This window comes from Enterobacter sp. BNK-14 (assembly GCF_047456095.1).
GTDB classification, from domain to species: Bacteria; Pseudomonadota; Gammaproteobacteria; order Enterobacterales; family Enterobacteriaceae; genus Enterobacter; species Enterobacter kobei.
Genome location: NZ_CP179897.1, coordinates 2,517,361 through 2,575,031, shown reverse-complemented (window position 1 = coordinate 2,575,031; position 57,671 = coordinate 2,517,361). Strand labels below are relative to the sequence as shown.

Below are 57,671 nucleotides of genomic sequence, written 5' to 3'. Positions count from 1 at the left end.
AGGTCAAACGCGAGATTAATCCGGAACTGGTGGAGCAGGCCACGGCGCAAGACGAAGAGTTCCGTCTGCGTGAAGGCGCAGATGAGCAAAAGACCCCCAGTGAAGACAACGAGTTAACGACGGATTTATCGTCTGACGAGCCGCCGACACGTTTCTATCACGGCGGTTGAATCGTAGGGCAAACGCGCCCAATCTGTTACACTTCACGAACATTTGACTGATTAGCAGGCTCTGAGATGGTTGACGATTCACAAGACACGACGCACTTTGGCTTTCAGACTGTCGCCAAAGCGCAGAAAGCTGACATGGTGGCCCACGTATTTCATTCCGTGGCGGCGAAGTACGATGTGATGAATGACTTGATGTCGTTCGGCATTCATCGCTTGTGGAAACGCTTCACCATTGACTGCAGCGGTGTGCGCCGTGGACAAACCGTGCTGGATTTAGCCGGTGGAACAGGCGATCTGACGGCGAAGTTTTCCCGTCTGGTGGGTGAAACTGGCCGCGTTGTTCTGGCCGATATCAATGACTCCATGCTGAAAATGGGACGCGAAAAGTTGCGTAACATCGGCGTGGTGGGCAATGTGGAATACGTGCAGGCAAACGCCGAAGCGCTGCCATTCCCGGATAATACCTTTGACTGCATCACGATCTCCTTCGGCCTGCGTAACGTCACCGACAAAGAAAAAGCGCTGCGCTCCATGTACCGTGTACTGAAGCCGGGTGGACGTCTGTTGGTGCTCGAGTTCTCTAAACCGATCATTGAGCCGCTGAGCAAAGCCTACGACGCCTATTCCTTCCACGTGCTGCCGCGTATCGGTGAACTGGTGGCGAACGACGCGGAGAGCTACCGCTATCTGGCGGAGTCCATTCGCATGCACCCGGATCAGGACACCCTAAAAGCCATGATGCAGGATGCGGAATTTGAGAACGTTGAATACTTCAACATGACGGCGGGTGTCGTTGCGCTGCATCGCGGTTACAAATTCTGAGTGGAGGTGTCCCGTGCCCTTTAAACCCTTAGTCACCGCAGGCATCGAGAATGTGCTCAATGCCTTCCTGTATCGCGCGCCGGCGCTAAAAGCTGCACGTCAGCGACTTAACGGGAAGGTCCTGCGCATTGTATTAAAAGAGTTCTCAACGCCGCTCGTGCTGGTCTTCAGCGAACGCCAGCTCGATGTTCTGGGTGAGTGGGAAGGCGAGGCGGATTGCTCGGTCATTACCCATATGAGCGTGCTGCCAAAACTGCGCGATCGCCAGCAATTGACGGCGCTTATCCGCAGCGGTGAGCTGGAAGTGGAGGGCGACATCCAGGTCGTACAAAACTTCGTTGCGCTCAGCGATCTGGCGGAGTTTGACCCGGCAGAACTGCTCGCGCCTTTTATTGGTGACATCGCCGCTGAAGGGATCGGGAAAGCTATTCATGGCGGCACGGCGTTCTTGCGCAAAAATCTGCAACGGCAGCAGCGCTATGCCGCAGAAGTCCTGACTGAAGAGTGGCGCATGGCCCCCGGTCCGCTGGAAGTGGCATGGTTTGCGGAAGAAACCGCTGCTGTTGAACGTGCGGTTGATGCATTAACCAAACGGCTGGAAAAACTGGAGGGCAAATGACGCCTGGTGAAATTCGGCGCCTCTATTTTATCGTCCACACCTTTTTGAGTTACGGGCTCGATGAGCTTATCCCCAAAATGCGTATCACGCTGCCGCTTAGAATCTGGCGGCGGATGTTGTTCTGGATGCCTAATCGTCATAAAGGTCAGCCGCTGGGTGAACGTCTGCGTCTGGCGCTGCAGGAGCTTGGCCCGGTATGGATTAAGTTCGGACAGATGCTCTCAACCCGCCGCGATCTCTTCCCGCCTCATATTGCCGATGAACTGGCAATGCTGCAGGACCGTGTTGCCCCGTTTGACGGAGTGAGGGCGAAGAAACAGATCGAAGAGGCAATGGGTAATCTTCCCGTTGAAACCTGGTTTGACGATTTCGAAATAGCCCCGCTGGCGTCGGCGTCTATTGCTCAGGTGCATACCGCGCGTCTGAAAGAGAACGGCAAAGAGGTGGTGATCAAGGTGATCCGCCCGGATATCCTGCCGGTCATTAAAGCTGACATGAAGCTGATTTATCGTCTGGCGCGCTGGGTACCACGTTTGTTACCTGATGGCCGTCGTCTGCGCCCGATGGAAGTGGTGCGGGAATACGAAAAAACGCTGATTGATGAGCTTAACCTGCTGCGCGAGTCGGCAAACGCCATTCAGCTGCGTCGTAACTTTGAAAACAGCCCGATGCTTTATGTGCCTGAGGTCTATTCAGACTACTGCAGTCAGAACATGATGGTCATGGAGCGCATCTACGGTATTCCGGTTTCGGATGTGGCGGCGCTGGAGAAGCAGGGAACGAACATGAAGTTGCTGGCCGAACGTGGCGTTCAGGTCTTCTTTACTCAGGTGTTCCGCGACAGCTTTTTCCATGCGGATATGCACCCGGGCAATATTTTTGTGAGCTACGAGCATCCTGAGGATCCGAAGTATATCGGTATCGACTGCGGGATTGTGGGGTCGCTGAATAAAGAAGATAAGCGTTATCTGGCCGAGAACTTTATCGCGTTCTTCAACCGTGACTACCGTAAGGTGGCCGAGCTGCACGTTGACTCCGGCTGGGTTCCGCCGGACACCAACGTCGAAGAGTTTGAGTTTGCTATTCGTACCGTCTGCGAGCCGATTTTTGAAAAGCCGCTGGCAGAAATCTCCTTCGGGCACGTGCTGTTAAACCTGTTTAATACGGCTCGCCGCTTTAATATGGAAGTTCAGCCGCAATTAGTTTTACTTCAGAAAACATTACTTTACGTTGAGGGTGTAGGTCGCCAACTCTATCCTCAGTTAGACTTGTGGAAGACGGCTAAACCGTTCCTGGAATCCTGGATTAAGGATCAGGTAGGTTTTCCAGCGCTGGTGCGCTCATTGAAAGAGAAAGGCCCGTTCTGGATTGAAAAAATGCCCGAAATTCCTGAACTGGTTTACGACAGTTTGCGTCAGAGCAAGAACCTTCAGCACAGCATGGATAAAATCGCCCGCGAGCTTCAATCCAGTCGCGTGCGCCAGGGGCAATCACGCTATCTCTTTGGGATTGGCGCAACGCTGCTGTTGAGCGGTACGTTGCTGCTAATCAATCGTCCGGACTGGCAGATGATGCCCGCCTGGCTGATGGCTGGCGGGGTTGTTGTCTGGCTAGCCGGATGGAGAAAAACGCGCTGAGTTTGCGTCGCCATCGACGGGTCGCATACGTATAATGCGACTTGACCAATTAATCATCTATTCCTGAGGAATTTGTATGGGTGGTATCAGTATCTGGCAATTAGTCATTATTGCCGTCATCGTCGTGCTGCTGTTTGGCACTAAAAAGCTCGGTTCTATCGGTTCCGATCTGGGCGCGTCTATCAAAGGCTTCAAGAAAGCAATGAGCGATGATGAGAACAAGCAGGATAAAGCCAGCCAGGATGCTGATTTTACTGCAAAATCCATCTCCGATAAGCAAGAAGAAGCCAAAAAAGAAGACGCCAAAAGCCACGATAAAGAGCAGGTGTAAGTCGTGTTCGACATTGGTTTTAGTGAGCTGCTGCTAGTCTTTGTGATTGGCCTGATCGTGCTGGGCCCGCAGCGTCTGCCCGTGGCGGTGAAAACCGTTGTGGGCTGGGTGCGTGCGCTGAGATCGCTGGCATCGACCGTTCAGAATGAACTGGCACAGGAACTTAAGCTCCAGGAGTTTCAGGAAAGCCTGAAAAAGGTCGAGAAGGCGAGCATGGATAACCTGACGCCGGAACTGAAAGCCTCAATGGATGAACTGCGCGAAGCGGCGGAATCCATGAAGCGCTCTTACAGCGTTAACGATCCTGAAAAAGCGAGCGATGAAGCGAACACCATTCATAACCCGGTGGTGAAGGACAGCGAAGCGCAACGTGAGGGCGTGACGCCAGCGAGTGCTGAGCACCAGGCCGCCGCGCCAGAACAGACGCCGCAGGAAACCGAAGTGAAAAAACAGGCGCAGCCGGAAGACCCCACGATAAAAGTGGCGGAAGCGAAACCCGTCGCGCCTGTTTCCGAATCATCCCCCTCGTCGAGTGATAAAGCGTAACCATGGCAGTAGATGATACTCAACCGCTTATTACGCACCTTATTGAGCTGCGTAAGCGCCTGTTAAACTGCATTATTGCGGTTCTGGTGATATTCCTGTGCCTGGTCTATTTCGCCAACGATATCTATCAGGTGGTCTCTGCACCGCTGATTAAGCAGATGCCGCTGGGGGCAACGATGATTGCAACAGATGTTGCCTCACCGTTCTTTACCCCTATTAAGCTCACCTTTTGGGTGTCGTTGATTGCGTCTGCACCCGTCATCCTTTATCAGGTATGGGCGTTTGTGGCGCCAGCGCTGTATAAACATGAACGTAAACTGGTGATCCCGCTGCTGGTCTCCAGCTCGTTGCTGTTCTATATCGGTATGGCGTTTGCCTACTTCGTTGTCTTCCCGCTGGCCTTTGGCTTCCTGACGCACACCGCGCCGGAAGGGGTGCAGGTGTCGACAGATATCGCCAGCTATCTCAGCTTCGTCATGGCGCTGTTTATGGCGTTTGGCGTGGCATTTGAAGTGCCGGTCGCCATTGTGCTGCTTTGCTGGGTTGGGGTAACCACCCCTGAAGACCTGCGTAAAAAGCGTCCGTATATCCTGGTAGGTGCATTTGTGGTCGGCATGCTGCTTACGCCGCCGGATGTTTTCTCGCAGACGTTACTGGCTATACCGATGTATTGCCTCTTTGAGGTTGGCGTATTCTTCTCGCGTTTCTACGTGGGTAAAGGACGCCGATCGGACGATGTAGACGATGCGTCTGAAAAGACCACTGAAGAGTAAAACCAGCCGCCCGTCAGGGCGGTTGTTATATGGGGATTCGCATGTTTGATATCGGACTCAACCTGACCAGCTCGCAGTTTGCAAAAGATCGCGATGACGTTGTTGCGCGTGCTTTTGACGCCGGCGTTAAAGGACTCCTGCTGACCGGAACTAACCTTCATGAGAGCGAGCAGGCGCAGCTTCTGGCGCAACGTTATCAACACTGCTGGTCAACCGCAGGCATCCACCCTCATGACAGCAGCCAGTGGACCGAGGAGAGCGCACAAATCCTTTACAGACTCGCGAAAACCGCTGAGGTGGTGGCCATTGGCGAGTGTGGGCTCGATTTTAACCGCAACTTCTCCACGCCTGACGAACAGGAAAAGGCATTCACTGCCCAGCTTGCTCTGGCGGCAGAGCTTGAAATGCCCGTCTTTATGCATTGCCGCGACGCGCACGAACGTTTTCTCGCGCTTCTGGATCCCTGGCTGGATAAACTCCCCGGCGCAGTGCTGCACTGCTTCACCGGTTCAAGGAAGGAGGCGCAGGAGTGCCTGGCGCGCGGGCTGTTTCTCGGCATTACCGGCTGGGTTTGTGATGAGCGCCGCGGGCTTGAGCTACGCGAGCTGTTACCGTTGATTCCGGCCGACCGTTTGCTTATTGAGACCGATGCGCCTTATCTGCTGCCGAGAGATATGACGCCCAAACCGTCATCGCGGCGAAATGAGCCTGCATACCTGGGGCACATTGTTGAGCGCGTGGCGCGATGGCGTGGAGACGATCCGCACTGGCTTTCTGCGCAGACGGATGACAACGTGCGCCATCTCTTCAGGATCAGTTTTTAAACTTTACGGAAGTCGGTATTTTTGACGCTCTGCAACACCTGCTTGTTCAGCAGGTTGAGCAACAACATGGAGCGTGCTTCACCGTCCGGCTCGGCGAAAATTGCCTGCAGGCCTTCGAATGCACCTTCCGTAATGACGACGTTATCACCCGCGTAAGGGGTTTCCGGGTCGGTGATCCCTTCGGGCTGTTGATACACCGAAAGCTGATGAATGACCGTCGACGGAACGGTGGCCGGGTGGGCGCCAAAACGAACGAAGTGGCTGACGCCGCGCGTTGCGCTGATGGTGGTGGTGTGGATCACCTCAGGGTCGAACTCCACGAACAGGTAGTTCGGGAATAACGGCTCACTGACGGTTGTGCGCTTCCCGCGCTGCATTTTTTCAAGCGTGATCACGGGTGTCAGACAATTTACAGACTGACGTTCAAGATGTTCCTGCGCGCGCTGAAGTTGCCCGCGTTTGCAATACAGTAAATACCAGGCCTGCATAATCACTCTTTCCCTTAGTTCGGGGCGCAAGCATATCAAAACCCTGGAGGGATCGCTAAGTTGATTATAATGGGTGAACCTGGAACAGAACGCATAAGTTCACGCTAATTTAACAAAATTACAGCATCAAGCAGGCTTACGCCGTATAATGAAGCGCTTACAGAGAGGCCATGACTAACTGCATGAAATACCACGATCTCCGCGACTTCCTGACGCTGCTGGAAAAGCAGGGCGAACTCAAACGCATTACACTTCCTGTTGATCCTTATCTGGAAATGACAGAAATTGCTGACCGCACCCTGCGTGCCGGTGGCCCCGCGTTACTCTTTGAAAATCCGAAAGGTTACTCCATGCCGGTGCTGTGCAACCTGTTTGGTACACCGCGTCGTGTCGCATTGGGGATGGGGCAGGAAGACGTTACCGCGTTGCGTGAAGTGGGTAAGCTGCTGGCATTTCTGAAAGAGCCAGAGCCACCGAAAGGCTTCCGCGATCTGTTCGACAAGCTGCCGCAGTTTAAGCAGGTGCTGAACATGCCAACCAAACGCCTGCGCGGTGCGCCGTGCCAGCAAAAAGTGCTGGAAGGCGATGCGGTTGATTTGACCAAAATTCCCATTATGCAGTGCTGGCCTGAAGATGCTGCGCCGCTGATCACCTGGGGTTTGACCGTCACGCGCGGTCCGCATAAAGAACGGCAAAATCTGGGTATTTACCGCCAGCAGTTGATTGGTAAGAATAAGCTCATCATGCGCTGGCTGTCGCATCGCGGCGGCGCGCTGGATTTCCAGGAGTGGTGCGCTGCGCATCCGGGTGAACGTTTCCCGGTCTCTGTCGCCTTAGGTGCTGACCCGGCCACTATTCTGGGAGCCGTTACACCCGTGCCGGATACGCTCTCTGAATATGCGTTTGCCGGCCTGCTGCGCGGGACAAAAACCGAAGTCGTGAAGTGTATTTCGAACGATCTCGAAGTTCCGGCCAGTGCGGAAATTGTGCTGGAAGGTTACCTTGAGCAGGGCGAACTGGCACCGGAAGGCCCTTACGGCGACCACACCGGTTATTACAACGAAGTGGATAATTTCCCGGTGTTTACCGTTACGCACATTACGCAGCGTGAAGATGCGATTTATCACTCTACCTACACCGGTCGTCCACCGGATGAACCCGCAGTACTGGGGGTGGCGCTGAATGAAGTGTTTGTGCCGATCCTGCAAAAGCAGTTCCCGGAAATCGTTGATTTTTACCTGCCCCCTGAAGGGTGCTCGTATCGCCTGGCGGTAGTGACGATGAAGAAGCAGTATCCCGGTCATGCGAAACGCGTGATGATGGGCGTCTGGTCTTTCCTGCGCCAGTTTATGTATACCAAATTTGTTATTGTCTGCGATGATGACGTTAACGCTCGCGACTGGAATGACGTCATTTGGGCGATTACCACGCGAATGGACCCGGCGCGCGATACGGTGTTAGTCGAGAACACGCCGATAGATTACCTGGACTTTGCCTCGCCGGTTTCCGGTCTTGGCTCAAAAATGGGACTGGATGCCACAAATAAATGGCCTGGCGAAACCGACCGTGAATGGGGTCGCCCGATCAAAAAAGATCCTGCCGTGACCGCGCGTATTGACGCGATCTGGGATGAACTGGCCATAATGAATAACGGTAAACCTGAAACAGGCCGTTAAGCCCTATAGACTTCACGACAGAGAGAGCGAATGACAACCTTAAGCTGTAAAGTGACCTCGGTAGATGCCATCACCGACACCGTATATCGCGTCCGTTTAGTGCCAGAAGCGGCATTCTCTTTCCGCGCTGGTCAGTACTTAATGGTAGTGATGGATGAGCGTGATAAGCGTCCTTTCTCTATGGCCTCTACGCCAGCAGAGAAAGAATTTATTGAGCTGCATATTGGTGCGTCTGAGCTTAACCTGTACGCGATGGCCGTTATGGACCGCATCCTGAAAGAACGTGAGATTGTGGTCGACATCCCTCACGGCGAAGCGTGGCTGCGCGATGACGAAGATCGTCCGCTGATCCTGATCGCTGGCGGTACGGGATTCTCTTATGTGCGCTCTATTCTGTTGACCGCTCTGGCACGTAACCCGGACCGTGACATCACCATTTACTGGGGTGGCCGCGAAGAGAAACATCTGTATGACCTGTCTGAGCTGGAAGCGCTGAGCGTAACCCATCCTAACCTGCGCATTGAGCCGGTGGTTGAGCAGCCGGAAGAGGGCTGGCGTGGGCGTAGCGGTACCGTGCTGACGGCGGTATTGCAGGATCACGGCACGCTGGCAGGACACGATATCTATATCGCAGGTCGTTTCGAGATGGCGAAAATCGCCCGGGACCTGTTCTGTAACGAACGTGACGCGCGTGAAGATCGCCTGTTTGGCGATGCGTTTGCCTTCATTTAAATAAAAAACCCGCCCCTGACAGGCGGGAAGAACGGCAACTAAACTCTCTCTCTTCGCCAATGACGCCATAACTGCGTTGGCTGCGTTCGTTCACCCGAATCACTTACTTGAGTAAGCTCATCGGGATTCGCTCGCTTGCCGCCTTGTTCTGACGTCATTGGCTCTGAGATACTTTTCCTGATTTACACTCTCTCAAACACCGTCGCGATACCCTGACCCAACCCGATGCACATTGTTGCCAGTCCGAACTGGGCATCTTTGCGCTCCATCAGATTAATCAGCGTCGTGCTGATACGCGCCCCGGAGCAACCGAGTGGGTGGCCGAGGGCGATCGCGCCGCCGTTGAGGTTAATTTTCTCGTCGATCTGTTCCATCAGCCCCAGATCTTTAATGCACGGCAGGATCTGCGCGGCGAAGGCTTCGTTCATCTCGAACAGATCGATGTCGCTGGCGGCTAGTCCCGCTTTTTTCAGCGCCAGCTTCGAGGCCGGAACCGGGCCGTAACCCATGATTGAAGGATCGCAGCCCACGACAGCCATCGAACGTACCCGAGCGCGTGGGGTTAACCCCAGCTCACGGGCGCGGCTTTCGCTCATCACCAGCATCGCCGCTGCTCCGTCGGACAGCGCCGACGAGGTACCTGCCGTGACCGTACCGGTGACCGGATCAAATGCCGGACGCAACGTAGAAAGTGCTTCCACCGTTGTTTCCGGGCGGATCACTTCGTCGTAGCTGAACTGCTTCAGAACGCCGTCCGCATCGTGACCGCCGGTAGGGATGATCTCGTTTTTAAATGCGCCGGACTGCGTGGCAGCCCAGGCGCGGGCATGGGAACGTGCGGCAAACGCATCCTGCATTTCACGGCTAATGCCGTGCAGGCGGGAGAGCATCTCCGCGGTGAGACCCATCATTCCCGCAGCTTTTGCCACGTTACGGCTCATCCCCGGATGGAAATCGACGCCGTGGCTCATCGGGACGTGCCCCATATGCTCCACACCGCCGACCAGGCAGGCCTGAGCATCGCCGGTCATGATCATACGTGCCGCATCGTGCAGCGCCTGCATGGACGAACCGCACAGACGGTTAACGGTGACGGCCGGAACCGAATGCGGGATCTCCGCCAGCAGTGACGCATTACGCGCGATATTGAAGCCCTGCTCCAGGGTCTGCTGCACGCAGCCCCAGTAGATATCGTCGAGCGCGGCGGGGTCCAACGCCGGATTACGCGCCAGCAGGCTACGCATCAGGTGTGCGGAGAGGTCTTCCGCGCGCACGTTACGGAATGCGCCGCCTTTTGAACGGCCCATCGGGGTGCGAATCGCATCAACAATGACAACCTTTTCCATTGTGACTCCTTAAGCCGTTTTCAGCTCGCCAACCGGACGGGCTGGCTCAACTGCTGGGTAATAGGGTTCGTTATGGCGCGCTTTGTTGCGCAGCCCTTCAGGCACTTCATAGAGCGGGCCGAGGTGCTGATGCTGCTGAGCCATATCGAGATAGCGGGCGCTGCCGATGGTGTCCAGCCAGCGGAACGCGCCGCCGTGGAACGGAGGGAAGCCCAGGCCGTATACCAGCGCCATATCCGCTTCGGCCGGGCTGGCGATAATGCCTTCTTCCAGACAACGCACCACTTCGTTGATCATCGGGATCATCATGCGGGCGATGATCTCATCGTCGGTGAAGTCACGTTTTGACTGGCATACGTCGGCCAGCAGGCCATCCACCGCCGCATCCTCTTCTTTCTTCGGTTTGCCTTTGCTGTCTTCTTTATAGCGCCAGAAGCCCAGGCCGTTTTTCTGACCGAAGCGGTTAGCGTCGAACAGGGCGTCAATCGCGTCGCGATAATCTTTCTGCATGCGCTGCGGGAAGCCTGCCGCCATCACCGCCTGGGCGTGATGGGCGGTATCAATACCGACCACGTCCAGCAGATACGCCGGGCCCATCGGCCAGCCGAACTGTTTTTCCATCACTTTGTCGATTTTGCGGAAGTCTGCCCCATCGCGCAGCAGCTGGCTGAAACCGGCGAAGTAAGGGAACAGTACGCGGTTGACGAAAAAGCCCGGGCAGTCGTTAACAACGATCGGCGTTTTGCCCATCTTGCTTGCCCACGCCACCACTTTGGCGATGGTTTCGTCAGAGGTTTTTTCCCCTCGGATCACTTCGACCAGCGGCATACGGTGTACCGGGTTGAAGAAGTGCATTCCGCAGAAGTTTTCCGGACGCTTCAGTACGCTCGCCAGTTCGCTAATCGGAATAGTCGAGGTATTAGAGGCCAGTACGGTATCCGGACGAACTTTGTCTTCCGTTTCCGCCAGCACCGCTTTTTTGACTTTCGGGTTCTCTACGACCGCCTCAACGACCACGTCCACACGATCAAAACCGCTGTATTCCAGCACAGGCTGAATGGTAGAGATCACGCCCGCGAGCTTCAGCCCGTCAATTTTGCCGCGCTCCAGCTGTTTATTCAGCAACTTGGCCGCTTCGGTCATGCCCAGCGTCAGGGATTTCTCGTTAATGTCTTTCATCACTACCGGCACGCCTTTCCAGGCTGACTGGTAGGCGATGCCGCCACCCATAATGCCCGCCCCGAGTACCGCCGCGTGTTTTGGGGTCTCAACGTTTTTGGTCAGCTGTTTAGCTTTGCCTTTCACGAACTGATCGTTCAGGAAGATGCCAACCAGCGCGCGGGCTTCGTTGGTGTGCGCCAGCGGGACGAAGCTCTGATTTTCCAGTTTCAGGGCTTCGTCACGGCCCAGACGGGCGGCCGCTTCAATGGTTTTCACTGCCGTAATCGGCGCCGGGTAGTGTTTACCCGCCGTCTGCATCACCATGCCTTTGGCGATGGTGAAGCTCATGGTGGCTTCTATCTTGCTGAGTTTTAACGGCTCAAGCTTCGGCTGGCGTTTGGCTTTCCAGTCGAGATCGCCATTAATGGCCTGACGCAGAATAGCCAGAGCGCCTTCAACCAGTTTTTCTGGCTTAACCACGCCGTCCACCAGGCCGATTTTCTGCGCCTGTTCCGCGCCGACATCTTTACCGGCGGCGATGATCTCCAGCGCGCTGTCAGCACCCAGCATGCGCGGCATACGGACGGATCCGCCAAAGCCCGGCATGATCCCCAGTTTGGTTTCCGGCAGGCCGATACGCAGATCCGGCGTGGCCAGACGGTAGTCGGTTGCCAGCACGCATTCGCAGCCACCGCCTAATGCGTAACCATTAACGGCGGAAATAGTCGGAACAGGCAGGTCTTCCAGACGGTTAAAGACGCTGTTTGCAAAGTGCAGCCACTGGCTCAACTGTTCTTCAGGCACCTGGAACAGGGAAAGGAATTCGGTGATATCGGCACCGACAATAAAGGCTGCTTTGTTTGAGCGCAGCATCAGCCCTTTTAATTCAGTTTGCTTTTCAAGTACTTCCAACGCCTGGCCAAGACTGGCCACCGTCGCGGTATCAAGCTTGTTCACTGAGCCGGGGGCATCGAACACCAGTTCGGCAATGCCATCTTCCAGCCAGTTGAGGTACAGGGTGTCGCCTTTGTAGAGCATGTCAGTCTCCTGAATCCAGCAATTGGATCTGGTCATACCAGATGAAACGGAGTGTGGGATTTATGTTAATAAAATGCAAATTACTCATTAAGAAATTGCTGCATTGATCACGGTCGGTGGAAATCACGCAGCCGGAGTGAGGTGTGCTAAGATGCGATGACTTGAGGTCAAAAAAACGAAAGGAAGAATGATGGACTCACTGGCTTCGCTTTATAAAAATCATATCGTTACTCTACAGGAACGTACCCGCGATGTACTGGCCCGCTTCAAACTGGATGCCCTGCTTATCCATTCCGGCGAGCTGATAAACACATTTCTTGATGACCATGCCTATCCGTTCAAGGTTAACCCGCAGTTTAAAGCCTGGGTGCCTGTTACTCAGGTTCCTAACTGCTGGTTGCTGGTGGATGGCGTGAACAAGCCGAAACTGTGGTTCTACCTGCCGGTCGATTACTGGCACAACGTGGAACCGCTGCCGACCTCTTTCTGGACGGAAGAAATTGATGTGATTGCGCTGCCAAAAGCGGACGGCATTGGCAGCCAGCTACCTGCTGCACGCGGCAATATCGCCTATATTGGCCCGGTTCCGGAGCGTGCATTGGGTCTGGATATTCCCGCGGACAAACTCAACCCGAAAGGGGTGCTGGACTTCCTGCATTACTACCGTGCGTACAAAACCGATTACGAACTTTACTGCATGCGTGAAGCGCAAAAAACGGCGGTGAATGGCCATCGTGCCGCGCACGAGGCGTTCCAGTCCGGCATGAGCGAATTCGATATCAACCAGGCGTACCTGACCGCGACCGGCCACCGTGATACCGACGTGCCATACAGCAATATTGTCGCGCTGAATGAGCATGCTTCTGTTCTTCACTACACCAAACTGGACCATCAGGTTCCGTCGGAAATGCGCAGCTTCCTGCTTGATGCCGGCGCTGAGTACAACGGTTATGCGGCTGACCTGACCCGTACCTGGGCGGCTAATGCTGACACCGATTTCGCGCAGCTGATTAAAGACGTGAACGATGAGCAACTGGCGCTTATTGGTACCATGAAAGCCGGTACCAGCTACGTGGATTATCACGTTCAGTTCCATCAGCGCATCGCGAAGCTGCTGCGTAAGCATCAGATTGTGAAAGACATGAGCGAAGAGGCAATGGTCGAGAACGATCTCACCGGGCCATTCATGCCGCACGGTATTGGTCACCCGCTGGGCCTGCAGGTTCACGACGTCGCTGGCTTTATGCAGGATGATACCGGTACGCATCTTGCGGCACCGTCTAAATATCCTTACCTGCGCTGCACCCGTATTCTTGAGCCTCGTATGGTGTTGACGATTGAACCGGGGATCTACTTTATTGAATCCCTGCTGGCGCCATGGCGTGAAGGTCAGTTCAGCAAACACTTCAACTGGGAAAAAATTGACGCACTGAAACCGTTTGGCGGTATTCGTATCGAAGATAACGTGGTGATTCACGAGAACGGTATCGAGAATATGACGCGAGACCTGAAGCTGGCCTGATGGAAAGCTGGCTGATACCGGCTGAACCGGTCACCTTTGTTGAGGAAATCAAGAAAAGCCGCTTTATTACGCTGCTGGCACACACCGACGGCGTTGAAGCGGCAAAGGCATTTGTTGAGTCTGTCCGGGCTGAGCATCCTGACGCACGTCACCACTGTGTGGCGTGGGTGGCAGGGCCCCCGGACGATTCGCAACAGCTTGGCTTTTCCGATGACGGTGAACCCGCGGGAACCGCCGGTAAACCCATGCTCTCGCAGCTGATGGGCAGCGGCGTGGGTGAAATTACCGCCGTGGTGGTGCGTTACTACGGCGGCATCTTGTTAGGCACGGGCGGGCTGGTGAAAGCCTATGGCGGTGGCGTTCAGCAGGCACTGAATATATTGACGACCACCCGCAAAACGCCGCTCACCGAATATACTCTATTGTGTGATTACGCCCAATTATCCGGCATCGAAGCGTTGCTGAAACAGTTTAATGGCGTTATCGCGCACAGTGACTTTCAGGCGATGGTGCAATTACGCGTGGCGCTTCCTCAGGCAGAGCTGGCTGCTTTTTCAGCAAAACTGGCAGATTTTAGTCGCGGTTCGTTGCAATTACTGCCGATTGAAGAATAATCCCCACCTCACTTTTTTGAATACCAAAGGAAGCGGCAGAGATGCATTTTCGTGCCATAACCCGAATCGTTGGACTGCTGGTCATACTTTTTTCCGGGACGATGATTCTCCCAGGACTGGTGGCGCTTATCTACCGGGACGGCGCGGGGCGGGCATTTACCCAGACCTTTTTTGTCGCACTGGCGATTGGCTCGCTGCTGTGGTGGCCGAATCGTCGTCAGAAAGGTGAGCTGAAATCCCGCGAAGGCTTTCTGATCGTGGTGCTGTTCTGGACGGTGCTGGGGAGCGTGGGTTCGCTGCCCTTTATCTTCTCCGAGCAACCTAACCTGAGCATCACGGATGCCTTTTTTGAATCGTTCTCGGGGTTAACGACCACCGGGGCGACGACGCTGGTGGGTCTGGATTCATTACCCCACGCCATCCTCTTTTATCGCCAGATGCTGCAGTGGTTCGGCGGTATGGGGATCATCGTCCTGGCGGTAGCTATTCTGCCCATTCTGGGCGTCGGTGGGATGCAGTTGTACAGGGCTGAAATGCCCGGGCCGCTGAAAGATAACAAGATGCGCCCGCGTATTGCCGAGACGGCGAAAACCCTGTGGCTGATTTATGTCCTGCTGACGGTGGCCTGTGCGCTGGCGCTCTGGTTTGCCGGGATGCCTGCTTTTGATGCCATCGGACACAGCTTTGCGACAATCGCTATCGGCGGGTTCTCCACCCACGATGCCAGCGTAGGCTACTTCGATAGCCCAACGATCAACACCATCATTGCGATTTTCCTGCTGATTTCTGGTTGTAACTATGGCCTGCACTTCTCTTTACTGAGCGGGCGAAGCCTGAAGGTGTACTGGCGCGACCCTGAGTTCCGCATGTTCATTGGTGTCCAGCTTACGCTGGTCGTCATCTGTACCCTGGTACTGTGGTTCCATGATGTTTATAACTCCGCGCTGACGACCCTAAACCAGGCGTTCTTCCAGGTGGTATCAATGGCGACGACCGCCGGATTTACCACGGACAGTATTGCGCGCTGGCCGCTGTTCCTGCCGGTACTCCTGCTGTGCTCTGCGTTTATTGGCGGCTGCGCCGGGTCGACGGGCGGTGGCCTGAAGGTGATTCGTATTCTGCTGCTGTTCAAGCAGGGCAACCGTGAGCTGAAACGACTGGTCCACCCGAACGCGGTCTACAGCATTAAACTGGGGAACCGCGCGCTGCCGGAACGTATTCTCGAAGCCGTATGGGGCTTTTTCTCGGCGTATGCGCTGGTCTTTATCGTCAGTATGCTGGCGATCATCGCGACGGGGGTGGATGATTTCTCCGCCTTTGCGTCCGTCGTCGCAACATTGAATAACCTCGGGCCAGGCCTGGGGGTCGTGGCGGATAACTTTGCCAGTATGAACCCGGTCGCGAAATGGATCCTCATTGCCAATATGCTGTTTGGTCGTCTTGAGGTCTTTACTCTGCTGGTGCTCTTCACCCCAACATTCTGGCGCGAATAAGGAGCCGTTGATGAAAACACTGATTCTTTTCTCTACGCGAGACGGACAAACACGTGAGATTGCCGCGTATCTGGCGTCGGAATTAAAAGAACTGGGTATTTACTCGGATGTGGTGAACCTGAATCGCGCGGAGCAGATCACATGGCAGGAGTACGATCGCGTGGTGATTGGCGCCTCTATTCGTTACGGGCATTTCCATCCAGCGCTGGATCGCTTTGTGAAAAAGCACACGGCGGTGCTCAACAAATTGCCCGGCGCGTTTTACTCGGTCAATCTGGTTGCGCGTAAAGCCGAGAAGCGTACGCCGCAGACCAACAGCTATACGCGCAAGTTTTTACTCAGCTCACCGTGGCAGCCAGACCTGTGCGCGGTTTTTGCTGGTGCGCTGCGTTACCCTCGATACCGTTGGTATGACCGTTTCATGATCCGCCTGATTATGAAAATGACCGGTGGTGAAACCGATACCCGTAAAGAAGTGGTTTATACCGACTGGTCGCAGGTGGCCAGTTTTGCGCGGGAAATCGCACATTTAACGGACGATTCGCGACTTAAATAAGCGTTAAGTTTGAAAAGTGAGCGAACGAAAAGTTTTTTGTATTTTGTGCTTGTCACTGTGAAATAACTCCCTATAATGCGCCTCCACTGACACGGAACAACGGCACACACGCCGCCGGGTCAGCAGAGAAAAGCAAAATAAACGCTTGACTCTGAAGCGGGAGAGCGTAATATGCACACCCCGCGCCGCAGCGAAAACGAAGCGGCACTGCTCTTTAACAATTTATCAGACAATCTGTGTGGGCACTCAAAGTGACATGGATTCTTAATGTCTTCGGACAATAAATGAATACCAAGTCTCTGAGTGAACATACGTAATTCATTACGAAGTTTAATTCATGAGCATCAAACTTAAATTGAAGAGTTTGATCATGGCTCAGATTGAACGCTGGCGGCAGGCCTAACACATGCAAGTCGAACGGTAGCACAGAGAGCTTGCTCTCGGGTGACGAGTGGCGGACGGGTGAGTAATGTCTGGGAAACTGCCTGATGGAGGGGGATAACTACTGGAAACGGTAGCTAATACCGCATAACGTCGCAAGACCAAAGAGGGGGACCTTCGGGCCTCTTGCCATCAGATGTGCCCAGATGGGATTAGCTAGTAGGTGGGGTAACGGCTCACCTAGGCGACGATCCCTAGCTGGTCTGAGAGGATGACCAGCCACACTGGAACTGAGACACGGTCCAGACTCCTACGGGAGGCAGCAGTGGGGAATATTGCACAATGGGCGCAAGCCTGATGCAGCCATGCCGCGTGTATGAAGAAGGCCTTCGGGTTGTAAAGTACTTTCAGCGGGGAGGAAGGTGTTGTGGTTAATAACCACAGCAATTGACGTTACCCGCAGAAGAAGCACCGGCTAACTCCGTGCCAGCAGCCGCGGTAATACGGAGGGTGCAAGCGTTAATCGGAATTACTGGGCGTAAAGCGCACGCAGGCGGTCTGTCAAGTCGGATGTGAAATCCCCGGGCTCAACCTGGGAACTGCATTCGAAACTGGCAGGCTAGAGTCTTGTAGAGGGGGGTAGAATTCCAGGTGTAGCGGTGAAATGCGTAGAGATCTGGAGGAATACCGGTGGCGAAGGCGGCCCCCTGGACAAAGACTGACGCTCAGGTGCGAAAGCGTGGGGAGCAAACAGGATTAGATACCCTGGTAGTCCACGCCGTAAACGATGTCGACTTGGAGGTTGTGCCCTTGAGGCGTGGCTTCCGGAGCTAACGCGTTAAGTCGACCGCCTGGGGAGTACGGCCGCAAGGTTAAAACTCAAATGAATTGACGGGGGCCCGCACAAGCGGTGGAGCATGTGGTTTAATTCGATGCAACGCGAAGAACCTTACCTACTCTTGACATCCAGAGAACTTTCCAGAGATGGATTGGTGCCTTCGGGAACTCTGAGACAGGTGCTGCATGGCTGTCGTCAGCTCGTGTTGTGAAATGTTGGGTTAAGTCCCGCAACGAGCGCAACCCTTATCCTTTGTTGCCAGCGGTTAGGCCGGGAACTCAAAGGAGACTGCCAGTGATAAACTGGAGGAAGGTGGGGATGACGTCAAGTCATCATGGCCCTTACGAGTAGGGCTACACACGTGCTACAATGGCGCATACAAAGAGAAGCGACCTCGCGAGAGCAAGCGGACCTCATAAAGTGCGTCGTAGTCCGGATTGGAGTCTGCAACTCGACTCCATGAAGTCGGAATCGCTAGTAATCGTAGATCAGAATGCTACGGTGAATACGTTCCCGGGCCTTGTACACACCGCCCGTCACACCATGGGAGTGGGTTGCAAAAGAAGTAGGTAGCTTAACCTTCGGGAGGGCGCTTACCACTTTGTGATTCATGACTGGGGTGAAGTCGTAACAAGGTAACCGTAGGGGAACCTGCGGTTGGATCACCTCCTTACCTTAAAGAACCTGCCTTTGTAGTGCTCACACAGATTGTCTGATGAAAAAACAGCAGTAAAAATCTCTGCAGGCTTGTAGCTCAGGTGGTTAGAGCGCACCCCTGATAAGGGTGAGGTCGGTGGTTCAAGTCCACTCAGGCCTACCAAACTCCTTTTAAAGGATGAGCGGTACAGAGATTACAAACGATGGGGCTATAGCTCAGCTGGGAGAGCGCCTGCTTTGCACGCAGGAGGTCTGCGGTTCGATCCCGCATAGCTCCACCATCTTTTACTGCGAACACAAGAAAACTTCAGAGTGAACCTGAAAAGGTGCACTGCGAAGTTTTGCTCTTTAAAAATCTGGATCAAGCTGAAAATTGAAACGACACACATGTTATGTGTGTTCGAGTCTCTCAAATTTTCGCAAACCGATGATGAATCGAAAGAAACATCTTCGGGTTGTGAGGTTAAGCGACTAAGCGTACACGGTGGATGCCCTGGCAGTCAGAGGCGATGAAGGACGTGCTAATCTGCGAAAAGCGCCGGCGAGGTGATATGAACCTTTGACCCGGCGATGTCCGAATGGGGAAACCCAGTGTGATTCGTCACACTATCGTTAACTGAATACATAGGTTAACGAGGCGAACCGGGGGAACTGAAACATCTAAGTACCCCGAGGAAAAGAAATCAACCGAGATTCCCCCAGTAGCGGCGAGCGAACGGGGAGCAGCCCGGAGTCTGAATCAGCTTGTGTGTTAGTGGAACGGTCTGGAAAGTCCGACGGTACAGGGTGATAGTCCCGTACACGAAAATGCACAGGTTGTGAACTCGAAGAGTAGGGCGGGACACGTGGTATCCTGTCTGAATATGGGGGGACCATCCTCCAAGGCTAAATACTCCTGACTGACCGATAGTGAACCAGTACCGTGAGGGAAAGGCGAAAAGAACCCCGGCGAGGGGAGTGAAAAAGAACCTGAAACCGTGTACGTACAAGCAGTGGGAGCCTACTTGTTAGGTGACTGCGTACCTTTTGTATAATGGGTCAGCGACTTATATTCTGTAGCAAGGTTAACCGTATAGGGGAGCCGAAGGGAAACCGAGTCTTAACTGGGCGTTAAGTTGCAGGGTATAGACCCGAAACCCGGTGATCTAGCCATGGGCAGGTTGAAGGTTGGGTAACACTAACTGGAGGACCGAACCGACTAATGTTGAAAAATTAGCGGATGACCTGTGGCTGGGGGTGAAAGGCCAATCAAACCGGGAGATAGCTGGTTCTCCCCGAAAGCTATTTAGGTAGCGCCTCGTGAACTCATCTTCGGGGGTAGAGCACTGTTTCGGCTAGGGGGCCATCCCGGCTTACCAACCCGATGCAAACTACGAATACCGAAGAATGTTATCACGGGAGACACACGGCGGGTGCTAACGTCCGTCGTGAAGAGGGAAACAACCCAGACCGCCAGCTAAGGTCCCAAAGTCATGGTTAAGTGGGAAACGATGTGGGAAGGCACAGACAGCCAGGATGTTGGCTTAGAAGCAGCCATCATTTAAAGAAAGCGTAATAGCTCACTGGTCGAGTCGGCCTGCGCGGAAGATGTAACGGGGCTAAACCATGCACCGAAGCTGCGGCAGCGACGCTTATGCGTTGTTGGGTAGGGGAGCGTTCTGTAAGCCGTTGAAGGTGGCCTGTGAGGGTTGCTGGAGGTATCAGAAGTGCGAATGCTGACATAAGTAACGATAAAGCGGGTGAAAAGCCCGCTCGCCGGAAGACCAAGGGTTCCTGTCCAACGTTAATCGGGGCAGGGTGAGTCGACCCCTAAGGCGAGGCCGAAAGGCGTAGTCGATGGGAAACAGGTTAATATTCCTGTACTTGGTGTTACTGCGAAGGGGGGACGGAGAAGGCTATGTTAGCCGGGCGACGGTTGTCCCGGTTTAAGCATGTAGGCGGAGGTTCCAGGTAAATCCGGTACCTTATTAACGCTGAGGTGTGATGACGAGGCACTACGGTGCTGAAGTAACAAATGCCCTGCTTCCAGGAAAAGCCTCTAAGCATCAGGTAACACGAAATCGTACCCCAAACCGACACAGGTGGTCAGGTAGAGAATACCAAGGCGCTTGAGAGAACTCGGGTGAAGGAACTAGGCAAAATGGTGCCGTAACTTCGGGAGAAGGCACGCTGATATGTAGGTGAAGCCCCTGCGGGTGGAGCTGAAATCAGTCGAAGATACCAGCTGGCTGCAACTGTTTATTAAAAACACAGCACTGTGCAAACACGAAAGTGGACGTATACGGTGTGACGCCTGCCCGGTGCCGGAAGGTTAATTGATGGGGTTAGCGGTAACGCGAAGCTCTTGATCGAAGCCCCGGTAAACGGCGGCCGTAACTATAACGGTCCTAAGGTAGCGAAATTCCTTGTCGGGTAAGTTCCGACCTGCACGAATGGCGTAATGATGGCCAGGCTGTCTCCACCCGAGACTCAGTGAAATTGAACTCGCTGTGAAGATGCAGTGTACCCGCGGCAAGACGGAAAGACCCCGTGAACCTTTACTATAGCTTGACACTGAACACTGGTCCTTGATGTGTAGGATAGGTGGGAGGCTTTGAAGCGTGGACGCCAGTCTGCGTGGAGCCGACCTTGAAATACCACCCTTTAATGGCTGGTGTTCTAACGTAGACCCGTAATCCGGGTTGCGGACAGTGTCTGGTGGGTAGTTTGACTGGGGCGGTCTCCTCCCAAAGAGTAACGGAGGAGCACGAAGGTTAGCTAATCCTGGTCGGACATCAGGAGGTTAGTGCAATGGCATAAGCTAGCTTGACTGCGAGAGTGACGGCTCGAGCAGGTGCGAAAGCAGGTCATAGTGATCCGGTGGTTCTGAATGGAAGGGCCATCGCTCAACGGATAAAAGGTACTCCGGGGATAACAGGCTGATACCGCCCAAGAGTTCATATCGACGGCGGTGTTTGGCACCTCGATGTCGGCTCATCACATCCTGGGGCTGAAGTAGGTCCCAAGGGTATGGCTGTTCGCCATTTAAAGTGGTACGCGAGCTGGGTTTAGAACGTCGTGAGACAGTTCGGTCCCTATCTGCCGTGGGCGCTGGAGAATTGAGGGGGGCTGCTCCTAGTACGAGAGGACCGGAGTGGACGCATCACTGGTGTTCGGGTTGTCATGCCAATGGCACTGCCCGGTAGCTAAATGCGGAAGAGATAAGTGCTGAAAGCATCTAAGCACGAAACTTGCCCCGAGATGAGTTCTCCCTGAGACTTTAAGTCTCCTGAAGGAACGTTGAAGACGACGACGTTGATAGGTCGGGTGTGTAAGCGCAGCGATGCGTTGAGCTAACCGATACTAATGAACCGTGAGGCTTAACCTTACAACGCCGAAGCTGTTTTGGCGGTGAGAGACGATTTTCAGCTGATACAGATTACAGAATTTGCCTGGCGGCTTTAGCGCGGTGGTCCCACCTGACCCCATGCCGAACTCAGAAGTGAAACGCCGTAGCGCCGATGGTAGTGTGGGGTCTCCCCATGTGAGAGTAGGGAACTGCCAGGCATCAAATAAGTGAAAAGGCCATCCGTAAGGATGGCCTTTTTGCGTTTCTGCGCTATACAAACTAATCCCCCAACGCCCTGCTTATACGGTAAACTACCTGCGTTTTTGCATCAGGATAGCGTCTATGAACCACTCCCTTAAGCCCTGGAATACCTTTGGTATTCAACGCAATGCTAATCACATTGTCCGTGCCGATACTGCACAGCAGTTGCTGAATGCATGGCAAAGCGCAACCGAAAAAAACGAACCCGTACTGATTCTGGGCGAAGGAAGTAATGTCCTGTTTCTCGACGATTTTGCGGGAACAGTGATCGTTAACCGCATCATGGGAATTGATGTGGAAGAGCGCGCCGATAGCTGGCACTTGCACGTGGGGGCCGGAGAAAACTGGCATCACCTGGTGCAATTTACCCTTGAAAAAGGGATGCCAGGCCTGGAAAACCTTGCGCTTATTCCGGGCTGCGCGGGATCATCACCGATTCAAAACATCGGTGCCTATGGCATCGAGCTGAAACATGTCTGTGAATACGTCGATTGCATCGAACTGGCGACTGGAACGGCTAAGCGTTTAACCGCAGAACAGTGCCGTTTTGGCTACCGTGACAGTATCTTCAAACATGAATATCAGGATCGCTACGTGATTGTCGCCGTGGGCCTGCGCCTGTCGAAGAACTGGCAGCCCGTACTGACCTACGGTGATTTAACGCGTCTCGATCCGGCTACCGCCACACCCCGCGATGTGTTTGACTCGGTTTGTCATATGCGCATGACCAAGCTTCCCGACCCGAAAGTAAATGGAAATGCCGGAAGTTTCTTCAAAAACCCGGTGATCGACAGCGAAAAGGCAAAGGTCTTCCTTGAAGGATGGCCCGCAGCACCACATTACCCTCAGGCAGATGGCAGCGTGAAGCTGGCTGCGGGATGGCTTATCGATCAATGCCAGCTTAAAGGCACTTCAGTCGGAGGCGCTGCCGTTCATCAGCAGCAGGCTCTGGTACTGATCAATCAACATGATGCGAGCAGTGATGACGTGGTCAAACTGGCTCATTATGTTCGTGAACGTGTGGGTGAAAAGTTTAACGTCTGGCTGGAGCCAGAAGTCCGCTTCATTGGCCGCACAGGTGAAGTGAATGCCGTGGAGACCATCGCGTGAAAGACAATACCATCCCGTTAACCCTAATTAGCATCCTTGCGGATGGGGAGTTTCATTCTGGCGAGCAGCTGGGTGAGCAGCTGGGCATGAGCCGTGCAGGCATTAATAAGCATATCCAGACCCTCCGCGACTGGGGTGTCGATGTCTTTACCGTTCCTGGAAAAGGGTACAGCCTGCCGGAACCCATTCAATTGCTGAATGAAGACGTGATTCGTAGCCAGATTGGGCACGGCAATGTTGCGGTGCTGCCGGTGATTGACTCAACGAACCAGTATCTTCTGGAGCGTCTGCCTGAACTGAAATCCGGCGATGCCTGCGTTGCAGAGTATCAGCAGGCCGGGCGTGGTCGCCGAGGGCGAAAATGGTTCTCGCCCTTTGGTGCCAACCTCTACCTATCCATGTACTGGCGACTCGATCAAGGCCCTGCCGCAGCGATTGGCCTGAGTCTGGTCATCGGGATTGTCATGGCAGAGGTGCTGCACGATCTGGGCGCCGATCGGGTGCGTGTTAAATGGCCTAACGATCTTTACCTGAACGATCGTAAACTTGCCGGTATTCTGGTCGAACTGACGGGAAAAACGGGCGATGCGGCGCAAATCGTGATTGGCGCGGGCCTCAATATGGTGATGCGTAACGTACAAAACGATGTGGTCAACCAGGCCTGGACGAATCTCCAGGAGGCGGGGATCGTCATCGATCGTAACATCCTTGCCGTGCGTATGATTAAAGAGTTGCGCAGTTCACTGACGCTTTTTGAACAGGAAGGGCTCGCAACGTTCCTGTCTCGTTGGGAAAAACTGGACAACTTTATCAATCGCCCGGTGAAATTACTGATTGGTGATAAAGAGATCTACGGCATTTCCCGCGGGATTGACGCTCAGGGCGCGTTGCTCCTGGAACAGGATGGCGTGATCAAGCCCTGGATGGGCGGTGAGATTTCACTGCGAAGTGCCGAATAACCGAATGGGGTGAATGATGCGAAAACCCGTCTGCGCGACCCTGGCTGTGATGATGAGCTTGCTGTCTCTCCTCTCTCGCAGGCGGGTCAGGCCTGGGAGAGTTACAAGGCGCGCTTTTTCAAACCGGAAGGCCGCATTGTTGATACCGGCAACGGCGACGTTTCGCATACGGAAGGTCAAGGTTTCGCCATGTTAATGGCGGTGGCTAACGACGATAAGGCCACGTTCGATAAGCTCTGGCAATGGACCAACAGGACGCTAAAGAACAACGAAAATGGTCTGTTTTACTGGCGTTATAACCCCGCGGAGTCCAATCCGGTCGCTGATAAAAACAACGCCACAGATGGCGATGTCCTGATTGCATGGGCGTTGTTAAAAGCCGATGCGCGCTGGCATGACAAACGCTACAGCGCCGCATCGGATGCGATTACGAAAGCATTGATTGACCACAACGTAATCCGCTATGCGGGTTACCGCGTGATGCTGCCCGGCGTACAGGGATTTAAGCTTGAGGGTGAAGTGGTCCTTAATCCTTCCTATTTTGTGTTTCCGGCCTGGCAGGCCTTTGCCGGACGCAGTCATTTGCCGGTCTGGCGTGAATTGATAAAGGACGGGAAACGTCTGCTGGGAAAAATGGGATCGGGTAAAGCGAATCTACCGACAGACTGGGTTTCGCTGGCATCCGCGGGCAAGCTGACGCCGGCCAAAGGCTGGCCACCGCGAATGAGCTACGATGCGATTCGTATTCCGCTGTACATAGCCTGGTCTGATAAACAAAGCCCGCTGCTGACGCCCTGGAAAGCCTGGTTTGGCCAGTTCCCACGGGAACATACACCCGCCTGGGTTAACGTCACGACCAACGAATACGCGCCCTATATGATGGAAGGCGGTCTGCTGGCGGTCAGGGATTTAACGATGGGTCAGCCATCCGGCGAACCGGAAATCACCTCTAACGACGACTACTATTCGGCAAGTCTGAAAATGCTGGTATGGATTTCAGCGCAATAATAACGCACTGACAATCCCCTCTCCCTACAGGGGAGAGGGGTAAATCCTTTATTGCGGATACGGTACCCAATCTCCGCCGTTCAGACGAACGTACGGTTTGTTCTGGTACTGAATCACAACAGCATTCGCGTTTTCGGAGACCTCTGCCGTTTGCGGCAGGTTGCTGGTGAGCTGATTCCAGTTCACGCTATCTTCCACAAACAGCTTCCCGTCCACGGCACGGGCAACCAGTTCTGAAATTGCCAGATAGCTGGTTGGCTGTGTAATCTCAATCGGCGCGCCCTGGTGCGGAGCCTTCATACCAAAGAATTTAATGCCCGCAGGCACGTTGGTAATGGACGGGCTTGGAATATCACGCAGACCTGACACCTGCATTCTGTCGCCTTTCAGCGCGCCGCCGTGTTCAGGCACGACAACCACCATCACTTTACGGCCTGATTTTTCCAGCTCAGTGAAGAACGCATCCAGCTCGTCGAAGAATTTCTGCGCACGCACTTTATAATCTGCCGTTTTGCTCACGCCCGGGAAGTGGTTACCGTCGTGAAGCGGCAGGGTGTTAAAGAACGTCGCACTGCGCGGGTTGCTGTCTTTTTCGATGGTTTGCAGCCAGCGCTGCAGTACGGCTGTATCGTCGTAAACAGGTGAACCGTCGAAGCCGAGCAGAGTAACGGGAAGCCCGGTTTGATCCATCAGCGGCGCCTGCATGCCACCCTGTTCACGCACCTCTTTCAGGAAGTTACCGAACTGGCCGTTATGTCCCAGCATCAGATGCTGCGTAAAGCCCAGCTTCGCGAGGTTATCGAACAGATAACACTGATTCCCTGCCGGCTGGTACAGGTTTTTATGCGATGTCTGACCGCAGCTTGCACGCAGAAGGCGAATCGCTGCCGGGCCGCTGTATGAGGTGGCAGAGTTGAAATCTTTAAACTGGATATCGAAATGAGACCACAGTGGGTGAGACATTAATCCGGCTGCATCCACATCGGCCCAGGAGAGGGAACAGATGTTAATCACCAGCAGCTCAAACGGTTGAGCATCTGCCGGCAGTGCATCCGGGAATTTCGTCTGTCGCTTATCTTCTGCGGTATAGAAGCTGGAAAGCCACGCATTGAGGTTGGTGGAGGTCGGCGGTGCGGTCTGGGTTGGAATATCACCTACCACAGGCGTATCGCCTGCCGTGGTAACAGTAGCCGCTGCGCTTCCACCCGTGGTGGTCACCGTGGTGGTTGGTTGACCGGCAGGCCACAGGGAGAAGTCCGGTCCTGCCAGCGTCAGTACGTTAAGCCAGATCATAATGGCGACAACAAACACCGTGACGCGGATCCACTGCGACAGGAACAGCCAGGCCACCAGCAGGACAAAGATAGCGCCAATCATCTGCCAGTTAATAAAGCGCTCAACCAGATCAAGCATGTAGTCTGCACTGAAGCCCGCAACTTGTGATCCCTGGCTCATTATGCTGTCCGGACCCGGTAGCCAGGTATCGTGCCAGAACAGCGCAAAGCCGACGGGGATGGCTACCCAGTGACGTAAACGATGCAGCCTGATATTCGGCAACGGCATCAGCAGGAAGGCCATAAAGACCAGGTTAAGCAGGGGATGGAAATTCAGATAGCCTGCCCAGAGCAAACCAAACTTCACCAGAAAGTAAAAGTTCCAGCCGGAAAGGCCGCGCCAGTATTGCCAGAGCGGCGAGGGTGACGAAGCGGTATAGGTAGAATTAGTCATGTTTTCGGTCTGCCTTGACGTGTGATGCCCGTGTCAGTGTTCCGGCTGGTTTTACATAGCGAGGTTTTATAAACATCACTCTGGCCGTATCACGGATACGACGTATGGAATGGCGCGCATAGTAGCCAAGCGGGAAAAAGATCAGCGCACAGAATACGACCAGTTGAATAATATCGCTGATATTCATGATGGTACGTTCTCCCCATTCTCGGTTAATAAGCGATGGGGTTCCGGAACCCGACGCCAGACATGACCGTCATGTCTGGCATTGAGAATCGGTTTTGCATCGCTGGTGATCACCAGCGGTTTAACCCATTGTTCAGGCTGAAGTGCGCGCATCTGCACCAGCTCCGCGCTGATAGCATTATCTTCGAACCAGATCATACGGTTTGAGAAAATATCCCCGGTAGGCAGGGGAAAGATGTGGTTAAGCGCGGTATCAAGATCGTTCACCCGGCAGAAGGACAAAAATAGCACCAGGCGATTGTCGCCAATGGTCATGATGTCCCCTGTACGATTCGGACGACATAAGGTGAGAGCCTGTTCAACGCGGATACCCGGAACAGGACGCAGGGCAACCATCACCCCTTTCCCGTCCGCAGGAAGTAGCGTGTTGCTCATCATATTGCCGACGGCGTCGCAGAAGTTATCCCATTTCTGGTATCCGCGCAGCTTCATCGGCTGCGTCATGGAGAGCAAGGTGGAAATGTCTTCCGGCACATGGCGGCTGAACTGCTGTCCCTGAACGCTTTCGATTAGCGTCAGGCAGCGTGACAGCGGCGCATTCCATGGAACAACCATATTTGCTCCGCAGCCAAGCAGCAGACGCTCATCGGTGGCGCGCAGGCTGGTATTGTTTTCCCGCACCACAATTTTTAATGCGCTGCCGCGCTGGCGACGTAAGGTATGAATTTGTCTCGCCAGCGTCTCAATCTGGTTATTTTGCATCAACGAGAAAACAAGGGTTGCCGCCTGGGTTGTACGAGCTTCATGAAAAAGCGCTTCGTTAGACTCAAACAGCGACCAGTTTTCCGACAGCGCGGGCGCGCCCTCTAAAACCGCAATATGGCTCAGGATGCGTTTTTCATCACTGCGCGGCTGCACAACCGTTTCTTCCTGCTGTGCCAGGTGCCATTTCCCCTCACTCTGTTTCAGGGTCAGCTGTTGCCTGGCGCTCACGCCTTTTTCATTACACCAGAAAGCAATATCGTAGAGATAGCTGCCCACCTGGTCACGCAGACTGGCCAGACCGAACAGGGAGCGATATTCACCCATTAAAAGTGAAAATAACTTGTCATTATTACTGCCGGGATTGACGACCAATAGCGTGCAATTTTGAAATTTTGCCCATTTATTGATTTTTTCCAGCCACGGCAGCAGTTTTTCAGCAGGGATATTTTGCAGGACGTTATTTGCGCATTTAAGAATCACTAAATAGTGATCCGGATCAATGGAGCACTGAACGTCGCGGGACAAAAAGTATAGACTATCCACTTCTGCTGACATGGAAAATAAGCGCACGGTTTGCGGTCCGCCGTCACTTTCCAGCGTGATAATTTTCTTCGGCTCTTCGCCCATGCTAATGACAGCCACGCGGGAATCCTTATCCTGGGCGGCAATTGTCTGGTTTACCAGACTGATGGCATCTTCATTACGGTCGGTATTAATCCACCAGACTCCACCGACTGGCATGTGGCTCAATTCGTCCCATAATGACTGGATGCCAATAGAAAATATGGAGTCCACGGTGTCCCTCTTTTCGTCTAATTTATCTGTATCTCAGTTTACTAGCGAAAGCGTAGAAATAAACCTAACATTGAAATTAAAGAACATCAGATTTAGCATGTAAATGAAATTTGTCAGGGCAGGACGCCCCGCAACTTCTGAGCGTGCGATTTTCCTCAAAGGGATGGCAGAAAAATGGATAATAACGAACCCGGAACCCCAGTCGACTCGACCCTGGGCTATACATTCCAAAACGATTTTCTGGCGCTGACGCAGGCCTTTTCTTTACCTGAAATAGATTACACCGATATTTCCCAGCGGGAACAGTTGGCCGCGGCTATTAAACGCTGGCCATTATTAGCTGAATTCGCCCATCAACAATAAGGGAGCCATTGATGGCCATACTCGGATTACAGGGTGTCCGTGGCGGTGTGGGTACCACATCCGTTACCGCGGCGCTGGCGTGGTCATTACAGCTTTTAGGTGAATCGGTGTTGGTGATTGACGCCTGCGCCGATAATTTGCTGCGTATGTCGTTCAACGTCGACTTCACTCGTGAAGCGGGTTGGGCACGCGCGTTGCTTGATGATAAAGACTGGCGGGATGCAGGGCTGCGCTATACCTCTCAGCTTGATTTACTGCCTTTTGGTCAGCTCACCACCACCGAACGTGAGAATGAAGCCGCTTATCAGCGGTTGTTTTCGCAGTTCACGCTTGCATTGCAAAGTCTGAAAGAAAAAGGCCACTACCAGTGGATCCTGGTGGATCTGCCGCACGGCGCCGGGACGTTAACCCGGCAGCTTATCGCGCAGTGCGATCATGTTCTCTCCATCGTCAACGTGGATGCAAATTGCCATATTCGTCTGCATCAACAGGGGCTGCCGCAAAATGCGCACCTCCTGATTAACGACTTACGCATCGGGAGCCAGATCCAGGACGATCTCTACCAGGTCTGGCTACAGAGTCAGCGTCGCCTGCTACCCATTGTGATTCACCGGGATGAAGGAATGGCAGAATCCCTGGCCTCCAAGCAGCCGCTCGGCGAGTACCGCAGCGATTCCCTGGCGGCAGAGGAGATCCTCACGCTGGCTAACTGGTGTCTGCTGAACTTCGCCAACGCGGCGGAGCCGGCAGGGAGTTCGGTATGAGTCGACTCGCCAGTTGGTTCCTTATCCCGCCGGTTAATGCGCGTCTGAGCGAACGCTACCGACATTTTCGTCGGCATGGTGCGTCGGCATTCAGTGCCGCGCTTGGCTGTTTCTGGATGATTATGGCCTGGATGTTCATTCCGCTTGAACATCCGCGCTGGCAGCGCATACGTGCGCACCATAATGAATTATATCCACACATTAACCCTGACCGGCCGCGGCCTTTGGATCCGGCGCGTTATCTCATTCAGGCCGTCTGGCTGGTCGTCACCTCGTCGCAGCGAGAACGCCAGACGCCGCACTGGCGCAGTTTCTCCCGCGTTCAACAGCTGCGCGAGCGCTATCACCAGTGGCTGGATAAATTGCCTGACAGCGTGACCGACAAAACCAGCCATCTGGATAACCAAAAAGAGCTCGGGCACCTCCACCCGGGCCTGCGGCGTTTTATCCTCGGCGTGATTGTCGTGTTCTCACTGATTCTGGCGCTGGTCTGTATTACGCAACCCTTCAATCCCCTGGCGCAGTTCACCTTCCTGATCCTGCTGTGGGGCGTGGCGTTGCTGGTGCGTCGTATTCCGGGCCGCTTCTCGGCACTGATGCTGATTGTGCTGTCGCTGACCGTTTCCTGCCGCTATATCTGGTGGCGTTATACCTCAACGCTGAACTGGGACGACCCGGTGAGTCTGGTCTGCGGTCTGATTCTGCTGTTTGCCGAAACCTATGCCTGGATTGTGCTGGTGTTGGGGTATTTCCAGGTCATCTGGCCGCTCAATCGCCAGCCCGTACCGCTGCCGAAGGACACCACGACGTGGCCGACTGTCGATCTCTTCGTCCCAACCTACAACGAAGACCTGAGCGTGGTGAAAAACACCATTTATGCTGCGCTCGGCATCGACTGGCCGAAAGATAAACTCAAGGTCTGGATCCTGGATGACGGCAACCGCCCAGCGTTCCGCCAGTTCGCGGAAGAGGTCGGCGTCGAATACATCGCCCGTCCGACGCACGAACATGCTAAAGCCGGTAACATCAATAACGCGCTGAAGTATGCCACCGGGGAGTTTGTCTCGATCTTTGACTGCGACCACGTACCTACGCGATCGTTCCTGCAGATGACCATGGGCTGGTTCCTGAAAGAGAAAGAGCTGGCGATGATGCAGACGCCGCACCACTTCTTCTCGCCGGACCCGTTTGAACGCAACCTTGGCCGTTTCCGTAAGACCCCGAACGAAGGCACGCTGTTCTATGGTCTGGTGCAGGATGGTAACGACATGTGGGACGCCACGTTCTTCTGCGGCTCCTGTGCGGTTATCCGCCGTAAACCGCTGGATGAAATTGGCGGTATTGCCGTCGAAACGGTGACTGAAGATGCGCACACCTCGTTGCGTCTGCACCGTCGGGGTTATACCTCGGCCTATATGCGTATTCCTCAGGCCGCCGGTCTGGCGACGGAATCGCTCTCGGCGCACATTGGTCAGCGTATTCGCTGGGCGCGCGGCATGGTGCAGATTTTCCGTCTCGATAATCCACTGATAGGGAAAGGGCTCAAGCTGGCGCAGCGTCTCTGCTACGTCAACGCGATGTTCCACTTCTTATCCGGCATCCCGCGGCTGATCTTCCTGACCGCACCGCTGGCGTTCCTGCTCCTTCACGCCTATATCATCTACGCCCCGGCGCTGATGATTGCGCTGTTTGTTCTGCCGCACATGATCCACGCGAGCCTGACGAACTCGAAGATTCAGGGTAAATATCGCCATTCCTTCTGGAGTGAAATCTACGAAACGGTGCTGGCCTGGTACATTGCGCCGCCAACGATGGTGGCGCTGATCAACCCGCATAAAGGGAAATTCAACGTCACCGCGAAGGGGGGGCTGGTGGAAGAGGAGTACGTCGACTGGGTGATCTCCCGTCCGTATATCTTCCTGGTGTTGCTGAACATCGTTGGCGTCATCGCCGGTATCTGGCGTTACTTCTACGGCCCTGAAAATGAAATCCTGACCGTCTTTGTGAGTATGGCCTGGGTCTTCTACAACCTGATTATTCTTGGCGGCGCGGTGGCGGTGTCGGTGGAGAGTAAACAGGTTCGTCGCGCGCATCGCGTTGAAATCTGCATGCCCGCGGCGATTGCCCGTGAAGATGGTCACCTCTTCTCCTGTACCGTGCACGACTTCTCTGACGGTGGTCTGGGGATCAAAATCAACGGCCAGGCGAAAGTGCTGGAAGGGCAAAAAGTTAACCTGCTGCTTAAGCGTGGCCAGCAGGAGTATGTCTTCCCGACGCAGGTAGCGCGTGTGGCGGGCAATGAAGTCGGTCTGCAACTGATGCCGTTGACCAAAAAGCAACACATTGATTTTGTGCAGTGTACGTTTGCCCGTGCGGATACATGGGCTCTCTGGCAGGACAGCTTCCCGGAAGATAAACCTCTGGAAAGCCTGCTGGATATTCTGAAGCTGGGGTTCCGTGGCTATCGTCACCTTGCAGAATTTGCCCCGTCGTCGGTGAAATTAATTTTCCGGTCACTTACTTCGCTGGTTTCCTGGGTCGTGTCGTTCATTCCTCGTCGTCCTGAGCGGGATGAGGCGAAGCAGGCGGACCCGGTTATGGCTCAACAATGATGATAACGCGATGAAAACAAAACTTTCCTGGTTATGTGCAGTGGCAATGGGGATGAGTGCGCTCCCCGCAACAATGGCTAACGCAGAGCCTGATAACGCAGCGGCAACGCCTGCGCCAACAGTGCCTGTGGTCGCGCAGGCAACCGATCCGGTTATTACTGCCGCGCCCGGTCAAACAGAAAATGTCATTCCGAACCAGCCAACGGAGGGGAACACTCTACCCGCCGAGAACCCGGTTATCGGACAGGTGATGCCGGGTGTTCGGGGGGCGAATGCGCCCGTTGTCGCGGAAAATGCCCCGTCACGCGACGTCAAGCTGACCTTCGCGCAAATCGCGCCGCCGCCGGGCAGCATGGTATTGCGCGGCATCAATCCTAATGGCGGCATTGAATTTGGCATGCGCAGCGATGAAGTCGTCTCGAATGCCGTGCTGAACCTTGAATATACCCCGTCGCCGTCCCTGCTGCCGACCCAGTCTCAGTTGAAGGTTTACCTGAACGATGAGCTGATGGACGTACTGCCGGTTACCAAAGAACAACTGGGTAAGAAAACGCAGGCGCAGGTGCCGATTAACCCGCTGTTCATTACCGACTTTAACCGCATTCGTCTGGAGTTTGTGGGTCACTACCGCGATGTCTGTGAAAACCCGGCCAGCAACACGCTGTGGATGGACATCGGGCGTAACTCCTCGCTGCAGATGACCTATCAGTCCCTGGCGCTGAAGAACGATCTCTCCGCCTTCCCGGTGCCGTTCTTCGATCCTCGTGATAACCGTCCGCTCACGCTGCCGATGGTGTTTGCGTCGTCCCCGGACGTAACCGAGCAGCTGGCGGCCACCATTGTGGCTTCCTGGTTTGGTTCGCGTTCCGGCTGGCGCGGTCAGAACTTCCCTGTGATGTATGACAAAATGCCGGACAGAAACGCGATTGTATTTGCCACCAACGCGAAACGTCCTGCCTTCCTGCGCGATCATCCTGAAGTCAAAGCGCCAACCATTGAGATGGTCAGCCACCCGGATAACCCGTACGTGAAGCTGCTGGTGGTCTTTGGTCGTGACGATAAAGATCTGGTCCAGGCGGCAAAAGCGATTGCCCAGGGCAACGTTCTTTTCCGCGGCAACAGCGTCGTGGTGGACGAGGTCAAGCCGCTGCTGGCGCGTAAACCTTATGATGCGCCAAACTGGGTGCGTACCGACCGTGTCGTGACGTTTGGTGAGCTGAAAACCTATGAAGAGCAGCTGCAGGCGTCCGGGCTTGAACCCTCGCCTATTAGCCTGTCATTGAACCTGCCGCCGGATCTGTACCTGCTGCGTACCAACGGCATTGATATCAATCTTAACTACCGCTATACCGCCCCAGCGACGAAAGACAGCTCGCGCATGGATATCAGCCTGAACAACCAGTTCCTGCAATCGTTCAGCCTGCAAAGTACCCAGGACACTAACCGACTGATGCTTCGCCTGCCGGTGCTGCAGGGGCTGCTGGACGGTAAAACGGATGTCTCCATTCCGGCACTGAAGCTTGGGGCAATCAACCAGTTGCGTTTTGACTTCCAGTACATGAACCCGATGCCTGGCGGTTCGGTGGATAACTGCATCACCTTCCAGCAGGTTCAGAACCACGTTGTCATCGGCGATGAGTCGACCATCGACTTCTCGAAGTACTATCACTTCCTGGCGATGCCGGATCTGCGCGCCTTTGCTAATGCAGGCTTCCCGTTCAGCCGCATGGCCGATCTCTCTGAGTCCATCGTTGTGATGCCAAAAGCGCCAAACGAAGGTCAGGTGACAACCCTGCTTGATACCATAGCAACCGTTGGGGCCCAGACGGGATTGCCGGCAATTAACGTCACGTTGACGGACGATGGCAGCCAGATCCAGAACAAAGACGCTGACATCATGGTCATCGGTACGATTCCGGATAAGCTGAAGGATGATAAGCGTATCGACCTGCTGGTGAAAGCCACGGAGTCCTGGGTTAACACCCCGCTGCGCCAGACCGATTTCCCGAGCATCATGCCGGATGCGAACGATCGCCAGGCCAGCGCGCAGACGGCCGTCACCTCTCAGGGGGCGATGGCTGCGGTAGTGGGCTTCCAGTCACCTTATAACGATCAGCGTAGCGTGGTGGCGCTTCTGGCGGACAGCCCGCGTGGCTATGAACTGCTGAATACGGCGATGAACGACAGTGGTAAACGTGCCGCGATGTTTGGCTCTGTGTCGGTGATCCGTGAGTCTGGCGTCAACAGCCTGCGCGTGGGTGATGTGTACTACGTCGGCCATCTGCCGTGGTTCGAACGCCTGTGGTATGCGCTGTCTAACCATCCGGTTCTGCTCGCCATCCTGGCCGCGGTCAGCGTGGTCTTGCTGGCATGGGTGCTGTGGCGTCTGCTGCGTATCATCAGCCGTCGTCGCCTCAACCCGGATGAGTAAGATGTGATGAAAGCCTTTCGCTGGTGTGCAGTAGCAGCGTTGATGCTGGCGGCGCTTCCTCTTCGCGCCGCCTGTACCTGGCCTGCCTGGGAGCAGTTCAAAAAGGATTACATCAGCGAGGGCGGGCGCGTCATTGATCCCAGTGACACGCGCAAAATTACGACGTCGGAAGGGCAAAGCTATGCGTTGTTCTTTGCTCTGGCCGCCAACGACCGCCGCGCGTTTGAGCAAATACTGACATGGACGCGCGATAACCTTGCCGGCGGCAATCTCAACGACCATCTGCCTGCCTGGCTCTGGGGGCAGAAAGACAAAGAAAACTGGGCGGTGATTGACACCAACTCCGCCTCAGATGCCGATGTCTGGATCGCCTGGTCACTGCTTGAAGCGGGCCGGTTATGGAAACATCCGGACTACACCCGCACGGGTAAGGCGCTGTTGAAACGCATTGCCGGTGAGGAAGTGGTGAAAGTACCAGGGCTCGGCGCCATGCTGCTTCCGGGTAAAGTCGGTTTTGCTGATGAAAACGCCTGGCGCTTTAACCCCAGCTATCTTCCTCCGCAGTTAGCAAGCTATTTCACCCGCTTTGGTGCCCCGTGGACCACGCTTCGTGAAACGAATCTGCGACTGCTGCTGGAAAGCGCGCCAAAGGGGTTCTCGCCGGACTGGGTGCAGTATCAGAAAAACAGAGGCTGGCAGTTAAAGCAGGATAAAGCGCTGGTAGGGGGCTATGACGCCATTCGTGTCTATCTTTGGGTGGGCATGATGAGTGATAAAGACCCTCAGAAAGCCCGGTTGCTGACGCGCTTCCAGCCGATGGCGGCAAAAACAATGAAACAGGGCGTGCCGCCGGAAAAAGTGGACGTGGCGACGGGTAAACGCACCGGCAATGGTCCGGTCGGGTTCTCTGCCGCCATGCTGCCGTTTTTACAACAGCGCGATGCTCAGGCGGTTCAGCGCCAGCGCGTTGCAGACCATTTTCCCGATAACAACGCCTATTACAGCTATGTACTGACTCTCTTTGGTCAGGGATGGGATCAGCATCGTTTTCGCTTCACCGCTAAAGGTGACTTAATACCGGATTGGGGCCAGGAATGCGCAAGTTCACAGTAAATTTACTCACTTTATCGCTTGGGCTGGCACTGATGCCGCTGGCGCAGGCCGTTAACTCTCCGCAGCAGAAACAGCTGCTGGAGCAGGTTCGGCTGGGCGAGTCGACACAGCGTGAGGATTTGGTTCGTCAGTCGCTCTATCGTCTTGAACTGATTGATCCGAACAACCCTGATGTTATCGCCGCCCGTTTTCGTTACCTGCTGCGCCAGGGCGATACCGCCGGTGCGCAAAAAGAGCTGGATCGCCTGAAAGGGATCGCTCCGGGCTCCAGCGCGTATCAGTCCTCACGCAATACGATGCTGCTTTCCACCCCGGATGGCCGACAGCAGTTACAGCAGGCGCGCTTGCTCGCCACGACAGGGCACACTCAGGAGGCGATTGCCGCCTATGACAAGCTCTTTGACGGCAACCCGCCGGGTGGCGACGTGGCGACGGAATACTGGAATGTGGTGGCGAAAGATCCTGCCCGCCGCAATGCGGCCATTAACCAGCTGAAAAAAATTAACAGCAGCAGCCCCGGTAATACGCAGCTGCAGACGACGCTTTCCCAGCTCCTGTTCCAGAGCGGGCGCCGCGATGAGGGCTTTGCGGTCCTGCGGGAGATGGCTAAATCGACCGGCGGCCGCAGCCAGGCGTCTGACATGTGGTATGAGCAGATCAAAGACCAGCCTGCCAGCAGCGCCAGCGTCAGCGCGTTGCAAAAATACCTGAGCGTTTTCAGCGACGGCGATAGCGTCGCGGCGGCGCGTGCCCAGCTTGAAGCGCAGCAAAAACAGCTCGCAGACCCGGCCTTCCGGGCGAAAGCGGAAGGTCTGGCGGCAGTGGACGCCGGGCAGGGGAGTAAGGCGGTTACGGAGCTGCAAAAAGCCGTCAGCGCCAACCATGCTGACAGTGAAGCGGTGGGTGCCCTGGGACAGGCTTATTCCCAGAAAGGCGATCGTGCCCGCGCGGTGGCGCAGTTCGAAAAGGCCATAGCCCTCGACCCGCAGAGCGATAACCGGGGTAAATGGGACAGTTTGCTGAAGGTCAACCGCTACTGGCTGCTGATCCAGCAGGGCGATGCGGCGCTCAAGGCGAATAACCCGTCACAGGCGGAACGTTACTATCAGCAGGCACGTAACATCGACAATACCGACAGTTACGCGGTGCTGGGCCTGGGTGATGCCGCGGCGGCACGTAAAGATAACGATGCGGCGGAGCGTTATTATCGTCAGGCGTTGCGTATGGACAGCGGTAACAGCAATGCGGTTCGCGGTCTGGCCAATATTTACCGCGCACAGTCACCGGAGAAAGCCTCGCAGTTTATCCAGTCGCTTTCTGCCAGCCAGCGCCGGAGCATTGATGATATTGAACGTAGCCTGACTAACGAGCAACTGTCTGCCCAGGCCGAACAGCTGGAGAATCAGGGGAAATACGCCCAGGCAGCAGAAATACAGCGCCGCCGTCTGGCGCTCTCGCCAGGCGACGTCTGGATAACGTATCGTCTCTCGCGCGATCTCTACAGCGCGGGCCAGCGCAGCCAGGCGGACACCCTGATGCGCCAGCTTGCCAGCCAGAAACCGTCTGACCCGGATCAGGTGTATGCCAACGGGCTCTATCTCTCCGGGAACAATCAGGACCGGGCCGCGCTGGCGCATCTGGATACGCTGCCGCGTAGCCAGTGGAATGGCAACATTCAGGAACTGGCCGACCGTCTGCAAAGTAACCAGGTGCTGGAAACCGCCAACCGCCTGCGCGACAGCGGTAAAGAGCAGGAGGCGGAAAACCTTCTGCGTCAGCAGCCGACCTCTACCCGTATCGACTTAACGCTGGCCGACTGGGCGCAGCAGCGTGGCGATCTGGAATCGGCGAAAACGACGTACAACGCCGTCCTGCAGCGTGAGCCGCAGAACGAGGACGCGATCCTCGGTCTGACCGAGATTTATAGCGCGCAAGGTAACAAGGACGCTGCGCGTGCCGAGCTGGCGAAACTGCCTGCCGCGCAGAATGGCGAACCGTTATCCCTCAATATGCAGCGTCGGATCGCGATGGCGCAGGCGGGGCTGGGCGATTCCGCCGCCGCAGAGCAAACCTTCAACAACATCATTCCGCAGGCCAAATCGCAGCCTGCCTCAATGGAAAATGCGCTGGTGTTACGTGATGCCGCGCGCTTCCAGGCGCAGAACGGTCAGCCTCAGCAAGCGCTGGAGACGTATAAAGACGCGATGGTGTCATCAGGCATCACGACGACCCGTCCGGTGGACAACGACAGTTTCACCCGTCTGACGCGTAACGATGAAAAAGATGACTGGCTGAAGCGCGGCGTACGGAGTGACGCCGGTGATTTGTACCGTCAGCAGGATGTTAACGTCACGCTGCAGCACGATTACTGGGGCTCCAGCGGCACGGGGGGCTATTCCGATCTGAAAGCCCATACCACCATGCTCCAGGTCGATGCCCCGCTCTCTGATGGCCGCATGTTCTTCAGAAGCGATTTGGTCAATATGGACGCCGGTTCATTTGATAACAATAACGGTACGTACGACCCTAAATGGGGGACCTGCTACGAAACACCGTGTAGCGGCAGCACCCATCAGAGTGACAGTGGCGCCAGCGTCGCCGTCGGCTGGCAGAATAAAACCTGGTCGATGGATATTGGTACCACCCCGATGGGCTTTGACGTCGTCGACGTGGTGGGCGGCCTGAGCTACAGCAGCGATCTGGGTCCCATCGGTTATACCGTCAACGCCCATCGTCGGCCAATCTCCAGTTCACTGCTGGCCTTCGCCGGGCAGAAAGATACCAATACCGGCACCACCTGGGGCGGCGTACGTGCGACCGGGGGGGGCGTAAGCATCAGCTATGACAAAGGTGAGGCGAACGGCGTCTGGTCAAGCCTGAACGCAGAAACGCTGACGGGTAAAAATGTGGAAGATAACTGGCGCGTCCGCTGGATGACGGGTTACTACTACAAGCTCATTAATAAAAACAACGAGCGTCTGACGGTCGGCGTCTCCAATATGCTCTGGCATTACGACAAAGACCTGAGCGGATATACCCTGGGTCAGGGCGGCTATTACAGCCCGCAGGAGTATGTCTCCTTCGCACTGCCGGTGACCTGGCGTAAACGCACAGAAAACTGGTCCTGGGAGCTGGGCGGCTCTGTCTCCTGGTCACACTCCAAAACCAAAGATGAACTGCGCTACCCGATTCAGAGTCTGATCCCGACCGATGAACCCGGCCGCTATACTGACCGGGGGGCGATGGAAACCGGCAGCAGCAGCTCCGGCACGGGTTATACCGCACGGGCGATTATCGAACGCCGGGTCACGTCCAACTGGTTTGTGGGCATGGGCGTGGATATTCAGGAAGCGAAAGACTATACCCCAAGCCATGCGCTGATTTATGTGCGTTACTCTGCCGCAGGCTGGCAGGGCGATATGGACTTACCGCCGCAGCCGCTCATTCCTTACGCGGACTGGTAATCGGATTTTCCTTAATCCATTTGTAAGTCTCTCTTAATAGCACAGCAATCGGGTATACTCAGGCGCGCCAGGTTTACACCCTGGCGCGCCCTGCGCTTCGAGTTTTGTGGAGAGTCATTTTGCGTGTCAGCCGTTCCTTAACGATCAAACAGATGGCGATGGTGTCTGCCGTCACGATGCTGTTTGTCCTGCTTTTCTGCGTCATTTTGCTGTTTCATTCCGTGCAGCAGAATCGCTATAACACGGCTTCGCAGTTAGAAAGTATCGCCCGCTCGGTGCGCGGCCCACTCTCCGCCTCGATCCTGAAAGGGGATATTCCCGAAGCGGAAACCATTTTAAAACGCATTCAGCCTGCTGGCATCGTGAGCCGCGCGGATGTCGTCTTGCCCAACCAGTTCCAGGCGCTGCGGATGAGCTTTATCCCGGAACGCCCCGTCCCGATGATGGTCATGCGCCTGTTTGAACTGCCGGTGCAAATTTCTCTGCCTCTCTATTCGCTGGAACGTCCTGCCAATCCGCAGCCGCTGGCCTACCTGGTCCTGCAGGCAGACTCGTATCGCATGTATAAGTTCGTCATGAGTTGGGTGGTTACGTTAGTGACCACTTGCTTACTTATGACCCTGATTCTCAGCGTAGCGTTAACCTGGTGTATTAACCGGTTGATTGTGCATCCGTTGCGCCGTATCGCCCGCGAGCTGAATGCGCTTGCGCCGCAGGATCAGCTGGGGCACCAGCTTGAACTGCCGCGCCTTCATCATGACGATGAGATCGGGATGCTGGTACGCAGCTATAACCTCAACCAGCAGCGCATCCAGCGTCAGCAGGATGAGTTAAATAACAGCGCCACGCGATTCCCGGTGTCAGAACTTCCTAATAAGGCGTTTCTGATGGCGATGCTGGAGCAGACGGTTGCGCGCCAGCAAACCACGGCGCTGATGGTGATCGCCTGTGAAACCCTGCAGGATACGGCGGGCGTGCTCAAGGAGAGCCAGCGTGAAATGCTGCTGCTGACGCTGGTGGAAAAGGTGAAATCTGTCCTGGCCCCGCGCATGGTGCTGACGCAGGTCAGCGGTTACGACCTGGTGGTGATAGCCAACGGCGTGAAAGAGCCGTGGCATGCCATCACATTAGGTCAGCAAGTGCTCACTGTCATTAACGAGCGGCTGCCTGTTCAGGGGATCCAGCTGCGTCCAAGCGCCAGTATCGGTATCGCCATGTACTACGGTGATTTAACGGCGGAGCAGCTGTATCGCCGCGCGTTCTCGGCGGCGTTTACCGCCCGGCGCAAAGGCAAAAATCAGATCCAGTTCTTCGACCCGGAACAGATGGAAAAGGCGCAGCAGCGCCTGACGGAAGAGAGCGACATCCTGACCGCGCTGGATAACCGTCAGTTTGCTCTCTGGCTACAGCCGCAGGTGAATTTACAGACGGGTGAAGTAAAAAGCGCCGAGGCGCTGCTTCGTGTACAGCAGCCGGACGGCTCATGGGAGCTGCCGGAGGGGCTGATTGAACGCATTGAATCCTGTGGCCTGATGGTCACCGTCGGTTATTGGGTGCTGGAGGAGTCCTGCCGCCAGCTTGCCGCCTGGCAGGAGCGCGGCGTGACGCTGCCGCTGTCGGTCAATTTGTCTGCATTGCAGCTCATGCATCCGACGATGGTTTCCGAAATGCTGGAGCTGATCAATCGCTACCGGATCAAGCCTGATACGCTGACGCTGGAAGTGACGGAGAGCCGACGCATTGACGATCCTAACGAAGCCGTTGCCATTCTGAAGCCGCTGCGCAATGCCGGCATTCGCATCGCGCTGGACGATTTTGGTATGGGCTACGCCGGGCTGCGTCAGCTTCAGCATATGAAAACCCTGCCGGTGGATGTGCTGAAAATCGACAAAGCGTTTGTCGAAGGGCTGCCAGAGGACAGCAGCATGGTGCAGGCCATTATTCAGATGGCGCGCAGTCTCAATCTGCATCTGATTGCCGAGGGGATTGAAACCGACGCGCAGCGCATCTGGCTGGCAGAGGCGGGCGTAGAGAGCGGTCAGGGCTTCCTTTTTGCCGCTGCTGTTCCTGCGGATGTCTTTGAACAACGCTACCTTCCCGGAGCTGACAATCACGCAAAAGTGTAATTTTGTTGCTGGCTTGTGCGAGCCAGCTCAAAGTTCTTAACATTTGTGTTTCAAATTTGAACTGAGTTTATTTCTGTCCTGTTATACGGGTGTTATTTTAGAGCCGCAGGTTAACCATAACCTTACAAAACCTGTGGTTTTTCTTCCCAAGGACACCTTATGAAAACCTCACTCTTCAAAAGTCTCTATTTCCAGGTCCTGACAGCCATCGCCATCGGTATTTTGCTGGGGCATTACTACCCTGAGCTGGGCGCGCAAATGAAACCGCTTGGCGACGCGTTCGTGAAGCTCATCAAAATGGTCATCGCCCCGGTAATCTTCTGTACGGTTGTCACGGGCATCGCTGGCATGGAAAGCATGAAAGCGGTAGGCCGTACCGGTGCTGTGGCGCTGCTCTATTTCGAAGTGGTCAGTACCCTTGCGCTGATTATTGGTCTGATTATCGTTAACGTGGTCCAGCCTGGTGCGGGCATGAACGTTGACCCCTCAACGCTCGATGCCAAAGCGGTCGCGGTCTATGCCGAGCAGGCGAAGGATCAGGGCGTGGTGGCCTTCCTGCTGGACGTGATACCCGGCAGCGTCATTGGCGCGTTTGCCAGCGGAAACATTCTGCAGGTACTGCTGTTTGCCGTCATGTTTGGCTTTGCCCTGCACCGTCTGGGCAGCAAAGGCCAGCTTATCTTTAACGTGATTGAGAGCTTCTCACAGGTCATCTTTGGCATCATCAATATGATCATGCGCCTGGCGCCAATCGGTGCCTTCGGTGCGATGGCCTTCACCATCGGTAAGTATGGCGTCGGTACGTTGGTGCAGCTGGGCCAGCTGATTATCTGCTTCTATATCACCTGTATTCTTTTCGTGGTGGTGGTGCTAGGCTCCATTGCCCGTGCGACAGGTTTCAACATCTTCAAATTTATCCGTTACATTCGTGAAGAGCTGCTGATTGTGCTGGGGACCTCTTCTTCAGAATCGGCGTTGCCGCGTATGCTCGACAAGATGGAAAAACTCGGGTGCCGTAAGTCGGTGGTCGGGCTGGTGATCCCGACGGGCTACTCCTTCAACCTTGATGGTACGTCGATATACCTGACGATGGCGGCGGTGTTCATCGCTCAGGCGACCAACAGCCATATGGATATTTTCCATCAGATCACCCTGCTGGTGGTGCTCCTGCTCTCCTCGAAAGGCGCGGCAGGCGTAACGGGCAGTGGCTTTATCGTGCTGGCGGCCACCATTTCTGCGGTGGGGCATCTGCCGGTGGCGGGCCTGGCGCTGATTCTCGGTATTGACCGCTTTATGTCCGAGGCGCGCGCATTAACCAACCTGGTAGGTAACGGTGTGGCGACGGTCGTTGTCGCGAAATGGGTGAAAGAGCTGGATCACAAAAAACTCGACGATACGCTGAATAATCGCGTGTCTGATAGCAAAACTCCTGGTTTAACCTCCTAATCTTGTTACAAATGCCCGCATTCCCTTGTCGGGATGCGGGCTCCTGCGCATAATAACCCTTCATACCTGTCATAATTCGACAAGATTTTTTTTGGGTATATTTCACTTCGGACCGTGACGTTTTGCCGAACGCGCGGTCTAATCGACGTGTTTTCATCGTCATCTTTTAGAGTGCAGCGCGTCGCGAGTCACTCTTTTTAACCAGGAATGTTGATCAGGGGTTCACATGCAGGGCACAAAAATTCGACTCTTAACCGGCGGTTTGCTGATGATGGCAGCAGCCAGTTATGTGCAGGCAGATGCGCTCCAGCCAGACCCGGCCTGGCAACAAGGCACGTTAGCGAACGGTTTCCAGTGGCAGGTTTTATCCACCCCGCAACGTCCGAGCGATCGTGTTGAAATCCGTCTGTCCGTTAATACCGGCTCCCTTACGGAAAGTACTCAGCAAACCGGTTTTAGCCATTTTATTCCCCGTCTGGCGCTCACTCAGAGCGGCAGCCTGCAAGCGGTTCAGGTGCGTTCGCTGTGGCAACAGGCCATCGATCCAAAACGCCCGCTGCCTCCGGCTGTGGTCTCCTATGACTACACCATGTTTAACCTGAGCCTGCCAAATAACCGTAACGATCTGCTCAAAGAAGCGCTGACCTATCTCGCTGATGCCTCAGGCAACCTGGCGATTACGCCGGATACCGTTAACTATGCGCTGAGCAACAGCGACATGGTGGCGACCTGGCCTGCGGATACCAAAGAGGGCTGGTGGCGCTACCGTCTGAAAGGTTCAACGTTGCTGGGTCACGATCCGGCGGAGCCGCTGAAGCAGCCGGTCGATGCCGAACAGGTGAAATCGTTCTACCAGAAATGGTACACCCCGGACGCCATGACGCTGATTGTGGTTGGCAATGTCGATAGCCGCGCGGTGGTTGAACAGATCAACAAAGCGTTTGGCGATTTGAAAGGCAAGCGTGAAACGCCTGCCCCGGTTCCGACACTCTCTCCGCTGCGCGCCGAGCCTGTCAGCATTATGACGGACACCGTGCGTCAGGACCGACTCTCCGTGATGTGGGATAACGCCTGGCAGCCTATCCGCGAATCCGCCGCGCTGCTGCGCTACTGGCGTGCCGACCTGGCGCGTGAAGCGTTGTTCTGGCACGTCCAGCAGACGCTCAGTAAGAATAACGTGAAGAATATTGGTCTTGGCTTTGACTGTCGCGTGCTTTTCCAGCGTGCGCAATGTGCCATTAACGTTGAATCGCCGGGCGATAAGCTGAATGCGAATCTGGGTGTGGTCGCCAAAGAGCTGGCAAAAGTGCGTAAAGAGGGCCTCTCTGAAGAGGAGTTCAATGCGCTGGTGGCCCAGAAAAAACTGGAGCTGCAGAAGCTGTTTGCGACCTACGCGCGTGCCGATACGGATATTCTGATCAGCCAGCGCATCCGCTCCCTGCAGAATCAGGTTGTCGACATTGCGCCTGAACAGTACCAGAAGCTTCGTCAGGATTTCCTGAACGGTTTGACCGTGGATATGTTAAATCAGGATTTACGTCAGCAGTTGTCGCAGGATATGGCATTGATCCTTATGCAGCCGAAAGGCGAGCCGGAATATGACATGAAGGAACTTCAGAAGACCTGGGATTCTATTATGGTTACCGCGCCGCAGCCGGCGACCGCAGCGGATGATTTACACCCGGACGCGACGGATATTCCGCAAGGACAGTAATGCGTAGACATGCCCTCTCCCTGTGGGAGAGGGCCAGGGTGAGGGCATCAGCCCTCACTTTGGTTAAACAGGCATCGCCTCACGCGGAATAATCGCCCCGCGATACTGAATCACGGTGCTGGCCGTCAGGTGTCCGCGCTGTGCCGCGGCTTCCGGCGTTCCCCCGGTCAGACGTACCGCCAGGTAACCCGCGCTGAAGGAGTCCCCTGCCGCTGTCGTATCAATCACGTTCTCTTTGGCCAGCTTCACCGCCGGGACTTCAACCACCGCTTCACCCGCCATCGCGACCAGACATGATTCCGCCCCGCGCTTAATGACGACTTCGCTTACGCCCGCCGCCTGCGTGCGTGCAATCACGTCATCTACGGGCTTCTCACCCCACAGGGCGTCTTCATCGTCGAGCGTCAGGAACGCAATGTCCGTGCACTGCAGCATCTGCTGATAAACCTGCTGCGTCTCTTCACGGCTGGCCCACAGGCGTGGACGGTAATTGTTATCAAAAATCACCTTACCGCCGTTGGCGCGGCATTTATGCAGCAGCGACAGCAGCTTTTCGCGGCTGACTGGACTGAGGATCGCCAGGCTGATCCCACTCAGATAGAGATAGTCAAAGCTTGCCAGTGCTTCACAAATGGCCGGGGCTGCATCGCTCTCCAGCCAGAACTTCGCCGCGGCTTCGTTACGCCAGTAATAAAACGTGCGTTCGCCGGTGCTGTCGGTTTCGATGTAGTAAAGCCCGGGAAGGCGGTTTTCCATACGCTGGATCAGCGCGGTGCCCACATGTTCATTCTGCCAGGCTTCCAGCATCTGCTGGCTGAAGCTGTCCGTGCCGAGGGCGGTAACATAGTCCACGGAGAGTGCTTCTGGCGCAACCTGACGGGCGATATAGACGGAAGTGTTTAACGTGTCGCCACCAAATCCGCGGCTGACTTCCGCGCCTTTTTGGGACAGCTCAATCATGCATTCGCCAATCACGGCAATTTTTTTGGACATAGTCGTGAACCTGAACAGAAGAATTTATCAGCAGTGTGCGCTGAGTGAATTAGATGGTCAACTATATTAAAACGACGTTCCATTATTTAATTTGAGCCAGCACGTGTTCCGGCAAATTTCTGTCATCTTAATTTCATTTTCCCGGTGAATTGAACATAAAGTTCTCAATTGTCGCGCCGATAACCCAGTGACGAGTCCAGAAAGGCCATCCAACAACAGGACATCTGAAATGAAGTCAGAGCAGGTTATCCAGCGGCTGAGCACTACGCCTGAGGCAAGTATTGAGAACTTGCAGGAGCATCGCTACTGGCTGCAATGTGAGCGTGCGTATACCTATCAGCCGATCTACCGAACGGACGGTCGACTGATGGCCATTGAAATTTTGACCGTCGTTACGCACCCGTCAAACCCTTTACAGCGTATCGCGCCAGATCGCTATTTTGCCGAAGTTGCCGTTCGCCAGCGCCTTGACGTGCTGGAAGAGCAGCTTCGTATGCTGGCGACCAAACAGGCCTTTTTCGAGCGGCACAATATCCTTGCCTCGGTTAACGTGGATGGCCCGACACTGCTGGCGCTGCGTCAGAATGCAAAGTTGCAGGAACTGATCGCCACTCTGCCGTGGATGCGTTTTGAACTGGTGGAGCACGTCCGGCTGCCGCAGGACTCCTCGTTTGCCTCGATGTGTGAATTTGGCCCGCTGTGGCTGGATGACTTTGGTACGGGCATGGCGAACTTCTCTGCGCTGAGCGAAGTGCGTTATGACTACATCAAAGTGGCCCGCGATCTGTTTATTATGCTGCGTCAGACCCCGGAAGGGCGAAACCTGTTTACGCTGTTATTGCAGCTGATGAACCGCTATTGCAAAGGGGTGATTGTCGAAGGTGTGGAAACGCTGGAAGAGTGGCGCGATGTGCAAAACTCACCCGCCGCTGCCGCACAAGGTTATTTCCTCTCTCGTCCGGTTCCTATGGATACCCTCGATACCGTCATAACTCACCTCTGATCCGCCCGTTTCCCCTTGTCTGGACTATAGTTTTACAGGACAGGCCATCAGGAAAGGGGACAAAAATGACAAAGACAACCAGGGTTATCTCCTGGACTACAGGGATTTTCTTGTTGTTGATCGTGGTTATCGTCGTCATTATTGCGACGTTTGACTGGAATCGCCTTAAGCCGACCATCAACCAGAAAGTCTCAGCTGAGCTGAACCGTCCCTTCGCCATCCGCGGCGATTTGGGCGTGGTATGGGAACGTCAGAAACAGGAGACCGGCTGGCGAAGCTGGATCCCCTGGCCGCACGTCCACGCCGACGACATTATTCTCGGCAACCCGCCGGATATTCCGGACGTCACCATGGTCCATCTGCCACGCGTTGAAGCCACGCTGGCGCCGTTAGCGCTCCTGACCAAAACCGTCTATCTGCCGTGGATTAAACTCCAGCAGCCCGATGCGCGTCTGATCCGCCTTTCTGAAAAGAACAACAACTGGACGTTTAACCTTGCCAGCGACGGCGAAAAAGATCCCAATGCCCGGCCCTCTTCATGGTCATTCCGTCTGGACAATATTCTTTTCGATCGCGGGCGGATCGCCATCGACGATAAGGTCAGCAAGGCGGATGTGGAGATCCTGGTCGATCCGTTGGGTAAACCGCTACCGTTTAGCGAAGTGACGGGCAACCAGGCGAAAGGCGATAACGCCAAAGCGGGAGATTATGTGTTCGGCCTGACGGCCAAAGGGCGCTACAACGGCCAGCCGCTGAGCGGGAAAGGAAAAATGGGCGGCATGCTGGCACTCAGGAGCGAAGGTACGCCGTTCCCGGTGCAGGCGGATTTCCGTTCAGGGAATACGCGCGTGGCATTCGTGGGCACGGTCAACGACCCGATGAACATGGGGGGCGTGGATCTGCGGCTGAAATTTGCCGGTGATTCGCTGGGTGAACTGTATGAGCTGACCGGTGTGTTGCTGCCCGATACGCCGCCGTTCGAAACGGACGGGCATCTGGTTGCCAAAATCGACACTGAAAAATCGTCTGTCTTTGACTACCGGGATTTTAACGGCCGCATCGGTGACAGCGATATCCACGGCTCGCTAACCTACACCACCGGAAAACCGCGCCCGAAACTGGAAGGGGATGTGGAGTCCCGCCAGCTACGTCTGGCCGATCTGGGCCCGTTGATTGGCGTAGATTCGGGCAAAGGCACGAAGTCGAAAGAGGTCAAAAAGGACGTTCAGCCTGCGGGGAAAGTGCTGCCTTACGATCGCTTCGAAACTGACAAATGGGACGTGATGGATGCCGATGTACGCTTCAAAGGGCGTAAAATTGAGCACGGCAGCACGTTACCGCTGAGCGATCTCTCGACGCATGTCATTCTTAAAAACGCCGATCTGCGCCTGCAGCCGCTGAAGTTTGGTATGGCGGGCGGAACGATTTCCTCGAACATTCACCTCGAGGGCGATAAAAAGCCGATGCAGGGGCGCGCCGAAATTCAGGCCCGCAGGCTGAAGCTGAAAGCGTTGATGCCAAACGTGGAGTTGATGCAGAAAACCCTCGGTGAAATGAACGGTGACGCGGACATTCGCGGGGTAGGGAATTCCGTGGCGGCGCTGCTGGGCAGCGGCAATGGTAACCTGAAACTGCTGATGAACGACGGCCTGGTCAGCCGCAACCTGATGGAGATCCTGGGGCTGAACGTGGGCAACTTTATCATCGGGCAAATTTTCGGGGATGACGAGGTGCGGGTGAACTGCGCCGCGGCCAATCTGGATCTGGTTAACGGCGTGGCGCGTCCGCAGATTTTTGCCTTCGACACGGAAAACGCGGTGATTAACGTGACCGGTACCGCCAGCATGGCCTCAGAGCAGCTGGATTTGACGATCGACCCGGAAAGTAAAGGGATCCGTATTATTACCCTGCGCTCGCCGCTTTATGTCCGCGGCACCTTTAAAAATCCGCAGGCAGGCGTGAAGCCCGGGCCGCTGATCGCGCGTGGTGCGGTGGCCGCAGCCCTCGCGACGCTGGTCACCCCAGCCGCCGCGCTGCTGGCATTGATCTCGCCGTCAGAAGGTGAGGCGAACCAGTGTCGGACAATTTTGTCGCAGATGAAGAAGTAAGGTGCGGGATGTTTTTTGCCGGGTGGCGCTGCGCTTACCCGGCCAACATGTTGAATCGTAGGCCGGGTAAGGCGTAGCCGCCACCCGGCATTAGCTTACAGTGCCTGATGCTTAGTCTCATGCGTCAGCAGCAGCGCAATCAGCGTCAGCGTCGCCATGGCCGCCAGGTAAACGCCCACGTAGAACAGACCATAATTTGCCTGCAGCCAGGTGGCGATGTATGGCGCAACGGACGCCCCCAGAATGGAAGAGACGTTGTAGGAGAACGACGCACCGGTATAACGCACTTCCGTCGGGAACAGCTCTGGCAGCAGCGCGCCCATTGGGCCGAAGGTCAGCCCCATCAGGCTAAGGCCAATCAGCAGGTAGGCCATCACCAGTGCCGGGCTACCCGAACCCAGCAGCGGCGGGAAGACGAACAGGGCAAACAGAATGATCAGCGTGGTGATCGTAATCATGCTCGCACGACGACCGAATTTATCCGCCAGCAGGCCGGCAATCGGCACCATCACACCAAACCCGATGACCGCCATCATCAACATCCACAGTACTTCGTTACGCGGCAGACCCAGCCCAACCGGCGCGGCGGCGGTACTGTAGGTCATGGAGTAAACCGTCATGATGTAGAACAGCGTATAGGTTGCCAGCATGATGAACGTGCCCAGCACGGTGACGCGGACGTGTTTGGTCAGCAGCGTGCCCAGCGGGACTTTCACCTGTTTTTTCGCCGCGGCCACTTTAGCGAACACCGGCGTCTCATGCAGGGACACGCGGACATACAGGCCAATCAGCACCAGCACGGCAGAGAAGACAAACGGAATACGCCAGCCCCAGTTCATGAACTGTTCATCCGTCAGCAGCCAGGAAAGCAGCAGGAAGGTCCCGTTGGCAAAGAAGAAGCCAATCGGCGCGCCAAGCTGCGGGAATGAACCGTACAGCGCGCGTTTACGCGGCGGGGCATTTTCGGTCGCCAGCAGCGCCGCGCCACCCCATTCACCGCCCAACCCCAGACCCTGACCAAAACGTGCCAGCGCCAGCAGGACCGGCGCCAGAATGCCAATGGTTTCGTAGGTCGGCAGCAGGCCGATCGCCACGGTGGAGATCCCCATCGTCAGCAGAGAGGCCACCAGGGTGACCTTACGACCAATACGGTCGCCAAAGTGTCCAAACAGCGCAGAGCCAATCGGACGTGCAACAAACGCGATAGCAAAGGTTGCCAGAGACTGCAGCGTCGCCGCCGTCGGGTCTCCCTGAGGGAAGAAAATATGCGGGAAGACGATGACCGCAGCGGTGGCGTAAATGTAAAAGTCGAAGAACTCAATGGCGGTGCCAATCAGCGATGCGACGACAACTTTATTGCGCGAGTTGACCGGGACGTTTTCCGCGCCAGAGTCGAGTGTTGTGGCTGTTGCTTGCATAATATTTTCTTATTTTTTATCGAACGAAAGGCCATATTACGCACAGCAAAAGCGACATTTCAATCTGTAACAAAGTCGCGTTCTGGTGATAAAAGCAACAAAAAGCGGATAATTTTCAGGCCAGCGAAAATACTTCCATGAAATGCTTCACAGTTTTTAAATATTGGTGGATAAAACTGGTTTTTGGTTAAATAAAAGTTACGGACTGGATTTATATGCTGAAATGATGAGTCGGGCTGAAATTTCAGCCCGAGAGAGGGGTTAGCGGTGTGTTTTTCCCGGCATGCGTGTGTCGCCTTTGTACTCGGCGGTGGCAATCCACGCGGCGCAGAACAGTGTCAGGCGGGCGAAGAAGTAGAAGAAGGCCATCAACCCCAGCACGGAGCCGAACGCCGCGCCCGACGGGGATTTCACCAGCGACGGCAGGGTGTAGGTCATCACGATTTTAATCACTTCAAAGCCTATCGCCGCAATCAGCGTTCCGCGGAGCAGGGCCTTCTTGCGCGGACGATGACGGGGCAAACGCCAGAAAATCCAGAAGAACAGCAGGTAGTTGGCGAAAATGGAAATCGCCAGCCCAATGCCGCGCCAGGCCGGTTTCAGCCATTCGATGTAATCCAGATAGAGTGCAGAGATAATCATCTGCTGTGCGGAGCCCGCCACGGAGGTAATCGAAAGCGTAACGATGAGCGCAATGAGCAGGCCAATCAGCGAAACAAAGTCGCGGAGATACTTAACCCATATTTTCTCCTGATCCTGCGGCTTACGCTCCCACACCTCACGCGACTGGGCGCGAATGGCCTCGCGGAGGTTGCCCATCCAGTTTACCCCGGAGTAAAGGGCGATAAGCAAACCAACGATCCCAACGGTCGTACGTTGCTGAACAGCGGTATTAATCGTGCTTTTTAGCGTAGTGGCGAGGGTCGGGTCACTGACGTTATTCAGGATTTTATTGAAAATATCCTGCAGCAGCGTCGGGTGCGACGCGAGCACAAAACCGGCCGCTGCAAACGACACCATCAGAATGGGGATCATCGACAGGAAGGAGAAATAGGTGATGGCAGCACCAAACTGGTTCCCCATGCGGTCATTAAAGCGCTCGGTCGCACGTATCAAATGCGCAACCATGGGAAACTGCTGAATTCTTTCTGCCAGGCTGGTGACGGTGCCCAGCGTCTTGCTGGCCGCCCCTGGGGTTTTAGCCTTTTCTGGCCCGGTTTCCATCTTCTTGATGGGATCATAATCTAAATGTTGGGTGGGTCGTTGCGGGTTATTTTCCGGCGTCACGCGTCTTTTCCTTTTCGTTAGGCTGGATGTTACTGAATTATAGCTTGCGACTAATCCACGTAAGCTTTTGTGAGTTCGGTCAGCCACTCCATGAACAGATGTACCCGACGGGAGAGGTTGCGGCGATGGGGATAAATCAGGGACACGGGCATCGGTTCCGCGCGATATTGCGGGAGGATCTCAATCAGTTTTTTCGTCCGCAGTAAATCACGTACCCCAACACGTGGAACCTGAATGATGCCCAGCCCGGCAAGGCAGGCCGCCTGATAGGTTTCCGTGCTGTTGACGGTTAATACGCCGCCCGTCTTTATCCACTGCGTTGCACTGCCGTTATAAAATTCAAAGCCCTGCGGACGGGTACCCAGCATGGCGGCGTAGTGAATCACCGCGTGTGAGCCCAAATCATCCAGCGTTTCAGGGTAGCCAAAACGCGCCAGATAATCCGGACTGGCACAGTTAATTACCGTCAGTTTCCCCAGCGGCCGGGCAATTAACCCTGAATCTTTCAGGGAGCCCACGCGGACCACGCAATCAAACCCTTCGCGAATCACATCCACCAGACGATCGCTGCTGCTGAGTTCCAGTTCAATACCCGGGTACTGCTGCAAAAAAGTCGGCAGTCTGGGGATGACTAAATTTCGAGCAACGCCGACGGGCATATCCACGCGCAGCCTTCCGCTTATGGTGGAGGGATCGTGCTGAAACAGTCCGTCCAGTTCATCAAGGTTTGCCAGCAGATCTTTTGCCCGTTCGTAATAGACCATGCCGTCCTGCGTCAGGCTGACGCGACGCGTGGTCCGGTGCAACAGCTGGGTGCCAAGGCGGTTTTCAAGGGCCTGAATTTGCCGCGAAACGCTGCCTTTCGGCAGCGTTAAGGTTTCTGCAGCACGGGAAAAACTTTCCAGTTCCGCGACGCGAACAAACAGCTGCATTGCGTGAATTTTATCCATAGATGAAGCTCATTGTTGTTGCTGTTGAAACAGTGAAGCGTTTTAAACCATCTTTATTGATCTTCTATCACCTAATAAGCTCTTTCTCAATCTCCATGACAGCCAAAACGAGGTTTATGATGACTGAACGTATCGCATTAGTGACGGGTGGTAGCCGTGGTTTGGGTAAAAACGCGGCGTTGAAGCTGGCGGCAGACGGAACGGGAATTGTTCTGACGTACCACAGCAATCAGCAGGACGCGCTGGAGGTTGTTCGCGAAATTCAGGAAAAAGGCGTGAATGCTGCAGCATTACAGCTCAACGTCGGTGATATTGCCAGCTTCGATAAGTTTGCTCAGCAGCTTCAGGAAATCCTTAAGACCGTCTGGCAACGCGACACCTTTGATTATTTATTGAACAATGCCGGGACGGGTTTATATGCACCCTATACCGACACAACGGAAGCCCAGTTTGATGAGGCGATGAATATTCATTTCAAAGGGCCTTTCTTCCTGACACAGCGCCTGCTGCCTCTGCTGAATGACGGAGGCCGGATCCTCAACGTCTCCAGCGGGCTGGCCCGATTTACCCAGCCAGGCTCCGGTACCTATGCAGCGATGAAAGGGGCGATGGAGGTGTTGACCCGCTATCAGGCGAAGGAGCTGGGTGCGCGTGGTATCTCCGTCAATATTATCGCGCCGGGCGCGATAGAAACCGACTTTGGCGGTGGACGCGTTCGCGACAACGCGCAGCTTAATCAGATGCTGGCATCACAGACGGCGCTGGGGCGGGTGGGGTTGCCGGACGATATCGGCGATGCCATCGCGGCACTGCTCAGCGATAAGCTGGGCTGGATGAATGCGCAACGTATTGAGGTGTCAGGCGGTATGTTCCTGTGAGGCCTGCTGTTAAGGGGAGGGAACCCCTTAAGGAAATCCTTAAAACTGATGTGTCAAAGTACGGGCAAATATAAAAACCACTCGCGGATTTGTAACCTCTCCATTCATTGAGTTTTTTCTTAAATACTGCCTCTGTAGAATCCCCCTTCGCTATTCTCAGAGGGAGAAAAACGATGCGAGTAATCATGTTTGACAGGCAGTCGATATTTATTCATGGAGCGATACACGGTCTGCAGGAGTTAATTCCTGAAATAAATATAACGGGCGCTTGTCAGGCGGACGATTTATGGGGGCAAATATCTGCTTCACCGTCTGCTATCGTGATGATTGACGGCAATTTGATCCAGGAAGAGGAGAGTGCTTTCCTGGAAGAGCTTATGGATTCCTTCCCGGCGATACGGGTGATTATGGTTCTGGCAAGAAAAGAGGCCAGATGGGTTGAGCAACTCATGCAGCGAAACGTGATGGCCATTATCCCCCGTAACGCTAACCCCGAACGGTTTGCCGCCGTGCTGGATTCCGTGTCGAGAGGGATGGTCTGCTTTCCCGGGGAGTGGGTTAGCCAGCAATCATCAGCACAGCCGTTACTCTGTTTAAGCGAGCGTCAGCGCGAGGTACTCAAACTGCTGGCAGCGGGAGAGTCAAATAAAGAGATTGGCCGCAATCTCAACATCAGCGCGGCCACGGTAAAAGCGCATCTGGAAGCACTTTTTCGGCGGCTGGAGGTGAAAAACCGGACCCAGGCGGCCATGTACTATACCCGGGCGATAGCCTGATACAGCGCGTTCAGACGTGAAGGCGTCTCGGCGAAACTGAATATCAATACTACCAATGCATCATGCTGCTGTTGGGTTAATGGGCGTGTTATATTTTCCCGCAGCAGCCTCTCACATAACTGAATATCTTCCTGAAGCAAACATTCTGCCTGAAGCGGAGTAATGCCTCCGTGAAAATTGTCCTCCTCATGGATCGCATGTCCATAGCCGATCACCCATAAACCATTTTCATCACGATATTTCTCCAGTGAAAGCCCCTGATGCTTCTTTATTAAATCAATGGCGGCATAAGAGATATTCAGCGCATGACCTTTCATATTCATTTCCTCGTAATGGCGATACTGTAGAGGAATTGAACAATGAAGAATATCCGCCAAATGGCTGTTGATCAGGCGTTATGGTTCAGATATTCATGCCGCAATAAACCCAATAACCAGTCATTTTGCCAGCGTCCGGAAAGGTAATAGCTCTCGCGAAGCTCCCCCTCCAGACGAAAGTGGGCTTTTTCCAGCAGTCGTCTGGAGGCGATATTTCCCGCCGTGACGGTGGCGGTGAGCCGACGTAGTCCGCCCTCACGAAAGGCGTAATCGCAAAGCGCCTGCAGGGATTCGAAACCGTAACCTTTCCCCTGCGCCTCGGGTGCAAAAAGAAAGCCCACTTCAGCGCAATCGTCCTCACGATGAATATACCCGGTCACGCCCAGCGGTGCCTGAGAGGTGGCATCACGGACGACGAGACACAGCCAGTGCGTGCTGCCCGGCGTCCAGAGGGGCAGACGAGAATCAAACGCCTCACGAATCGCGGCAACGGGACGGTCTTCCGCCACAAAGCGCATCACGTCAGGATGTTGCTGCAACGCCAGAAAAAAGGGCCAGTCATGCTCCTGCAGAGGCGAGCAGTTCAGGCGTGAAGTCATTAAAACCGGCATTAAGATTCTCCTGAAACATTTTTAATGATTTTAGGGTTGTCACTTTATTTCAACAGAAAGTCAGGTATGGTTAAGCATGTATAAATAAAAGAAAAATGGCCATAAGTGCCCATTCCTGATGTCTTCGTTGTCGCTTAAGGAAAACAATGACTCTCAGCACATCACATCATATTCGCGAACAGTTTGAACACTGTCTGGCGGTCATTCGCCAGGCGTCGGTTGAAATTTTGCTTCTCCTGAATGTACATGTTTCTGAGGGAAAAGATCCACGCTGGCTCCTGGAACAACTGGATAGCGCACGTTTAGCGCTCGGGGGATGGGCAGCCGTTGCGAAGACCCTCAATCTGAATGATGCCGAGATGTCGGAATTTACGCTGCAGCTGCGCCTGCTGCAGCAGCGCGTTCCACAGTATGAAAGCGGGCAGGATGTCAGCGAAAACCAGCTGATTGCGGCGATGCGCTTTGTGACCACGCTGGAACATCTTCGTTTGCAGCAACCGTTGCTGACTTACAGCACGGAGCTGGCAACGGGTAGCGAACTGCAGCAACAGCAGGCGCACAAGCAGGTTCGCGCCATTGAGCTGATGATTAAAGGACTTATTCAGCAGGCCTGGCCCGATCAGGTGCGGCTCAATAATCATCTTAAGACCTTATTTAATGCCGACCGGGTAAGACGCTGGCTGAAGCTCGGGGAGATCAACGATATCCTGAGTGGGATGATGTTCAGTGAACTGGCGCAGATGCTGGTGGATAAAAAAGAGTTCAGCCGGTATTACGCCTCGCTGTTTAACGATCCTGCCATGCTGACGCTCCTGGTAGAACCGCGTAAAACGCTGCAAACCTTCCTTGATGATATTCGGCAAATTCGCAACAACATCACGGTTCAGAAAACGTTAAGTTCGGCGCAAATTCAGCTGCTGGATAACTACTACATGCAGATTTCCCGACCGGTTCAACGTGCATTCGAAGAGGGGAGAACGCGCGTCAACCCAGCCGGATTGATGGCGGTGGACGCCAGTGAACTGCACACTTTCTGGGAAAAGGCGCAGAAAATGGATCGGGTTACCGGTGGCGATCTGTTTGAGGTTCGTGACACGATTGAAAAGCCGACCCAGCGCGCGCCGCGCACGCCCGAACAGCGTGAGCAGCTTATCTCCGGTGCGTTATGGGGCGCGGTTGGCGTGATGGTAATCGCCATCCTGGTGGGCGGCTTCTGGCTGGTGACCAGCAGCAAACCGCAGTCATCGGCCGAACACACTGCGCAAGCGGCTCCGCCGAAAGATATGCGCGAAACCCCTTCTGCGCGCGAGACGCTGACCCGCATGGGGGTGACCTGGGACGACAATAATTTCCGTTCAGCGATTAACCGCAACGATACCCGTGTCGCGCAGCTCTTTTTGCAGGGCGGGATGGACTGGAAACTGTCATGGACCGAAGAGGCGATGTCGGCAGGCCATGACGACGTGCTGGAACTCATGCTGCGCTACCGACGGAACATGACGGAAGAGAAGCCATGCCGTCGCTTTATCAACACGCTCAGCCACGCGATGTCGAACGGTGAATCCCTGACCTCAGTGCGTAAAGCGTATCTCAAAGCGTTCTGCACCGTGCCCGCCGTGGTGAAGCGCCAGCAGCACGATCTGGATATGGCTACGCGGCGTGCGCAGTCGCAACCGGATGCCACCACGAAAAAATGGCAGTCCATTCAGACTGCCATTTATGAGGTTATCCGCTGATCCCTTTACCCTCTCCCTGTTGTGGGAGAGGGCACCAGACCGCACCCCACTCAAGGCTCCCCATACAACCCTATCAGCCGTCGCACTACGCCGTTGGTCCAGCCGAAGCCGTCCTGAAGGGGATACTCACCCCCGCCCCCCTCGCGTGGCGTACTGCTGGCGATATGATACTTCTCAATCAGCTTGTGGTGGGTCTTATAAAAATGATTCACCGTCTGCAGCCAGCTCCAGGCGATCTCATCGCCCAGTGAGTCATTGCCATACTGCTTGAACCCCTGAATGGCCATCCACTGCAGCGGGGCCCAGCCGTTGGGTTTATCCCACTGCTCGCCGGTTTCATACTCGGTTGCCAGAATCCCGCCCGGCGTCAGCAGTCGCGTTTTCACCGCATCCGACAGTCGATCGGCCTGTTCATGCGTGGCCATACCGACGTACAGCGGCACAATGCTCGCGGCAGAGAACAGCGCCATCACTTCGCGGCGCCAGTCATAGTCGCGATAGCAGCCGCTTTCTTCATCCCAGAGGTAGCGGTTAATCGCGGCGCGGCGATCGCTGGCCTTCTGATGGAACAGTTCAGCGGTCTCTTTATCCCCTTTCGACGCTGAGATATTGGCGATAGTACTCTCCAGCTTGAACAGGAAGGCATTCAAATCGATAGGGATAAACTGCGTGGTGCGAATGCTGGCCAGTCGGCCAGGCTCACGCAGCCAGCGGGAGGAGTAATCCCAGCCTGAGGCCGCACCCGCGCGCAAGTCCCGATACACTTCGTTTGGCGGACGTCCGGAGTGACGGGCCGTTTCTACGTCCTCAATCCACGATTCGTCCCGGGGCGTATCGCGGTCGTCCCAGTAGCGGTTGAGCAATGATCCATCCGGCATACGGACCGCGCTGCGATAGGCCTGATTAAGCAGCAGCGACTCTGCACCGTCCATCCAGAAGGCGTGCTCCATCTTGAGGTGCTCAAGGTAACGCTTCGCGCCGCGTACCCCGTCCTCTTCAAACAACTCGACCATCAGGGCAAAGACCGGCGGCTGAGAGCGGCTGAGGTAATAGGTACGGTTACCGTTTGGGATATGCCCGTAGCGTTCGATCAGCCACGCGAAGTTATCCGCCATACACTTCAGCAGGTCGTTACGTCCGCTCTCCGCCAGCCCCAGCATGGAGAAATAGGAGTCCCAGTAATAGGTCTCACTGAAT

At 55.0% G+C, this 57,671-nt stretch carries 43 protein-coding genes, 2 tRNA genes, 3 rRNA genes and 1 pseudogene (2 of these 49 only partly in view); 36 read left to right on the top strand and 13 right to left on the bottom strand.

Features of this window, described 5'->3' with window-relative positions:
• The 8 genes from rmuC to tatD all read left to right on the top strand — a co-directional run.
• Positions 1-170: the final stretch of a DNA recombination protein RmuC gene (gene rmuC / locus ACMGGM_RS12325; protein ID WP_063943787.1), read on the top strand. 1,288 nt of this gene lie to the left of the window's left edge; the window shows 170 of its 1,458 coding nt (coding positions 1,289-1,458); its start codon lies off the left edge, out of view; the stop codon is at positions 168-170.
• A gap of 66 nt (positions 171-236) precedes the next feature.
• Complete coding sequence (ubiE, locus tag ACMGGM_RS12320; protein WP_014885623.1) at positions 237-992, top strand: bifunctional demethylmenaquinone methyltransferase/2-methoxy-6-polyprenyl-1,4-benzoquinol methylase UbiE; 756 nt, start codon at positions 237-239, stop codon at positions 990-992.
• Between the two features lie 13 nt (positions 993-1,005).
• Positions 1,006-1,611 (top strand): ubiquinone biosynthesis protein UbiJ, encoded by a 606-nt coding sequence (gene ubiJ, locus ACMGGM_RS12315; protein ID WP_014885622.1) that lies wholly within the window; start codon positions 1,006-1,008, stop codon positions 1,609-1,611.
• Positions 1,608-3,248: a ubiquinone biosynthesis regulatory protein kinase UbiB gene (ubiB, locus tag ACMGGM_RS12310; RefSeq protein ID WP_014885621.1), complete on the top strand. Its 1,641-nt coding sequence runs from the start codon at positions 1,608-1,610 to the stop codon at positions 3,246-3,248. The genes ubiJ and ubiB overlap by 4 nt, the downstream gene beginning before the upstream one ends.
• Before the next feature lie 76 nt (positions 3,249-3,324).
• Positions 3,325-3,579, top strand: coding sequence for a Sec-independent protein translocase subunit TatA (gene tatA, locus ACMGGM_RS12305; RefSeq protein WP_014885620.1), 255 nt, complete (start codon positions 3,325-3,327; stop codon positions 3,577-3,579).
• 3 nt (positions 3,580-3,582) lie between these two features.
• On the top strand, positions 3,583-4,125 hold the full coding sequence (gene tatB / locus ACMGGM_RS12300) for a Sec-independent protein translocase protein TatB (protein ID WP_023331551.1): 543 nt from the start codon (positions 3,583-3,585) through the stop codon (positions 4,123-4,125).
• A 2-nt stretch (positions 4,126-4,127) separates the two neighbouring features.
• Positions 4,128-4,898, top strand: coding sequence for a Sec-independent protein translocase subunit TatC (gene tatC / locus ACMGGM_RS12295; RefSeq protein WP_023331550.1), 771 nt, complete (start codon positions 4,128-4,130; stop codon positions 4,896-4,898).
• Positions 4,899-4,939: 41 nt separating this feature from the next.
• On the top strand, positions 4,940-5,722 hold the full coding sequence (tatD, locus tag ACMGGM_RS12290) for a 3'-5' ssDNA/RNA exonuclease TatD (protein WP_063943786.1): 783 nt from the start codon (positions 4,940-4,942) through the stop codon (positions 5,720-5,722).
• On the opposite strand, the gene rfaH is transcribed toward tatD, so the two are convergent.
• Positions 5,719-6,210, bottom strand: a complete 492-nt coding sequence (gene rfaH, locus ACMGGM_RS12285; RefSeq protein WP_014885616.1) for a transcription/translation regulatory transformer protein RfaH — start codon at positions 6,208-6,210, stop codon at positions 5,719-5,721. The two genes, tatD and rfaH, sit on opposite strands and share 4 nt — an antisense overlap.
• 170 nt (positions 6,211-6,380) lie before the next feature.
• On the opposite strand from rfaH, the gene ubiD reads away from it, so the two are divergent.
• Complete coding sequence (gene ubiD / locus ACMGGM_RS12280; RefSeq protein WP_023331547.1) at positions 6,381-7,886, top strand: 4-hydroxy-3-polyprenylbenzoate decarboxylase; 1,506 nt, start codon at positions 6,381-6,383, stop codon at positions 7,884-7,886.
• A 30-nt stretch (positions 7,887-7,916) separates the two neighbouring features.
• Positions 7,917-8,618: an NAD(P)H-flavin reductase gene (fre, locus tag ACMGGM_RS12275; RefSeq protein WP_014885614.1), complete on the top strand. Its 702-nt coding sequence runs from the start codon at positions 7,917-7,919 to the stop codon at positions 8,616-8,618.
• Positions 8,619-8,800: 182 nt separating this feature from the next.
• Here fre and fadA read toward each other — a convergent pair whose 3' ends face one another.
• Together fadA and fadB are read right to left on the bottom strand one after the other, a co-directional pair.
• Positions 8,801-9,964, bottom strand: a complete 1,164-nt coding sequence (gene fadA / locus ACMGGM_RS12270) for an acetyl-CoA C-acyltransferase FadA (RefSeq protein WP_063408166.1) — start codon at positions 9,962-9,964, stop codon at positions 8,801-8,803.
• A gap of 9 nt (positions 9,965-9,973) precedes the next feature.
• Positions 9,974-12,163, bottom strand: a complete 2,190-nt coding sequence (gene fadB, locus ACMGGM_RS12265) for a fatty acid oxidation complex subunit alpha FadB (protein ID WP_063943784.1) — start codon at positions 12,161-12,163, stop codon at positions 9,974-9,976.
• 190 nt (positions 12,164-12,353) lie between these two features.
• Here fadB and pepQ point away from each other — a divergent pair, with 190 nt between their 5' ends.
• From pepQ to ACMGGM_RS12205, 12 genes and pseudogenes are all read left to right on the top strand, one after another.
• Positions 12,354-13,685: a Xaa-Pro dipeptidase gene (pepQ, locus tag ACMGGM_RS12260; RefSeq protein ID WP_014885612.1), complete on the top strand. Its 1,332-nt coding sequence runs from the start codon at positions 12,354-12,356 to the stop codon at positions 13,683-13,685.
• Positions 13,685-14,299, top strand: a complete 615-nt coding sequence (locus ACMGGM_RS12255; RefSeq protein WP_014885611.1) for an IMPACT family protein — start codon at positions 13,685-13,687, stop codon at positions 14,297-14,299. Before pepQ ends, ACMGGM_RS12255 begins: the two co-directional genes overlap by 1 nt.
• A gap of 41 nt (positions 14,300-14,340) precedes the next feature.
• Positions 14,341-15,792 carry a Trk system potassium transporter TrkH gene (trkH, locus tag ACMGGM_RS12250; RefSeq protein ID WP_013099227.1) on the top strand — a complete coding sequence of 484 codons (1,452 nt, stop codon included), beginning with the start codon at positions 14,341-14,343 and terminating at the stop codon, positions 15,790-15,792.
• Between the two features lie 10 nt (positions 15,793-15,802).
• On the top strand, positions 15,803-16,348 hold the full coding sequence (hemG, locus tag ACMGGM_RS12245; protein WP_014885610.1) for a menaquinone-dependent protoporphyrinogen IX dehydrogenase: 546 nt from the start codon (positions 15,803-15,805) through the stop codon (positions 16,346-16,348).
• Positions 16,349-16,700: 352 nt separating this feature from the next.
• Positions 16,701-18,240: ribosomal RNA gene (locus ACMGGM_RS12240) — 16S ribosomal RNA — on the top strand.
• A 70-nt stretch (positions 18,241-18,310) separates the two neighbouring features.
• Positions 18,311-18,387, top strand: a tRNA-Ile gene (locus ACMGGM_RS12235).
• A 42-nt stretch (positions 18,388-18,429) separates the two neighbouring features.
• Positions 18,430-18,505 (top strand) — tRNA-Ala (locus ACMGGM_RS12230).
• 180 nt (positions 18,506-18,685) lie between these two features.
• Positions 18,686-21,591 (top strand): 23S ribosomal RNA (locus ACMGGM_RS12225).
• Between the two features lie 63 nt (positions 21,592-21,654).
• Positions 21,655-21,770, top strand: a 5S ribosomal RNA gene (gene rrf, locus ACMGGM_RS12220).
• The 16S, 23S and 5S rRNA genes sit together here with 2 tRNA genes alongside, the layout of an rRNA operon.
• A gap of 124 nt (positions 21,771-21,894) precedes the next feature.
• Positions 21,895-22,923, top strand: coding sequence for a UDP-N-acetylmuramate dehydrogenase (gene murB / locus ACMGGM_RS12215; protein ID WP_023331542.1), 1,029 nt, complete (start codon positions 21,895-21,897; stop codon positions 22,921-22,923).
• A complete protein-coding gene (gene birA / locus ACMGGM_RS12210) occupies positions 22,920-23,882 on the top strand; it encodes a bifunctional biotin--[acetyl-CoA-carboxylase] ligase/biotin operon repressor BirA (RefSeq protein WP_014885608.1) in 963 nt (320 codons plus the stop codon). The genes murB and birA overlap by 4 nt, the downstream gene beginning before the upstream one ends.
• Positions 23,883-23,898: 16 nt before the next feature.
• Positions 23,899-24,890, top strand: a pseudogene (locus ACMGGM_RS12205) (glycosyl hydrolase family 8).
• 48 nt (positions 24,891-24,938) lie between these two features.
• Here the strand turns inward: ACMGGM_RS12205 and bcsG are convergent.
• The 3 genes from bcsG to bcsE are packed head-to-tail and all read right to left on the bottom strand — an operon-like array spanning position 24,939 to position 28,364.
• The gene (gene bcsG, locus ACMGGM_RS12200; protein WP_014885606.1) at positions 24,939-26,618 is read right to left on the bottom strand and encodes a cellulose biosynthesis protein BcsG; all 1,680 of its coding nucleotides are present in this window, start codon (positions 26,616-26,618) and stop codon (positions 24,939-24,941) included.
• Positions 26,611-26,805, bottom strand: a complete 195-nt coding sequence (gene bcsF / locus ACMGGM_RS12195) for a cellulose biosynthesis protein BcsF (RefSeq protein WP_014885605.1) — start codon at positions 26,803-26,805, stop codon at positions 26,611-26,613. Before bcsF ends, bcsG begins: the two co-directional genes overlap by 8 nt.
• Entirely contained in the window at positions 26,802-28,364 is a 1,563-nt protein-coding gene (bcsE, locus tag ACMGGM_RS12190) for a cellulose biosynthesis c-di-GMP-binding protein BcsE (protein ID WP_023337935.1), read from the bottom strand. The genes bcsF and bcsE overlap by 4 nt, the downstream gene beginning before the upstream one ends.
• Positions 28,365-28,538: 174 nt before the next feature.
• Here bcsE and bcsR point away from each other — a divergent pair, with 174 nt between their 5' ends.
• The 9 genes from bcsR to ACMGGM_RS12145 all read left to right on the top strand — a co-directional run bounded on the left by bcsR (position 28,539) and on the right by ACMGGM_RS12145 (position 44,397).
• Positions 28,539-28,727: a cellulose biosynthesis protein BcsR gene (gene bcsR, locus ACMGGM_RS12185; RefSeq protein ID WP_008503237.1), complete on the top strand. Its 189-nt coding sequence runs from the start codon at positions 28,539-28,541 to the stop codon at positions 28,725-28,727.
• An 11-nt stretch (positions 28,728-28,738) separates the two neighbouring features.
• Positions 28,739-29,491 (top strand): cellulose biosynthesis protein BcsQ, encoded by a 753-nt coding sequence (bcsQ, locus tag ACMGGM_RS12180; RefSeq protein WP_014885603.1) that lies wholly within the window; start codon positions 28,739-28,741, stop codon positions 29,489-29,491.
• Positions 29,488-32,103, top strand: coding sequence for a UDP-forming cellulose synthase catalytic subunit (gene bcsA, locus ACMGGM_RS12175; RefSeq protein ID WP_014885602.1), 2,616 nt, complete (start codon positions 29,488-29,490; stop codon positions 32,101-32,103). The genes bcsQ and bcsA overlap by 4 nt, the downstream gene beginning before the upstream one ends.
• 10 nt (positions 32,104-32,113) lie before the next feature.
• Positions 32,114-34,534 carry a cellulose biosynthesis cyclic di-GMP-binding regulatory protein BcsB gene (gene bcsB, locus ACMGGM_RS12170; RefSeq protein ID WP_045135437.1) on the top strand — a complete coding sequence of 807 codons (2,421 nt, stop codon included), beginning with the start codon at positions 32,114-32,116 and terminating at the stop codon, positions 34,532-34,534.
• Positions 34,535-34,540: 6 nt separating this feature from the next.
• Complete coding sequence (gene bcsZ / locus ACMGGM_RS12165; protein WP_045135438.1) at positions 34,541-35,647, top strand: cellulose synthase complex periplasmic endoglucanase BcsZ; 1,107 nt, start codon at positions 34,541-34,543, stop codon at positions 35,645-35,647.
• Positions 35,629-39,111: a cellulose synthase complex outer membrane protein BcsC gene (gene bcsC, locus ACMGGM_RS12160; protein WP_063944051.1), complete on the top strand. Its 3,483-nt coding sequence runs from the start codon at positions 35,629-35,631 to the stop codon at positions 39,109-39,111. Before bcsZ ends, bcsC begins: the two co-directional genes overlap by 19 nt.
• Positions 39,112-39,230: 119 nt before the next feature.
• A complete protein-coding gene (hmsP, locus tag ACMGGM_RS12155) occupies positions 39,231-41,237 on the top strand; it encodes a biofilm formation regulator HmsP (protein WP_023331533.1) in 2,007 nt (668 codons plus the stop codon).
• 159 nt (positions 41,238-41,396) lie between these two features.
• Positions 41,397-42,683: a dicarboxylate/amino acid:cation symporter gene (locus ACMGGM_RS12150; protein ID WP_014885598.1), complete on the top strand. Its 1,287-nt coding sequence runs from the start codon at positions 41,397-41,399 to the stop codon at positions 42,681-42,683.
• 226 nt (positions 42,684-42,909) lie between these two features.
• A complete protein-coding gene (locus tag ACMGGM_RS12145; protein WP_014885597.1) occupies positions 42,910-44,397 on the top strand; it encodes a M16 family metallopeptidase in 1,488 nt (495 codons plus the stop codon).
• A gap of 63 nt (positions 44,398-44,460) precedes the next feature.
• On the opposite strand, the gene ACMGGM_RS12140 is transcribed toward ACMGGM_RS12145, so the two are convergent.
• Positions 44,461-45,390, bottom strand: a complete 930-nt coding sequence (locus ACMGGM_RS12140; protein WP_014885596.1) for a sugar kinase — start codon at positions 45,388-45,390, stop codon at positions 44,461-44,463.
• Positions 45,391-45,619: 229 nt separating this feature from the next.
• On the opposite strand from ACMGGM_RS12140, the gene pdeH reads away from it, so the two are divergent.
• Together pdeH and ACMGGM_RS12130 are read left to right on the top strand one after the other, a co-directional pair.
• Positions 45,620-46,393 (top strand): cyclic-guanylate-specific phosphodiesterase, encoded by a 774-nt coding sequence (gene pdeH, locus ACMGGM_RS12135; RefSeq protein ID WP_063944049.1) that lies wholly within the window; start codon positions 45,620-45,622, stop codon positions 46,391-46,393.
• A 65-nt stretch (positions 46,394-46,458) separates the two neighbouring features.
• Positions 46,459-48,501: an AsmA family protein gene (locus ACMGGM_RS12130; protein ID WP_050861819.1), complete on the top strand. Its 2,043-nt coding sequence runs from the start codon at positions 46,459-46,461 to the stop codon at positions 48,499-48,501.
• A 95-nt stretch (positions 48,502-48,596) separates the two neighbouring features.
• On the opposite strand, the gene ACMGGM_RS12125 is transcribed toward ACMGGM_RS12130, so the two are convergent.
• The 3 genes from ACMGGM_RS12125 to ACMGGM_RS12115 form a co-directional block, all read right to left on the bottom strand.
• Positions 48,597-49,919 carry an MFS transporter gene (locus tag ACMGGM_RS12125; protein WP_063944047.1) on the bottom strand — a complete coding sequence of 441 codons (1,323 nt, stop codon included), beginning with the start codon at positions 49,917-49,919 and terminating at the stop codon, positions 48,597-48,599.
• A gap of 261 nt (positions 49,920-50,180) precedes the next feature.
• Positions 50,181-51,206: an inner membrane protein YhjD gene (gene yhjD, locus ACMGGM_RS12120; protein WP_014885592.1), complete on the bottom strand. Its 1,026-nt coding sequence runs from the start codon at positions 51,204-51,206 to the stop codon at positions 50,181-50,183.
• 50 nt (positions 51,207-51,256) lie between these two features.
• Complete coding sequence (locus ACMGGM_RS12115) at positions 51,257-52,156, bottom strand: LysR family transcriptional regulator (RefSeq protein ID WP_023337927.1); 900 nt, start codon at positions 52,154-52,156, stop codon at positions 51,257-51,259.
• 119 nt (positions 52,157-52,275) lie between these two features.
• Between ACMGGM_RS12115 and ACMGGM_RS12110 the strand changes: the two genes are divergently transcribed.
• Both ACMGGM_RS12110 and ACMGGM_RS12105 read left to right on the top strand, forming a co-directional pair.
• Entirely contained in the window at positions 52,276-53,034 is a 759-nt protein-coding gene (locus ACMGGM_RS12110) for an SDR family NAD(P)-dependent oxidoreductase (RefSeq protein WP_023331529.1), read from the top strand.
• A 173-nt stretch (positions 53,035-53,207) separates the two neighbouring features.
• Positions 53,208-53,810, top strand: a complete 603-nt coding sequence (locus ACMGGM_RS12105) for a response regulator transcription factor (protein ID WP_014885589.1) — start codon at positions 53,208-53,210, stop codon at positions 53,808-53,810.
• Here ACMGGM_RS12105 and ACMGGM_RS12100 read toward each other — a convergent pair.
• Together ACMGGM_RS12100 and ACMGGM_RS12095 are read right to left on the bottom strand one after the other, a co-directional pair.
• Positions 53,789-54,127 carry a lysozyme gene (locus tag ACMGGM_RS12100; RefSeq protein WP_014885588.1) on the bottom strand — a complete coding sequence of 113 codons (339 nt, stop codon included), beginning with the start codon at positions 54,125-54,127 and terminating at the stop codon, positions 53,789-53,791. The two genes, ACMGGM_RS12105 and ACMGGM_RS12100, sit on opposite strands and share 22 nt — an antisense overlap.
• 71 nt (positions 54,128-54,198) lie before the next feature.
• Positions 54,199-54,738, bottom strand: a complete 540-nt coding sequence (locus ACMGGM_RS12095; protein ID WP_063614515.1) for a GNAT family N-acetyltransferase — start codon at positions 54,736-54,738, stop codon at positions 54,199-54,201.
• Positions 54,739-54,884: 146 nt separating this feature from the next.
• Here ACMGGM_RS12095 and ACMGGM_RS12090 point away from each other — a divergent pair, with 146 nt between their 5' ends.
• Complete coding sequence (locus tag ACMGGM_RS12090; RefSeq protein ID WP_014885586.1) at positions 54,885-56,474, top strand: STY4199 family HEPN domain-containing protein; 1,590 nt, start codon at positions 54,885-54,887, stop codon at positions 56,472-56,474.
• A gap of 50 nt (positions 56,475-56,524) precedes the next feature.
• On the opposite strand, the gene ACMGGM_RS12085 is transcribed toward ACMGGM_RS12090, so the two are convergent.
• Positions 56,525-57,671 carry the 3' portion of an alpha,alpha-trehalase gene (locus ACMGGM_RS12085; protein ID WP_014885585.1) on the bottom strand. The gene runs 503 nt beyond the window's last position, so the window shows 1,147 of its 1,650 coding nt (coding positions 504-1,650); its start codon lies off the right edge, out of view; it ends in the stop codon at positions 56,525-56,527.

Coding starts and splice junctions, on each gene's coding strand:
- ubiE (WP_014885623.1), top strand. CDS start 237: ATGGTTGACGATTCACAAGACACGACGCACTTTGGCTTTCAGACTGTC.
- ubiB (WP_014885621.1), top strand. CDS start 1,608: ATGACGCCTGGTGAAATTCGGCGCCTCTATTTTATCGTCCACACCTTT.
- tatA (WP_014885620.1), top strand. CDS start 3,325: ATGGGTGGTATCAGTATCTGGCAATTAGTCATTATTGCCGTCATCGTC.
- tatC (WP_023331550.1), top strand. CDS start 4,128: ATGGCAGTAGATGATACTCAACCGCTTATTACGCACCTTATTGAGCTG.
- tatD (WP_063943786.1), top strand. CDS start 4,940: ATGTTTGATATCGGACTCAACCTGACCAGCTCGCAGTTTGCAAAAGAT.
- rfaH (WP_014885616.1), bottom strand. CDS start 6,210: ATGCAGGCCTGGTATTTACTGTATTGCAAACGCGGGCAACTTCAGCGC.
- ubiD (WP_023331547.1), top strand. CDS start 6,381: ATGACTAACTGCATGAAATACCACGATCTCCGCGACTTCCTGACGCTG.
- fre (WP_014885614.1), top strand. CDS start 7,917: ATGACAACCTTAAGCTGTAAAGTGACCTCGGTAGATGCCATCACCGAC.
- fadA (WP_063408166.1), bottom strand. CDS start 9,964: ATGGAAAAGGTTGTCATTGTTGATGCGATTCGCACCCCGATGGGCCGT.
- fadB (WP_063943784.1), bottom strand. CDS start 12,163: ATGCTCTACAAAGGCGACACCCTGTACCTCAACTGGCTGGAAGATGGC.
- pepQ (WP_014885612.1), top strand. CDS start 12,354: ATGGACTCACTGGCTTCGCTTTATAAAAATCATATCGTTACTCTACAG.
- ACMGGM_RS12255 (WP_014885611.1), top strand. CDS start 13,685: ATGGAAAGCTGGCTGATACCGGCTGAACCGGTCACCTTTGTTGAGGAA.
- trkH (WP_013099227.1), top strand. CDS start 14,341: ATGCATTTTCGTGCCATAACCCGAATCGTTGGACTGCTGGTCATACTT.
- hemG (WP_014885610.1), top strand. CDS start 15,803: ATGAAAACACTGATTCTTTTCTCTACGCGAGACGGACAAACACGTGAG.
- murB (WP_023331542.1), top strand. CDS start 21,895: ATGAACCACTCCCTTAAGCCCTGGAATACCTTTGGTATTCAACGCAAT.
- bcsG (WP_014885606.1), bottom strand. CDS start 26,618: ATGACTAATTCTACCTATACCGCTTCGTCACCCTCGCCGCTCTGGCAA.
- bcsF (WP_014885605.1), bottom strand. CDS start 26,805: ATGAATATCAGCGATATTATTCAACTGGTCGTATTCTGTGCGCTGATC.
- bcsR (WP_008503237.1), top strand. CDS start 28,539: ATGGATAATAACGAACCCGGAACCCCAGTCGACTCGACCCTGGGCTAT.
- bcsQ (WP_014885603.1), top strand. CDS start 28,739: ATGGCCATACTCGGATTACAGGGTGTCCGTGGCGGTGTGGGTACCACA.
- bcsA (WP_014885602.1), top strand. CDS start 29,488: ATGAGTCGACTCGCCAGTTGGTTCCTTATCCCGCCGGTTAATGCGCGT.
- bcsB (WP_045135437.1), top strand. CDS start 32,114: ATGAAAACAAAACTTTCCTGGTTATGTGCAGTGGCAATGGGGATGAGT.
- bcsZ (WP_045135438.1), top strand. CDS start 34,541: ATGAAAGCCTTTCGCTGGTGTGCAGTAGCAGCGTTGATGCTGGCGGCG.
- bcsC (WP_063944051.1), top strand. CDS start 35,629: ATGCGCAAGTTCACAGTAAATTTACTCACTTTATCGCTTGGGCTGGCA.
- ACMGGM_RS12150 (WP_014885598.1), top strand. CDS start 41,397: ATGAAAACCTCACTCTTCAAAAGTCTCTATTTCCAGGTCCTGACAGCC.
- ACMGGM_RS12145 (WP_014885597.1), top strand. CDS start 42,910: ATGCAGGGCACAAAAATTCGACTCTTAACCGGCGGTTTGCTGATGATG.
- ACMGGM_RS12140 (WP_014885596.1), bottom strand. CDS start 45,390: ATGTCCAAAAAAATTGCCGTGATTGGCGAATGCATGATTGAGCTGTCC.
- pdeH (WP_063944049.1), top strand. CDS start 45,620: ATGAAGTCAGAGCAGGTTATCCAGCGGCTGAGCACTACGCCTGAGGCA.
- ACMGGM_RS12130 (WP_050861819.1), top strand. CDS start 46,459: ATGACAAAGACAACCAGGGTTATCTCCTGGACTACAGGGATTTTCTTG.
- ACMGGM_RS12125 (WP_063944047.1), bottom strand. CDS start 49,919: ATGCAAGCAACAGCCACAACACTCGACTCTGGCGCGGAAAACGTCCCG.
- ACMGGM_RS12115 (WP_023337927.1), bottom strand. CDS start 52,156: ATGGATAAAATTCACGCAATGCAGCTGTTTGTTCGCGTCGCGGAACTG.
- ACMGGM_RS12110 (WP_023331529.1), top strand. CDS start 52,276: ATGACTGAACGTATCGCATTAGTGACGGGTGGTAGCCGTGGTTTGGGT.
- ACMGGM_RS12105 (WP_014885589.1), top strand. CDS start 53,208: ATGCGAGTAATCATGTTTGACAGGCAGTCGATATTTATTCATGGAGCG.
- ACMGGM_RS12100 (WP_014885588.1), bottom strand. CDS start 54,127: ATGAAAGGTCATGCGCTGAATATCTCTTATGCCGCCATTGATTTAATA.
- ACMGGM_RS12095 (WP_063614515.1), bottom strand. CDS start 54,738: ATGCCGGTTTTAATGACTTCACGCCTGAACTGCTCGCCTCTGCAGGAG.
- ACMGGM_RS12090 (WP_014885586.1), top strand. CDS start 54,885: ATGACTCTCAGCACATCACATCATATTCGCGAACAGTTTGAACACTGT.